Source organism: Mycolicibacterium chubuense (genome assembly GCF_001044255.1).
GTDB lineage: Bacteria > Actinomycetota > Actinomycetes > Mycobacteriales > Mycobacteriaceae > Mycobacterium > Mycobacterium chubuense.
The window spans coordinates 1-53283 of the sequence record NZ_JYNX01000024.1; the positions used below are offsets into that span (position 1 = coordinate 1).

At 70.2% G+C, this 53283-nt stretch carries 62 protein-coding genes and 1 pseudogene (1 of these 63 only partly in view); 32 read left to right on the forward strand and 31 right to left on the reverse strand.

The window, feature by feature from the left end:
- Nucleotides 1-289: 289 nt before the first annotated feature.
- Nucleotides 290-1249 carry an esterase family protein gene (locus MCHUDSM44219_RS06030; protein ID WP_048417334.1) on the forward strand — a complete coding sequence of 320 codons (960 nt, stop codon included), beginning with the start codon at nt 290-292 and terminating at the stop codon, nt 1247-1249.
- A gap of 30 nt (nt 1250-1279) precedes the next feature.
- Here MCHUDSM44219_RS06030 and MCHUDSM44219_RS06035 read toward each other — a convergent pair whose 3' ends face one another.
- Nucleotides 1280-1597 (reverse strand): hypothetical protein, encoded by a 318-nt coding sequence (locus tag MCHUDSM44219_RS06035; RefSeq protein WP_048417335.1) that lies wholly within the window; start codon nt 1595-1597, stop codon nt 1280-1282.
- A gap of 67 nt (nt 1598-1664) precedes the next feature.
- The gene (locus MCHUDSM44219_RS06040; protein ID WP_048417336.1) at nt 1665-1931 is read right to left on the reverse strand and encodes a hypothetical protein; all 267 of its coding nucleotides are present in this window, start codon (nt 1929-1931) and stop codon (nt 1665-1667) included.
- A gap of 114 nt (nt 1932-2045) precedes the next feature.
- Here MCHUDSM44219_RS06040 and MCHUDSM44219_RS06045 point away from each other — a divergent pair, with 114 nt between their 5' ends.
- Nucleotides 2046-2399: a DUF3253 domain-containing protein gene (locus MCHUDSM44219_RS06045; RefSeq protein WP_236695370.1), complete on the forward strand. Its 354-nt coding sequence runs from the start codon at nt 2046-2048 to the stop codon at nt 2397-2399.
- Between the two features lie 29 nt (nt 2400-2428).
- On the forward strand, nt 2429-2971 hold the full coding sequence (locus MCHUDSM44219_RS06050; RefSeq protein ID WP_048417338.1) for a class I SAM-dependent methyltransferase: 543 nt from the start codon (nt 2429-2431) through the stop codon (nt 2969-2971).
- Here the strand turns inward: MCHUDSM44219_RS06050 and MCHUDSM44219_RS06055 are convergent, their stop codons facing one another.
- Genes MCHUDSM44219_RS06055 through MCHUDSM44219_RS06065 form a run of 3 tightly spaced genes read right to left on the reverse strand, consistent with a single transcriptional unit; the run spans nt 2972 to nt 4666 of the window.
- Nucleotides 2972-3355 carry a DUF4267 domain-containing protein gene (locus MCHUDSM44219_RS06055; RefSeq protein WP_048417339.1) on the reverse strand — a complete coding sequence of 128 codons (384 nt, stop codon included), beginning with the start codon at nt 3353-3355 and terminating at the stop codon, nt 2972-2974.
- Between the two features lie 6 nt (nt 3356-3361).
- On the reverse strand, nt 3362-3730 hold the full coding sequence (locus MCHUDSM44219_RS06060) for a SpoIIAA family protein (protein WP_048417340.1): 369 nt from the start codon (nt 3728-3730) through the stop codon (nt 3362-3364).
- A gap of 54 nt (nt 3731-3784) precedes the next feature.
- Nucleotides 3785-4666 carry a TIGR03854 family LLM class F420-dependent oxidoreductase gene (locus MCHUDSM44219_RS06065; protein ID WP_048417387.1) on the reverse strand — a complete coding sequence of 294 codons (882 nt, stop codon included), beginning with the start codon at nt 4664-4666 and terminating at the stop codon, nt 3785-3787.
- Between the two features lie 67 nt (nt 4667-4733).
- Between MCHUDSM44219_RS06065 and MCHUDSM44219_RS06070 the strand changes: the two genes are divergently transcribed.
- Nucleotides 4734-5486: an alpha/beta hydrolase family protein gene (locus tag MCHUDSM44219_RS06070; RefSeq protein ID WP_048417388.1), complete on the forward strand. Its 753-nt coding sequence runs from the start codon at nt 4734-4736 to the stop codon at nt 5484-5486.
- A gap of 54 nt (nt 5487-5540) precedes the next feature.
- Here the strand turns inward: MCHUDSM44219_RS06070 and MCHUDSM44219_RS06075 are convergent, their stop codons facing one another.
- On the reverse strand, nt 5541-6974 hold the full coding sequence (locus MCHUDSM44219_RS06075; protein ID WP_048417341.1) for a hypothetical protein: 1434 nt from the start codon (nt 6972-6974) through the stop codon (nt 5541-5543).
- 200 nt (nt 6975-7174) lie between these two features.
- Here MCHUDSM44219_RS06075 and MCHUDSM44219_RS06080 point away from each other — a divergent pair, with 200 nt between their 5' ends.
- Nucleotides 7175-7609, forward strand: coding sequence for an MOSC domain-containing protein (locus tag MCHUDSM44219_RS06080; RefSeq protein ID WP_048417342.1), 435 nt, complete (start codon nt 7175-7177; stop codon nt 7607-7609).
- Nucleotides 7610-7615: 6 nt separating this feature from the next.
- On the opposite strand, the gene MCHUDSM44219_RS06085 is transcribed toward MCHUDSM44219_RS06080, so the two are convergent.
- The gene (locus tag MCHUDSM44219_RS06085) at nt 7616-8125 is read right to left on the reverse strand and encodes a hypothetical protein (protein ID WP_048417343.1); all 510 of its coding nucleotides are present in this window, start codon (nt 8123-8125) and stop codon (nt 7616-7618) included.
- 114 nt (nt 8126-8239) lie between these two features.
- On the opposite strand from MCHUDSM44219_RS06085, the gene MCHUDSM44219_RS06090 reads away from it, so the two are divergent.
- Both MCHUDSM44219_RS06090 and MCHUDSM44219_RS06095 read left to right on the forward strand, forming a co-directional pair.
- Nucleotides 8240-8830, forward strand: a complete 591-nt coding sequence (locus tag MCHUDSM44219_RS06090) for a YdcF family protein (RefSeq protein WP_048417344.1) — start codon at nt 8240-8242, stop codon at nt 8828-8830.
- Between the two features lie 18 nt (nt 8831-8848).
- On the forward strand, nt 8849-9556 hold the full coding sequence (locus MCHUDSM44219_RS06095) for a type II CAAX endopeptidase family protein (RefSeq protein WP_048417345.1): 708 nt from the start codon (nt 8849-8851) through the stop codon (nt 9554-9556).
- Here the strand turns inward: MCHUDSM44219_RS06095 and MCHUDSM44219_RS06100 are convergent.
- The 4 genes from MCHUDSM44219_RS06100 to MCHUDSM44219_RS06115 all read right to left on the reverse strand — a co-directional run bounded on the left by MCHUDSM44219_RS06100 (nt 9540) and on the right by MCHUDSM44219_RS06115 (nt 13516).
- Entirely contained in the window at nt 9540-11393 is a 1854-nt protein-coding gene (locus tag MCHUDSM44219_RS06100) for a fatty acyl-AMP ligase (RefSeq protein WP_048417346.1), read from the reverse strand. The genes MCHUDSM44219_RS06095 and MCHUDSM44219_RS06100 overlap by 17 nt on opposite strands.
- 66 nt (nt 11394-11459) lie before the next feature.
- Nucleotides 11460-12071, reverse strand: a complete 612-nt coding sequence (gene ripD, locus MCHUDSM44219_RS06105) for an NlpC/P60 family peptidoglycan-binding protein RipD (protein ID WP_048417347.1) — start codon at nt 12069-12071, stop codon at nt 11460-11462.
- A 197-nt stretch (nt 12072-12268) separates the two neighbouring features.
- Nucleotides 12269-12766 (reverse strand): thiol peroxidase, encoded by a 498-nt coding sequence (gene tpx / locus MCHUDSM44219_RS06110; RefSeq protein WP_043409562.1) that lies wholly within the window; start codon nt 12764-12766, stop codon nt 12269-12271.
- Between the two features lie 42 nt (nt 12767-12808).
- Nucleotides 12809-13516, reverse strand: coding sequence for a DUF899 domain-containing protein (locus tag MCHUDSM44219_RS06115; RefSeq protein WP_048417348.1), 708 nt, complete (start codon nt 13514-13516; stop codon nt 12809-12811).
- Between the two features lie 86 nt (nt 13517-13602).
- Between MCHUDSM44219_RS06115 and tenA the strand changes: the two genes are divergently transcribed.
- The 5 genes from tenA (at nt 13603) to aceA (ending at nt 19829) form a co-directional block, all read left to right on the forward strand.
- Nucleotides 13603-14340, forward strand: a complete 738-nt coding sequence (tenA, locus tag MCHUDSM44219_RS06120; RefSeq protein ID WP_048417389.1) for a thiaminase II — start codon at nt 13603-13605, stop codon at nt 14338-14340.
- Between the two features lie 65 nt (nt 14341-14405).
- Complete coding sequence (locus MCHUDSM44219_RS06125) at nt 14406-15641, forward strand: GTP cyclohydrolase II (RefSeq protein ID WP_048417349.1); 1236 nt, start codon at nt 14406-14408, stop codon at nt 15639-15641.
- Nucleotides 15638-16861 (forward strand): URC4/urg3 family protein, encoded by a 1224-nt coding sequence (locus tag MCHUDSM44219_RS06130; protein WP_048417350.1) that lies wholly within the window; start codon nt 15638-15640, stop codon nt 16859-16861. The genes MCHUDSM44219_RS06125 and MCHUDSM44219_RS06130 overlap by 4 nt, the downstream gene beginning before the upstream one ends.
- Nucleotides 16862-17503, forward strand: a complete 642-nt coding sequence (gene upp / locus MCHUDSM44219_RS06135) for a uracil phosphoribosyltransferase (RefSeq protein ID WP_048417351.1) — start codon at nt 16862-16864, stop codon at nt 17501-17503. It begins immediately after the preceding gene.
- Nucleotides 17504-17540: 37 nt separating this feature from the next.
- Entirely contained in the window at nt 17541-19829 is a 2289-nt protein-coding gene (gene aceA, locus MCHUDSM44219_RS06140; protein WP_048417352.1) for an isocitrate lyase ICL2, read from the forward strand.
- A 185-nt stretch (nt 19830-20014) separates the two neighbouring features.
- Here the strand turns inward: aceA and MCHUDSM44219_RS06145 are convergent, their stop codons facing one another.
- Nucleotides 20015-20791, reverse strand: a complete 777-nt coding sequence (locus MCHUDSM44219_RS06145; RefSeq protein ID WP_048417353.1) for an O-succinylbenzoate-CoA synthase — start codon at nt 20789-20791, stop codon at nt 20015-20017.
- A gap of 36 nt (nt 20792-20827) precedes the next feature.
- On the opposite strand from MCHUDSM44219_RS06145, the gene MCHUDSM44219_RS06150 reads away from it, so the two are divergent.
- Nucleotides 20828-21568: a glutamine amidotransferase gene (locus MCHUDSM44219_RS06150; RefSeq protein WP_048417354.1), complete on the forward strand. Its 741-nt coding sequence runs from the start codon at nt 20828-20830 to the stop codon at nt 21566-21568.
- Here the strand turns inward: MCHUDSM44219_RS06150 and MCHUDSM44219_RS06155 are convergent.
- The 3 genes from MCHUDSM44219_RS06155 to MCHUDSM44219_RS06165 form a co-directional block, all read right to left on the reverse strand.
- Nucleotides 21565-21858 carry a Dabb family protein gene (locus tag MCHUDSM44219_RS06155; RefSeq protein ID WP_048417355.1) on the reverse strand — a complete coding sequence of 98 codons (294 nt, stop codon included), beginning with the start codon at nt 21856-21858 and terminating at the stop codon, nt 21565-21567. The two genes, MCHUDSM44219_RS06150 and MCHUDSM44219_RS06155, sit on opposite strands and share 4 nt — an antisense overlap.
- Before the next feature lie 19 nt (nt 21859-21877).
- Complete coding sequence (locus tag MCHUDSM44219_RS06160) at nt 21878-22567, reverse strand: Rv0518 family GDSL lipase (RefSeq protein ID WP_048417356.1); 690 nt, start codon at nt 22565-22567, stop codon at nt 21878-21880.
- Nucleotides 22568-22629: 62 nt separating this feature from the next.
- Nucleotides 22630-23844 (reverse strand): acyltransferase family protein, encoded by a 1215-nt coding sequence (locus tag MCHUDSM44219_RS06165; RefSeq protein ID WP_048417357.1) that lies wholly within the window; start codon nt 23842-23844, stop codon nt 22630-22632.
- 245 nt (nt 23845-24089) lie between these two features.
- Here MCHUDSM44219_RS06165 and MCHUDSM44219_RS06170 point away from each other — a divergent pair, with 245 nt between their 5' ends.
- From MCHUDSM44219_RS06170 to yaaA, 6 genes are all read left to right on the forward strand, one after another.
- On the forward strand, nt 24090-25271 hold the full coding sequence (locus tag MCHUDSM44219_RS06170; RefSeq protein ID WP_048417358.1) for a PP2C family protein-serine/threonine phosphatase: 1182 nt from the start codon (nt 24090-24092) through the stop codon (nt 25269-25271).
- Nucleotides 25261-26844, forward strand: coding sequence for a sensor histidine kinase (locus MCHUDSM44219_RS06175; RefSeq protein WP_048417359.1), 1584 nt, complete (start codon nt 25261-25263; stop codon nt 26842-26844). The genes MCHUDSM44219_RS06170 and MCHUDSM44219_RS06175 overlap by 11 nt, the downstream gene beginning before the upstream one ends.
- A complete protein-coding gene (locus MCHUDSM44219_RS06180; RefSeq protein WP_048417360.1) occupies nt 26841-27281 on the forward strand; it encodes a response regulator in 441 nt (146 codons plus the stop codon). Before MCHUDSM44219_RS06175 ends, MCHUDSM44219_RS06180 begins: the two co-directional genes overlap by 4 nt.
- 1 nt (nt 27282) lies before the next feature.
- Nucleotides 27283-28416, forward strand: coding sequence for an alkaline phosphatase family protein (locus MCHUDSM44219_RS06185; RefSeq protein WP_048417361.1), 1134 nt, complete (start codon nt 27283-27285; stop codon nt 28414-28416).
- Between the two features lie 163 nt (nt 28417-28579).
- Complete coding sequence (locus MCHUDSM44219_RS06190) at nt 28580-29143, forward strand: glycoside hydrolase (RefSeq protein ID WP_048417362.1); 564 nt, start codon at nt 28580-28582, stop codon at nt 29141-29143.
- A 24-nt stretch (nt 29144-29167) separates the two neighbouring features.
- Complete coding sequence (gene yaaA, locus MCHUDSM44219_RS06195; RefSeq protein ID WP_048417363.1) at nt 29168-29914, forward strand: peroxide stress protein YaaA; 747 nt, start codon at nt 29168-29170, stop codon at nt 29912-29914.
- A gap of 21 nt (nt 29915-29935) precedes the next feature.
- Here the strand turns inward: yaaA and MCHUDSM44219_RS06200 are convergent, their stop codons facing one another.
- Nucleotides 29936-30430 carry a hypothetical protein gene (locus tag MCHUDSM44219_RS06200; RefSeq protein WP_048417364.1) on the reverse strand — a complete coding sequence of 165 codons (495 nt, stop codon included), beginning with the start codon at nt 30428-30430 and terminating at the stop codon, nt 29936-29938.
- Between the two features lie 122 nt (nt 30431-30552).
- Here MCHUDSM44219_RS06200 and MCHUDSM44219_RS06205 point away from each other — a divergent pair, with 122 nt between their 5' ends.
- Genes MCHUDSM44219_RS06205 through MCHUDSM44219_RS06220 form a run of 4 tightly spaced genes read left to right on the forward strand, consistent with a single transcriptional unit; the run spans nt 30553 to nt 33609 of the window.
- Nucleotides 30553-30792, forward strand: a complete 240-nt coding sequence (locus tag MCHUDSM44219_RS06205; protein WP_048417365.1) for a hypothetical protein — start codon at nt 30553-30555, stop codon at nt 30790-30792.
- The gene (locus MCHUDSM44219_RS06210) at nt 30792-31142 is read left to right on the forward strand and encodes a hypothetical protein (protein WP_053081203.1); all 351 of its coding nucleotides are present in this window, start codon (nt 30792-30794) and stop codon (nt 31140-31142) included. Before MCHUDSM44219_RS06205 ends, MCHUDSM44219_RS06210 begins: the two co-directional genes overlap by 1 nt.
- A gap of 47 nt (nt 31143-31189) precedes the next feature.
- Nucleotides 31190-32656, forward strand: coding sequence for an amidase (locus MCHUDSM44219_RS06215; RefSeq protein ID WP_048417367.1), 1467 nt, complete (start codon nt 31190-31192; stop codon nt 32654-32656).
- 35 nt (nt 32657-32691) lie between these two features.
- Entirely contained in the window at nt 32692-33609 is a 918-nt protein-coding gene (locus MCHUDSM44219_RS06220; protein ID WP_048417390.1) for an alpha/beta fold hydrolase, read from the forward strand.
- Between the two features lie 11 nt (nt 33610-33620).
- Here the strand turns inward: MCHUDSM44219_RS06220 and MCHUDSM44219_RS06225 are convergent, their stop codons facing one another.
- The 4 genes from MCHUDSM44219_RS06225 to MCHUDSM44219_RS06240 form a co-directional block, all read right to left on the reverse strand.
- Complete coding sequence (locus tag MCHUDSM44219_RS06225) at nt 33621-33845, reverse strand: hypothetical protein (RefSeq protein ID WP_048417391.1); 225 nt, start codon at nt 33843-33845, stop codon at nt 33621-33623.
- 10 nt (nt 33846-33855) lie between these two features.
- The gene (locus MCHUDSM44219_RS06230; RefSeq protein ID WP_048417368.1) at nt 33856-35124 is read right to left on the reverse strand and encodes a competence/damage-inducible protein A; all 1269 of its coding nucleotides are present in this window, start codon (nt 35122-35124) and stop codon (nt 33856-33858) included.
- Between the two features lie 30 nt (nt 35125-35154).
- Nucleotides 35155-37902 carry a glycoside hydrolase family 2 protein gene (locus MCHUDSM44219_RS06235; protein ID WP_236695371.1) on the reverse strand — a complete coding sequence of 916 codons (2748 nt, stop codon included), beginning with the start codon at nt 37900-37902 and terminating at the stop codon, nt 35155-35157.
- Between the two features lie 71 nt (nt 37903-37973).
- On the reverse strand, nt 37974-38720 hold the full coding sequence (locus MCHUDSM44219_RS06240; RefSeq protein WP_048417369.1) for a glucose 1-dehydrogenase: 747 nt from the start codon (nt 38718-38720) through the stop codon (nt 37974-37976).
- Nucleotides 38721-38799: 79 nt separating this feature from the next.
- Between MCHUDSM44219_RS06240 and MCHUDSM44219_RS06245 the strand changes: the two genes are divergently transcribed.
- Nucleotides 38800-39885 (forward strand): NAD(P)H-dependent amine dehydrogenase family protein, encoded by a 1086-nt coding sequence (locus MCHUDSM44219_RS06245; RefSeq protein WP_048417370.1) that lies wholly within the window; start codon nt 38800-38802, stop codon nt 39883-39885.
- Here MCHUDSM44219_RS06245 and MCHUDSM44219_RS06250 read toward each other — a convergent pair.
- Both MCHUDSM44219_RS06250 and MCHUDSM44219_RS06255 read right to left on the reverse strand, forming a co-directional pair.
- On the reverse strand, nt 39872-40318 hold the full coding sequence (locus MCHUDSM44219_RS06250) for an ATP-binding protein (protein WP_048417371.1): 447 nt from the start codon (nt 40316-40318) through the stop codon (nt 39872-39874). The genes MCHUDSM44219_RS06245 and MCHUDSM44219_RS06250 overlap by 14 nt on opposite strands.
- 45 nt (nt 40319-40363) lie before the next feature.
- Nucleotides 40364-40750, reverse strand: a complete 387-nt coding sequence (locus MCHUDSM44219_RS06255; protein ID WP_082162074.1) for an STAS domain-containing protein — start codon at nt 40748-40750, stop codon at nt 40364-40366.
- Between the two features lie 212 nt (nt 40751-40962).
- Here MCHUDSM44219_RS06255 and MCHUDSM44219_RS06260 point away from each other — a divergent pair, with 212 nt between their 5' ends.
- Together MCHUDSM44219_RS06260 and MCHUDSM44219_RS06265 are read left to right on the forward strand one after the other, a co-directional pair.
- Nucleotides 40963-41727 carry an HAD family hydrolase gene (locus MCHUDSM44219_RS06260; protein ID WP_048417372.1) on the forward strand — a complete coding sequence of 255 codons (765 nt, stop codon included), beginning with the start codon at nt 40963-40965 and terminating at the stop codon, nt 41725-41727.
- A 53-nt stretch (nt 41728-41780) separates the two neighbouring features.
- The gene (locus MCHUDSM44219_RS06265) at nt 41781-42914 is read left to right on the forward strand and encodes a nitronate monooxygenase (RefSeq protein ID WP_048417373.1); all 1134 of its coding nucleotides are present in this window, start codon (nt 41781-41783) and stop codon (nt 42912-42914) included.
- 48 nt (nt 42915-42962) lie between these two features.
- On the opposite strand, the gene MCHUDSM44219_RS06270 is transcribed toward MCHUDSM44219_RS06265, so the two are convergent.
- The 4 genes and pseudogenes from MCHUDSM44219_RS06270 to MCHUDSM44219_RS31820 all read right to left on the reverse strand — a co-directional run.
- Nucleotides 42963-43331 carry a DUF1801 domain-containing protein gene (locus MCHUDSM44219_RS06270; RefSeq protein ID WP_048417374.1) on the reverse strand — a complete coding sequence of 123 codons (369 nt, stop codon included), beginning with the start codon at nt 43329-43331 and terminating at the stop codon, nt 42963-42965.
- 11 nt (nt 43332-43342) lie between these two features.
- Complete coding sequence (locus tag MCHUDSM44219_RS06275; protein ID WP_048417394.1) at nt 43343-43759, reverse strand: VOC family protein; 417 nt, start codon at nt 43757-43759, stop codon at nt 43343-43345.
- Nucleotides 43760-43764: 5 nt separating this feature from the next.
- A partial coding sequence (locus MCHUDSM44219_RS30700) for a helix-turn-helix transcriptional regulator (RefSeq protein WP_236695372.1) occupies nt 43765-44078 on the reverse strand: 314 nt, incomplete at its 5' end.
- Nucleotide 44079: 1 nt separating this feature from the next.
- Nucleotides 44080-44315: pseudogene (locus MCHUDSM44219_RS31820) on the reverse strand (helix-turn-helix domain-containing protein); the annotation flags it as partial.
- A gap of 86 nt (nt 44316-44401) precedes the next feature.
- Between MCHUDSM44219_RS31820 and MCHUDSM44219_RS06285 the strand changes: the two are divergent.
- Together MCHUDSM44219_RS06285 and MCHUDSM44219_RS06290 are read left to right on the forward strand one after the other, a co-directional pair.
- A complete protein-coding gene (locus MCHUDSM44219_RS06285) occupies nt 44402-44995 on the forward strand; it encodes a TetR/AcrR family transcriptional regulator (RefSeq protein ID WP_048417375.1) in 594 nt (197 codons plus the stop codon).
- The gene (locus MCHUDSM44219_RS06290; protein ID WP_048417376.1) at nt 44992-47256 is read left to right on the forward strand and encodes a molybdopterin-dependent oxidoreductase; all 2265 of its coding nucleotides are present in this window, start codon (nt 44992-44994) and stop codon (nt 47254-47256) included. The genes MCHUDSM44219_RS06285 and MCHUDSM44219_RS06290 overlap by 4 nt, the downstream gene beginning before the upstream one ends.
- Here MCHUDSM44219_RS06290 and MCHUDSM44219_RS06295 read toward each other — a convergent pair.
- Nucleotides 47253-47723 carry a hypothetical protein gene (locus MCHUDSM44219_RS06295; RefSeq protein ID WP_048417377.1) on the reverse strand — a complete coding sequence of 157 codons (471 nt, stop codon included), beginning with the start codon at nt 47721-47723 and terminating at the stop codon, nt 47253-47255. The genes MCHUDSM44219_RS06290 and MCHUDSM44219_RS06295 overlap by 4 nt on opposite strands.
- Nucleotides 47724-47889: 166 nt before the next feature.
- Between MCHUDSM44219_RS06295 and MCHUDSM44219_RS06300 the strand changes: the two genes are divergently transcribed.
- Nucleotides 47890-49146 (forward strand): cytochrome P450, encoded by a 1257-nt coding sequence (locus MCHUDSM44219_RS06300; protein ID WP_048417378.1) that lies wholly within the window; start codon nt 47890-47892, stop codon nt 49144-49146.
- Here the strand turns inward: MCHUDSM44219_RS06300 and MCHUDSM44219_RS06305 are convergent.
- Nucleotides 49113-50438, reverse strand: coding sequence for an NAD(P)/FAD-dependent oxidoreductase (locus tag MCHUDSM44219_RS06305; RefSeq protein WP_048417379.1), 1326 nt, complete (start codon nt 50436-50438; stop codon nt 49113-49115). The genes MCHUDSM44219_RS06300 and MCHUDSM44219_RS06305 overlap by 34 nt on opposite strands.
- 54 nt (nt 50439-50492) lie before the next feature.
- Between MCHUDSM44219_RS06305 and MCHUDSM44219_RS06310 the strand changes: the two genes are divergently transcribed.
- Nucleotides 50493-51149, forward strand: a complete 657-nt coding sequence (locus MCHUDSM44219_RS06310; RefSeq protein ID WP_048417380.1) for a TetR/AcrR family transcriptional regulator — start codon at nt 50493-50495, stop codon at nt 51147-51149.
- Here the strand turns inward: MCHUDSM44219_RS06310 and MCHUDSM44219_RS06315 are convergent.
- On the reverse strand, nt 51127-51405 hold the full coding sequence (locus MCHUDSM44219_RS06315) for a hypothetical protein (protein ID WP_048417381.1): 279 nt from the start codon (nt 51403-51405) through the stop codon (nt 51127-51129). The two genes, MCHUDSM44219_RS06310 and MCHUDSM44219_RS06315, sit on opposite strands and share 23 nt — an antisense overlap.
- 86 nt (nt 51406-51491) lie before the next feature.
- Between MCHUDSM44219_RS06315 and MCHUDSM44219_RS06320 the strand changes: the two genes are divergently transcribed.
- Together MCHUDSM44219_RS06320 and MCHUDSM44219_RS06325 are read left to right on the forward strand one after the other, a co-directional pair.
- Nucleotides 51492-52265 (forward strand): helix-turn-helix transcriptional regulator, encoded by a 774-nt coding sequence (locus tag MCHUDSM44219_RS06320; RefSeq protein ID WP_048417382.1) that lies wholly within the window; start codon nt 51492-51494, stop codon nt 52263-52265.
- 72 nt (nt 52266-52337) lie between these two features.
- The gene (locus tag MCHUDSM44219_RS06325) at nt 52338-52763 is read left to right on the forward strand and encodes a lipoprotein LpqH (protein WP_048417383.1); all 426 of its coding nucleotides are present in this window, start codon (nt 52338-52340) and stop codon (nt 52761-52763) included.
- Here the strand turns inward: MCHUDSM44219_RS06325 and MCHUDSM44219_RS30245 are convergent.
- Both MCHUDSM44219_RS30245 and MCHUDSM44219_RS06330 read right to left on the reverse strand, forming a co-directional pair.
- The gene (locus MCHUDSM44219_RS30245; protein WP_165762036.1) at nt 52760-52912 is read right to left on the reverse strand and encodes a hypothetical protein; all 153 of its coding nucleotides are present in this window, start codon (nt 52910-52912) and stop codon (nt 52760-52762) included. The two genes, MCHUDSM44219_RS06325 and MCHUDSM44219_RS30245, sit on opposite strands and share 4 nt — an antisense overlap.
- A 77-nt stretch (nt 52913-52989) precedes the next feature.
- Nucleotides 52990-53283 carry the final stretch of a L,D-transpeptidase gene (locus tag MCHUDSM44219_RS06330; protein WP_048417384.1) on the reverse strand. It continues 513 nt past the right edge of the window, so the window shows 294 of its 807 coding nt (coding positions 514-807); its start codon lies off the right edge, out of view; its stop codon occupies nt 52990-52992.

Below are 53283 nucleotides of genomic sequence, written 5' to 3' on the forward strand. Positions count from 1 at the left end.
GTGAAGCGGTTCCTAGACAGCTCCACTTCACAACCGGAGGCCTTCCCTGTCACACAGGCTCACCGATAACGGGAGGGACAACCTCCCTGGACATCACAGCTAATCCCCGGCGGACATCTGTTTCTGACGAAATCCGACCGGCAGTAACGCCGATACGTCACGTGACGAAGTAATCGGCGCGGGCGGATGTGAAGCAACGGCATCCTCGGCATCGCGGTGCCGACCGTAACCAGGCAATCCCGTGACGCGCGCCGTTGAGGCGCGCGGTGTAGAGGACGGCGATACACGAATGAATGTTCTGCTCAACTTCAGACGCCGGCTGCTCGCCGGCGCGATGGCGGCGCTGCTGCTGCCGGGTCTGGTCGCCGTCGCCGGTGGGTCGGCGACGGCCGGCGCGTACTCGCGGGCCGGGCTGCCGGTCGAGACGCTGATGGTTCCGTCGGCGGCGATGGGCCGCGACATCCCGGTCAAGTTCCAGGGCGGTGGGCCCAAGGCGGTCTACCTGCTCGACGGGCTGCGCGCCCGCGACGACAACAGCGGCTGGGACATCGAGACCGCCGCGTTCGAGAATTACTTCGAGTCCGGGCTGTCGGTCGTCATGCCGGTCGGCGGGATGTCCAGCTTCTACACGAACTGGCAGCGACCCGCGGTCGGCAATGGCACCACATACAACTACCAGTGGGAGACGTTCCTGACTTCCGAGCTGCCGGCGTACCTGGCGGCCAACAAGGGCATCTCCCCCAGCGGCAACGCCGTGGTGGGCCTGTCGATGTCGGGTAGTGCGGCGCTGATCCTGGCGGCCTACCATCCCGGTCAGTTCAGCTACGCCGGCTCGTTGTCGGGCTTCCTCAATCTCTCTGCCGGCATCTGGCCGACGCTGGTCGGATTCGCGATGCGCGATGCCGGCGGCTTCGACGCCACCGCGATGTGGGGCCCGGGCGGCGGTCCGGCATGGCAGCGCAACGATCCGACCCTGCAGGCCGGGCGGCTGGTGGCCAACGGCACCCGCATCTGGGTGTACACCGGAAACGGCCGCCCAGGCGACCTCGGCGGCGGTGGTGACATCCCGGGCCAGGTGCTGGAGAGCATCACCCAGGACAGCAACCGTGCGTTCCAGAAGGCCTATGTCGGCGACGGTGGGCGCAACGCCACGTTCAACTTCCCGGCCAACGGCACGCACGGCTGGGGGTACTGGGGTGCACAGCTCAACGCGATGAAGCCGGACATCCAGCGCACGCTGGGCGTCTGACCTCGTCGTCCGAAAGTGGCCGGGGCGCAGTCAGTCTGCGTCCCGGCCGCTGCCGTCTCCGGGAACCGGCACGGACGTCTCCCAGCGGGCGCGGCGTTGCGCGCTCGACTGCTCCCACCACGGTGGTGTGCCGCGTTCGCCGAGCGCGACCTTGGCGGCCTGCACACCGGCCCGCGCCGCGGGCTCGTTCGGAGTGCCGCGAGCGCGGCGGACCTCGCGGCGCCACGCCATCAAGATGCGGGTCAGTTCGGCGCGACGCTGCTCGGGGATGTCCGGATCGGTGGCGCGCCAGCGGCGGCCGTTGATGACGACGTGGTGTCCGTCGTCGGTGAGTTCTGGCTCGCTCATGAGGAAACGACCACCGCAGACCCGTGGGGATCTGCGGTGGTCGTGGCGTTGTCGATCGGTGCGTCGATCAGTACGTCGGGACGAACACGCCGTTCAGCCAGACGCCCCAGTGCTGCCAGCCCTGATCCCAGACCTGCGGGTTGCCCGCGGCCCAGGTCGGATCGACCGGCTTCGGCGGGGCCCCGGCCGGCGGGGTGCCGGTGCTCGGCCCGGCGGGCGGTGCCGGCGGCGGCGTCCAACCCGGCTGGGCGGCAGCGGTTCCGGCGATTCCCATCGCACCGGCGGTGAGGCCGCCGAACACGGCTGCACTGGCGAGGACCTGAGTCAACTTCATCGGTAGAACTCCCATCCCGGGCCTCCTGGCCCGCAGTTCAATGAGTACGGCTAACAACTAACCGCTACGTGCGCGGGATAAACGCATGCTGTGGCGGATCACACACCGGCTGCTATGACTGAAGCCATGGCAGACCGGCTGCGCAATGAACTGGAGACGATCGCCGCAGGGGCCGGACGGTATGCCGACGTGGCGCGCACCGCTCTCGGCGATGCCCCCGTCGGCACGCGGCTCGAGGCCGCGATCCGCGCGCTGGCAGGTCATCGCGGTCCCCGCAGCAGCACGTGCCCGTCGGACGCGGCGCGCGCGGTCGGGGGCGAGCAGTGGCGAGCCCTGATGGACGCCGCGCGCGACACCGCCCGCTCGCTGGCCCGGACCGGTCTGGTGGAGATCACCCAGCGCGGCGAGGTGCTCGACCCCGACGCCGACTGGCGCGGCCCGATCAGGATCCGCGCCGTGGATCGGTGAGTCCCCTCAGCGCGGCCTAGCATGTCGGCGTGTCCGACGACGACCGTGACCGCTGGGACGGGCGCTACCGCAGCCTGCCGCCCGCCGAACCCGACGATGGCCGTCTGCCAACGGTTTTCCAACCCTTCGCGCACCTCTTCCCCACCGACGGCACTGCGCTGGACGTGGCGTGCGGGCGCGGAACGGCGGCGGTGTGGCTGGCGCGACGCGGCCTGACGGTCCGTGGCTACGACATCTCACCGGTGGCCGTCGCGCAGGCCGGCGTCCTGGCGCAGCGATGCGGATGCACGGGCGCGTCTTTTGCCGTGGCCGATCTGGATGACGGGCTGCCGCCCGGCGACCCGGTGGATGTGCTGCTGTGCGCGAACTTTCGCGACCGCCGCCTGGACGAGGCGATGCGGTACCGCGTGCGCGCGGGCGGGCTGCTGGCGGTCAGCGCGCTGAGCGAGGTCGGCGCGACTCCCGGCCGGTACCGGGCGGCGCCGGGAGAGCTCCGGCGCGCGTTCAGCACCTTCGACGTGATCGCCTCCGGCGAGGCCGACGGCCAGGCCTGGGTGCTGGCGCGGCGGTGATCAGGGGCCGGTGCGGCGCGGGCGGCGCACCGCCCCCCACAGCCCCACGCCGATGCCGACCACCGCACCGCCGAGCCCGATCGCCTTCTGGGAGCGGCCCAGCTGATCGTGCACGCTGAGCCCGCCGAGGAGGTCAGCCGCGTCGGCGCCGCCCGAAGCCAGAAACCAGCCGCGGGTGTCGCGTTCCTGCAGCGCCGCGGCGACCAGCATGGCGCCGATCAACGCGTCGCGATACCCCATCGAGCGCAACAGCAGCCGCGCGGTCGGTGGCGGATCCCCCGGATCCCCCCAGAGCCGGTTGGCGCGCAGCGGATCCACGAGGAACGAGATCCCCGAGGTGAGGCGGATGCCGCCGGCGACCAGCGCGGCGCGATCGCGAGCCATCCGCGGTCAGCCGGCGGCCCAGGCGGCGGCCTGGTCCAGCTCGGCGAGCGGGTACAGCGCGATCTCACCCGGGACCATCCACGCCAACGCGTGCAGCGTGTGCACCACCCACTCCTTGTCGGTGACCACCGCGACGCGCCGGAACGCCGCGTGATGGCGGAACAGCGCCCCCAGCCCCAAACGCAGGTCCTCGGCCAGGCCGCCGGGACCGAACCCCTCGTAGTCGTCGGCGATGACCTCGACGAGCCTGATCTCACCGGTTGCCAGCATGTCGTCCATCGCAGGCCGGAAATCGCGCAGATCCTGACCGCGCAACCGGCCCGAGACGCGGATCCCGGCCACCCCCGGCGGCATGTCCTGCAATATCTCGATCATGCTGGGCAGTCTGGCACGCCGGCAGCGTGCCCGGGCGTGATCCGGCGGGTGTTGTCAATTCTGGCGTGGCAGAAGCTCTTTGGCGAAGGTGTTCAGGAAATCCTGGGTACCGATCGAACCGGCGGGCCGGATCACGAACTTGGTGAGCCCCGCGGCGATGTAGTCGTCGAGCCGGCGGTGCAACTGCGTCCAGTCGGCGGCCACCAACTCGGCCGGATCGAGGTCGGGACGGCGCTTGCGGATGGCGGCGAGCACCGGGGCGGGCAGCTCGCCGTCACCGACGGCGAGGTTGATGCCGTAGTGGTCCTCGGGCACCTCCCGTCCGGCGGCCGCGGCGGCTGCGCGGATCTGCCCCACCGCCTCCCCTGCCTCCGCCGGGGTGAGGAAGCTACCCAGCCAGCCGTCGCCGTAGGCGCCGATGCGCCGGTATCCCGCCGGTGACGAACCGCCCAGCCAGATATCCAGCCGCCCAGGGGGTCTGGGCATCACCGTGGCGTCGCGAACGGAGAAGAACTCGCCGGAGAACGACACGGTGTCTTCGTGCAGCACCCGGCGCAGCAGCTGCAGCGACTCGTCGAACACCGCCGCGCGCCTGCCCTCGGGCACCACGAACAGGTCGCGCTCGACGGGCAGGGCAGACCGCAAGCCGAACACCGGCAGGACCCGCTTGGGGGCGAGCGCAGCCAGCGATGCCAGCTGCTTGGCGACCAGCACCGGGTTGCGGCCGGGCAGCACGGCGACCGACGTGCCCACCTTGAGGTCGCGGGTCCGGGAGAGCGCGAACGCCATCCCCACCACCGGATCGATGGCGGGCGAATAGACCAGCTCGGAGAACCACAGCGAGTCGATGCCCGCCGACTCGAGCTGGTCGACGAACCCCGGCAGCGCGTCCGCGCCGACGTCGACCCCCAGGCTGACCCCGAACCGCACCTTCACCATGGACTCCTCCCGCCGCGACGACCACTCCAGCATGCGGCACGGTCGTCGATGACAGGATGTGGGCGTGGCAGAGCGCATCACCTTCCCCAGCAGCAGCGGCCCGACGCTGGCAGGTCTGATCGACGTGCCGCAGGGTGAGATCCGCGGCTGGGGTGTGTTCGCGCACGGTTTCACGCTGGGCAAGGACTGCCCCGCCGCGAGCCGCATGTGCAAGCAGCTGGCCGCCGAGGGCATCGGCATGCTGCGGTTCGACAATCTCGGACTCGGTCATTCCGAGGGCGACTGGGGCGACGGCTCGTTCTCGCACAAGGTCGACGACACGGTGCGGGCCGTGAGATTCATGAACGACTCGGGTCGTGAGGTGCGCCTGCTCGTCGGTCATTCGTTCGGCGGCGCCGCCGCCATCGCCGCCGCTCATGACTGTCCGACGGTGGCCGCGGTGGCCAGCGTCGCCGCGCCGTTCCAGCCCGCGCACGTCGAGAAGAACTACGACGCGCTGGTCAGCCGGATCGAATGCGACGGCGAGGCACCGTTTCTCATCGGCGGCAAGGCGCTCACCCTGCGCCGGCACTTCATCGAGGACGTCCGCAACGCCGACCTGCGTGAGCGCATCAAAACGCTACGGCGGGCGCTGCTGGTCATGCACTCGCCCACTGACAACACGGTCGGGATCGCCAACGCCAGCGACATCTTCCGCGCCGCACGGCATCCCCGCAGCTTCGTCTCCCTGGAGGGAGCCGATCATCTGCTGACCGAGAAGAACCAGGCGGCCCGGGCTGCGCGCATCGTCAGCGCGTGGGCCGACCCCTACCTGTAGAACGCACCAGTGGGCGGGTCCGCGCCTGCGCGGAGCCCGCCCACTGTCACGATGTCAGTTTTGTGAACCGCCCGAGCCGGAGTCGCTGCTCTTCTTGGCGCCGGAATCCGACGCACCGCTCTTCTTCGCCGAGCTCGAGTCACCCGCGTCCGAGGACGTGGTGTCGGGCTTCTTCTTGAAGCTGTCGCTGAGCTTGGAGACGCTGGCGCTGATCGAGTCGCGCACCTGCTTGACCGCTTCGCTGGTCGCCGTCGGCTTGCGGTGCTTGGGGCCCTTGGACGCCGCGGCACCGTCGTCGGTGGCCGGGGCCTCGGCGGCGGGGGCTTCCGCGGCGGGCGCCGCGGTGACCGCCGGAGCGGTCAGCGCCGTGGTGGACTCCTGCGTGGTGGCCTTGTCCGAGGTCGCCGTGTCGGTGGTGTCGGCAGCCAGCGTCGTCGTCGTCGTGGTGTCGGGATCCTCGAAGACCGGGCCCGGAATCGGCTTGTTGTCCGGGTTGGGGACGAACGGGGCGCACAGCGAGCACTGCGTGCCGAGAACGAACGGGTTGAAGGCAGTGTTCAGGCCGCGGCCCAGGCTGGTCAGGCTGGCCGTGATCAGCTCGGGGGTCACCGGCTTGATCTGCGAGAAGTCTGGAGTGTTGGTCAGGCTGTCGTAGAAGCTGGTGAACGGCTTGGTCGGGTCGAGCTTGACGGTCTCGCCGGACCAGGGCACTTCCTGGCCGTCCGGATCCTTGACGTAGCACTGGCCGTCGGCGCTGCAGCTGATGCCCTCGCGGGTTTCTGGGAACGTGTATCCCTCTGGCGAAAACAATGCGCCGATGTGACGAAGATCAAACATTTTGCTCAGAATGGCTGTGGGGTCGTCACACGCACCGGGGCCGGTGCCGGTGCAGCCGGAGTTCATCGGTAGCTGAGACGCGGCGATCGCGGCGAACATGTTGCCCAGGGGCACGGACAGGGCAGGGAACGGCACCAGCACGTTGGCCAGCGCCTGATAGCGGGGCACGTCGGCGGTGTCGGTGCCGAGGATGTTGGTGGGGCTGTAGACCCACCAACTGCCGCCGTAGTACAGATCGGCGCCGAGGCCCACGACGTTACCGTCGGGCTGAGTCAGGGTGATGCCCTCGTACGTCGGCTGGAAGCTGGGGCCGCCATCGGGCTCGCCGCCCAGGTGGACGTTGCCGTCGCCCAGTGCGGTGAAGAAGTTGTACGGCGTATTGGCAAGCGCGATAAACAGGTTCGCCGGGATGTTGAACATGTTCGTGCTGTCCGTGGTCGAGACGAACGGCGCCGCCGTGGGCAGGCCCGTCGGCTCGGCGCACAGCGCACTCGAGCTGCCCGCGGCGCAGCTCTGGGTCGCGGCGACCAGGTTGACGTCGTAGCTCGCCATCCGCAGGTCCAACTGCGAGGTGACCGGCGTCGCGGAGATGACGCCGGCGCCCATCAGGGCTACGCCGGCGGTGACGTAAGAACGTGCAGATGTGCGCATGACGCGCCCCCTCCATGTTGCTGTGCGTGACCCCGACCGCGAGAAACGTATCCAGAATGTGATCAATTGTCTACTGGACATCGACGAATTCTCATCAACCATTCATTTGCTGACGCGGCCGTCAGTTAATTCGTGCGGCGACAAATAGCAAACAATTGCCGATGCGGCGACGAAATTCGTGGCGATTAGGCTGGGCGCTCGTGCGTATCGTCGCTATTCATCTGGCCCCCGGGCGGCGCATCCCGACGCGCGCGGTCGACGCGGTCGTGGCCGAAGCGGGCAAAGGCCTGGTCGGCGACCGCTATCACGGCACCCGGCACCGCCACGTCACCCTGCAGTCGCGCGAAGCGCTCGACGTCGCGGCCGCGCAGCTGGGCCGCCCCGTGGACTCCGGCGCGACGCGCCGCAACATCACCGTCGACGCCGGAGAGATCCCGACGAAACCCGGCACCAGGATCCGGATCGCCGACGTCGATCTGGAGGTGGTGCGGGTGTCGGCCCCGTGCCGCCTGCTCGACGATTGGATCGGTCCCGGCGCCGCCGCCGCGCTCAGCCGCCGCGGTGGGTCGGTCTGCCGGGTGCTCAGCACGGGCACCCTGCAGGTCGGCGACGACGTCGTCTTTCCGCAGGACTGACCGAGATCAGCTGCCGTCGCCGCCGCCGACTTCGGCGGGCAGCGGGGGCGGCAGCGGTGTGGTCGGGGTCGCCGAGGTGGTCGGCCCGGCGCCCGGTGAACTGGTGCTCGCCGGCCGGTGGAAGTCCAGCATCGGCTCGTCGCGGATCACCTTCTCGGCCGCGCTGATCACCAGCGCGTCGGCGGTGACCATGTACTCGATGCCGTCCCGGGACGCGGTGAAGGCGCCGTCGGCCGACTGGGATGCCGCGGCGATCAACTTCGCCCCGTCCCGGACCCGCACCCCGCGGTACTCGAGGTCACCGTCGGCGAGCTTGCAGATGGCCACCCGAGAGCCGGCGGTGCTGCCGAACACGACCGCCGTCGCCGGGGCTGCGCACCGTGCCGTCGAGTCGATGTACCCCCGGCTGTCCGACGGTGGCGCGGAGGACGCGGACGGAGCCACGGCGAGCAGCGCCACGGCCGAAGCGGCCGTCGCCAGGGCGGTGCGGACGAGGACGGTGCGGTGCGAAGACATCACTGTCCACCAGACCACGCCGGGACAGAAGTTGCGAATGGCCCCGGCAGATTTTCGCGCATCGTTGGGCCATCGAGACCGGACCGTAATGAACCGAGTCCGAACGGCGATGACATGATCGTGACCTTCTCCGGTGCCGCGGCGCGGTGCAGCGCACTGCTGCTGGCCGTCGCAACGGCGTTCGCCCTGCTGCTGGGAGCCGGACCCGCACACGCCGCCCCACCCCTGGTGGCCAAGGACTTCTCCAAACCGGCGATCGTGATCCTCGGCTACGGACTCAAGGACAACGGCACCATGCGGCCCATCCTCTACACCCGTGTTCTCACGGGTCTGGCCGTGGCGCAGATGTTTCCCCAGTCGCCGATCATCGTGACCGGCGGCAATCCGCGCAACGGCCGGACCGAGGCGGGTGAGATGCGCAAGACGCTGCGCGTGCTCGGTTTCCCCGACGACCGCATCATCGTCGAGGACCGGGCCAACAGCACCGTGCAGAACGCCCGGTTCTCGGTGCCGCTGGCCGAGGCCGCAGGCACCTCGGGGATCATCCTGGTGACCTCGTCGTCGCATCAGGACCGCGCCGACGGCAACTTCGCGGACGCCGGCGGCAATGTGCTTGCGACGGTGAGCTTTCCGGACGGCAATCCGTCGATCAACATCGCCCAGTTCGTCCGCGACGTGCTGAGCCCGTTCGTGGCGGTCACCTGAGGACCTAAAGTCCTCTTCGTGGACCCTGCTCAGCCGGCCGCGCCGCACCGCTGGGGACTGGGCGCCTTCTTCGTCGTCGAGGCCGTGTACCTGGTCTCCGCGCTGGCGCTGGCCGTGGTGCTGGGCCGCGCCGATGTGTCGTCAGTGCTCCCCGTCGCCGTCGGCGTCGCGCTGCCGACCGCGCTGGCCGCCGGGTGCGCCGTCGTGGTGACCACGTTGCGAGGCAACGGCCCGCGCACCGACCTGTGCATCCGGTGGTCGTGGCGCGGCACCGGAGTGGGCGTGCTGTTCGGTGGCGCCGGCCTGCTGGTCACGATTCCCGCCTCGGTGCTGTGGCTGTCGATCGTCGGTGAGGACGTCACGTCGGCCGCCGACGACGTGTTCGGCGATCTGCGGAGCACCTGGGGGTGGGCGGTGCTGGTGTTCGCGGTCGTGGTGGTCGTCGCACCGGTGTGCGAGGAGATCATCTTCCGGGGACTCCTCTGGGGCGCAGTGGAACAGCGCTGGGGACGGTGGGTGGCGCTCGGGGTCACGACCGTGGTGTTCGCGATCGCGCATCTGGAGTGGCAGCGGGCCCCGCTGCTGCTCGTCATCGGGCTGCCGATCGGCTTGGCACGCCTTTACGGCGGCACGCTGGTCGCGAGCATCGTCGCCCATGCCATCGCGAATCTGCTGCCGGGGCTGGTGCTGATGTTCACGGTGGCCGGGGTCATGCCCGCGGCGTGATCGCCCGGTCGTCGAAGATGCCGTCCAGATACGCGGTGCGGCAGGCCCGGCGCGCGAGCTTGCCGCTGGTCGTCCTCGGGATCGCACCGGCGGGCACGATGCGCACGTCGGCCACCGGAGCCTGATGGCGCTCGTACACAGCGGCTTTGATCGACGCCACCGCGGCGCCAGGATCCGTGCGGGCAGTGCCTGCGGCGCGCTCGGCGACGATCACCAGGCGATCCGCCCCGTCATCCCGCACGGCGAACGCGGCGACATACCCGCGGCGCACGATCGGGGACGCACCGGCCGCGGTGGCTTCGAGGTCGTGCGGGGAGTAGCGCCGGCCGCCGAGGATCACTACGTCGGCGATCCGCCCGGTGATGTAGAGCTCACCGTCCAGGTAGAACCCGAGATCGCCCGTGCGCAGCCAGTGTCGGTCCAGATCCGCGCCGATGGCGTGGCTGCCGCCGGCCAGGGTGCCCGCCAGACGCGCGCCGAACGTCCGTTGCGTCTCCTGCGGCCGGTGCCAGTAGCCGCGGGCGATGTTGTCGCCCTGCAGCCACGGCTCGCCGACCCGCCCGTCGGGGAGCTCGCGGCCGGTGTCCGGGTCGACGATCACGCAGGACAGGCTGCGCGCGACCTGCCCGCACGACACGTGCGCCGCCGCGAGGTCGTGGTCGGGTGCGACGGGGACGGCCGTGCCGTGGGCCAGCGCGTCGCGGTCGACGTACAGGGCCTGCGCTCGGGCGGCGGGGGCGATTGTCGCGACCAGCAGCGTCGCCTCGGCGATGCCGTAGGACGGCTTGAAGGCGGTGGGCGGCAGGCCGAACGGCGCGAAGGCCGCATCGAACGCGGAGATCGCGTCGATGCTGACCGGTTCGGATCCGATGATCAGCACCACGTTGGCGAGGTCGATCCCGGAGTCCGTGCCGGGCACGCCCCGGGCGGCGGCCCACTCGTAGGCGAAGTTCGGCGCCGCGGTGACCACCCGCCCGGTCGCCGACCCCGCCGACAACGCCTCGATCCAGCGCAGCGGCCTGCGGATGAACGCGGTCGGCGACATCAGCGTCGAGTGGCCGCCGTAGACCGCAGGGAAGCCGATCATCGACAGACCCATGTCGTGATACAGCGGCAACCAGCTGACCCCGTGGGTGTTCCGGTCGAGCAGATCGATCGACAGGATCATCTGCACCAGATTCGTGCCCACGGCGCGGTGGGTGATCTCGACCCCGGCCGGAGGTCGCGTCGCGCCGCCGGTGTACTGCAGATGCGAGACGTCGTCGACGTCGATCACCGTCGGGACGAACTCCGTCGCCGCCGCGTCGGGCACCTCGTCGATCGTGACGATCTCGGGCCGTCGCAACCCGGTCACTTGATCGAGGAACGCCTCCACCCCGGCGCGGGCGCCCGAGGTGGTGAGCACCGCGGCAGGCCGGGAATCGCGCAGCGCGACGTCGAGACGTTCGGCGTGGCCGGGCAATTCGGGGGCGAACAGCGGCACCGCCACCGCGCCGGCCTTGATCGCGCCGAAGAAACCGGCGATGTAGTCGAGGCCTTGGGGCGCGAGCACCGCGACCCGCTCCCCCGGCGCCGCGGCGTGTTGGACGCGTGCCGCCACGGCCGCCATCCGCACGCCCAGTCCGGTCCAGGTGATCTCCGAGATCTGCGTACCCGCGCCGGAGAAGTCGAGGTACCGGTAGGCGACCTCGTCGCCGACGTGGGCGATGTTGCGGTCGATCAGCGAGATGAACGTGATGCCGTCGGGCAGGTCGATCCCGCCGTCGGCATCGAGGCAGTCCTCGACCTGCAGCAGTCCGTCGCTGATCGGGATCGACCGGCCCGTAGGGCGATTCATGCCCGCAGTCTAGGTGCCGTGGGCGCGCTGCCGTGCCTTGTCCGAATCGCCAAGGGCCGCAACCGGTCAGGCGATGATGCGCACCAGGTAGGGCGCCATGTCCTTGGTCCGCACGTCGGAGACGGCGACCCCGGAATCGGTGGTCTCGACCATCTTCCCGTTGCCGATGAACAGCGCCACGCTCTGCGTGCCCTCGGGGCCGTAGAACAACAGGTCGCCGGGCAGGGCGAGCGACGGCATGACCTTCTGGCCCACCTTGTACATCTCGCCCGAGGACCGCGGCAGCTTCACACCCACGCCGGCGTAGGCGTAGACCATCAGACCGGAGGCGTCGAAGCCGACGACTTCCACCCGCGGGGCGGGTGCCGGCGCCGGAACGGCGGCGGGCAGGTTCAGGCCCGGCGTCGTCAGATCCAGCGCCGACGCGTCGACCCCGGCCTGATCGGGCTGCGCCGGATCGGCGGTGGGAGCCGCCGCGGTGCCCTTGCTCGGGCCCGACGCGCCGCCGCCTCCGTAGGCGAACGGGACGCCGCGCTGCGAGAGCGCACGGGCGATCACGATCTCGACCGCCTTCTGGTTCGTCGCCGATCGCGTGGGCTGAGCCGCCGCCAGGCCCGGGGTCGCCACGAGCAGGGCGAAACCGAGCATCAGGACTACAAACACACGGACGCGTCGCATGGCACTTCCACCGCTTTCCAGCCGCCAGCACCGCGCGGGCGCTGGACCTCATTCATTAACAACAGTCACTATGACCACTTCTACACCACCTGAACTGGTGTATTTACGTCGTCGCAGGACGGTGAACCAAGGAGATGCGGGACCGGGACCGAACGGTGACCTACGTCGGCGCGTCGCCCTCTAGGGTGTGTCGCGCGTCACGACCCCAGCGCGGCCAGTGCCGCGTCGTAGTCGGGCTCCTGACCGATCTCGGGCACCAGTTCGGTGTAGGCGACGTTGCCGTCCGCACCGACCACGACGACGGCGCGAGCCAGCAGCCCGGCCATCGGGCCGTCGGTGATCGTGACGCCGTAGTCCTCGCCGAAGCTGTCGCGGAACGCCGACGCCGGGGTCACGTTCTCGATGTCCTCGGCCCCGCAGAACCGCTTCTGGGCGAACGGCAGATCCTTCGACACGCACAGCACCGCCCCGCCGGCGGCCGCAGCGCGCTCGTTGAACGTGCGCACGCTGGCCGCGCACACAGGGGTGTCGACTGACGGGAAGATGTTGAGCAGCAGCGGCTTGCCGCGGAACTGATCATCGCCGACCGCGCCGAGATCGGTTCCGGTCAGCGAGAAGCCGGGTGCCGGCGACCCGACGGCGGGCAGCTCTCCGACGGTGTTGATCGGGTTTCCGCGCAAAGTTATCTGTGCCATGCGCACAGTGTGCCAAGCGCGACCGGTTTCGTCGCGGCCGGGTCAGGCGCCCTCGGGGTCGCCGTAGGCGCGCGCGATGTCCTCCGACGACGCCCACCCCGAGTACGTGGGCCGCTGCGGCCAGCCCTCGGGCGAATCCTGCCACTCCTCCTGGCGGCCCCACGGCAGGATGTCGATCAGCGCGAACGAATGACTGAGCTGTTCGGTGCCGCGGCCGTTGGTGTGCCAGGTGCGGTAGACGGTGTCCTTGGTCGGATCCGGGTCGCGCAGGAACACGTTGACGGCGAAGCCTTCACCGGGGGCGGCGTCGACGTCGGCGGCGAACGGACTCTCCGACGACGAGTACCACTCCATCGCGTTGCCCACCCGGCGCTTGTAGGCCAGCGCCTCCTCGATGGGGCCCGACGTCACGATCACGAACCGCGCGTCGTAGTTGTCGAGGAAGCCGAGCCGGGTGAACTGGGAGGTGTAGCCGGTGCAGCCGCCGCACTGCCACGTGTCGCCGTCATTCCACATGTGGTTGTAGACGATCAGCTGCGAGCGGCCCTGGAAGATGTCGGCGAGCCGGACCGGGCCCTCGGCGCCGATCAGCGTGTAGTCCGGCATCTCGACCATCGGCAGGCGGCGCCGCTGCGCGGCGATCGCATCGAGTTCGCGGGTGGCGGCCTTCTCCCTGGCTCGCAGCTCGGCCAGCTGGGCGCGCCAGGTGTCGGCGTCGACGACGGGTGGGCGGGCGGTCGTTTCGATCATCGGGTCATCCTGTCAGCGATGTCACAGAGGGTCACCGGGATTGACCGGGCCCGCGCCCGGAACTCATCGCTGACAGGATGGCGAGCATGACATCGATCTCGCCGGCGCCGCCCCGCATCGGATCCGGGCGGCCGGGATCCTGGACCTCGCGGCTGTGGGCCGACATCGACGGGATCTTCGCCGCGATCACCGCGCACCCGTTCGTCACCGGGCTCACCGACGGCACGCTCGACGCGGACGCTTTCGTCCACTACGTCGCCCAGGACGTGCACTACCTGCGCGCCTACGCCCGCGCACTGGCCGTGGTCGGCGCCAAGGCCCCCACGCTGGCCGACACCGCGCTGTTCGCCCGGCACGCCGCCGAGGTGTTCGACGTCGAACTGGAACTGCACGGTGAGCTGTTACCCGCGCTGGGCCTGTCCCCCGACGCCGTCGACCGCGTTCCGGTCGCCCCGACCACGCAGGCCTACAACAGCTATCTGATCGCCACGGTGTACGACGGCGGATTCGCCGACGGGCTCGCCGCGGTGCTGCCGTGCTACTGGATCTACGCCGAGGTGGGTGCCGAACTGGCGCACCGAGGTTCGCCCGACGCGCGGTACCAGAGCTGGATCGACAGTTACGGCGGCGACGAATTCGCGGCGACCGTCACCGAGGTGCTGGAGCTGGCCGACCGGGTGGGACCGACGCTCACCGCGTCCGGCGAAGCCGCCGCCCGCGCCCACTTCGTCACCACCGCCCGCTACGAGTGGATGTTCTTCGACGCCGCACACCGCCGCGAGGCGTGGCCGGCGCCGACCACGGGCGCATCCGCCGCGCAGTGACTAAGCTGGCGCCTTTCCTCACGACCCACCGCAGTCCTCACGACCGACCCCAGCGAAGGAGACCGATGCCCACCGGTCACGTCCGACTGACGTCGCACAGCGGTGGCACCGACGCGCCGGCACTGCACTGGGGAGCACCCACCCCGGCCGCGCGCGGACCCGTCGTCGGCACCACCGCCCGGGCGCACCGCAACGTCATCGGCACCCACAGCGGCGCGTACGGCGTCTACCGGGCGCTGGCGGTCGCGGCCGGCAAGCTGTCCCCCGACCACCGCGCCGACCTCACCGACACCGCGCCGACGGACCGGATCGGACCGTATCCGCAGTGGGGCGACCCCGCGATCATCGTCAGCCTGGATCCGTGGGGGGCGATGGTCACCGAGGCGTTCGCCGCCGAGATCGCCGCAGGCATGGACATCCGGCCCACCATCGCGGTCACCAAGGCGCAGGTGATCCTGCCGGAGATCGGCGACGCGCTCACCAAGGGCCGGCTCGCGCCGGACGGCCGGGTTCTGCTGCCGACCGGCGCCGCGCAGGTCACCAAGGCGGCCGTCGAACCCGTCTGGCACCTGCCGGGTGTGGCCGCCCGCTTCGGCTGCAGTGAAAACGATTTGCGCCGTGTGCTTTTCGAAGAGACCGGCGGAATGTATCCCGAGCTGGTGACCCGCCCCGACCTGGAGGTGTTCCTTCCGCCGATCGGCGGTCAGACGGTGTACATCTTCGGCGACCCGGCACACCTGGCCGACCCGGCGGTCGAGCTGACGGCGCGGGTGCACGACGAGTGCAACGGCTCCGATGTGTTCGGCTCCGACATCTGCACCTGCCGGCCCTATCTCACCCACGCGATCGAGGAATGCATCATGGGCGCCCAGCGGGGCGGCGTCGGCCTGGTCTCCTACTCCCGCAAGGAAGGCCGCGCGCTCGGCGAGGTGACGAAGTTCCTGGTCTACAACGCCCGTAAGCGGCAGGCCGGCGGCGACACCGCCGACCAGTACTTCGCCCGCACGGAATGTGTTGCCGGAGTGCAGGACATGCGGTTCCAGGAGCTGATGCCCGACGTGTTGCACTGGCTGGGCGTCACGAAGATCCACCGGCTGGTGTCGATGAGCAACATGAAGTACGACGCGATCACCGGCGCCGGGAGCGAGGTCGGCGAGCGGGTGTCGATTCCTGACGAGCTGATCCCCGCCGACGCCCGCGTGGAGATGGACGCCAAGATGGCCGCCGGCTACTACACCCCCGGCGAGGTTCCCGACGCCGACGACCTCAAGCGGGTGAAGGGCAGGGGGCTGCACGGATGACCGTGCCCGCCGAGGCCGCCGAGGCCGCTCAGGTGCTGCGCACCACGACCGCGGTGCGGACGCGCTCGGCGCTGCTGCTCGAGCGGGCCCGCGCGGGTGAGTCCCGCTGGTTCGCCGTCGACGACGACGCGTTGGCGGTCGCCGCCGACGACGTCGCCACGCTCACCCGGACCCGGTTTCCTGATCTCGACATCCCGCTGCACAGCCGGTGGCGCCACTTCGAGGCCGGCGGCGTGGACCGCCGCGCCGACCTCGACGCCCTGCTCGACGGCGCCGACAGCCGCGAGCGTGTCCGCGCGATGATCGACCTCACCGTGATCAGCGTGCTGCTCGACGCCGGCGCCGGCGCCGACTGGGGTTTCGTCGAGGACGGCGTCCGGTACACCCGCTCGGAAGGTCTCGCGGTCGCCAGCTGGCACGCGTTCCTCGCCGGAACGTTCTCCAGCGACCCCGGACGGCCGCTGCAGGTCGACGCGGCGGCGCTGCGCACGCTGACCGTCGACCACCTCGCTGCGCAACTGCAGGTGAGCCCGGCCAATCCGCTCGTCGGTCTCGACGGGCGGGTCCACCTGCTGCGCCGGCTGGGCGATGCGCTGGCCGACCAGCCGGAGTTCTTCGGCGGGGCGGGCCGTCCCGGCGGCCTGTTCGACTCGTCGTCCGCCGCGTCGGGCGTCGTCGACGCGCACGACCTGCTGGCCGCGCTGCTGACATCAATGTCCCGAATCTGGCCGTCGCGCAACATGATCGGCGACGTGCCACTGGGCGACTGCTGGCGCCACGACGCCGTCGACGGCCCGGGGCTGACGGCGGGCTGGCTGCCGTTCCACAAGCTGTCGCAGTGGCTAACCTACTCGCTGATCGAACCCCTGCGCTGGGCCGGGGTGACGGTCACCGGGGTGGAGTCCCTCACCGGGCTGCCCGAGTACCGCAACGGCGGCCTGCTGCTCGACACCGGGGTGCTGCGGCTGCGCGATCCCGCCGACGCCGAGCGCGCGTGGACCCCGGCCGACGAACCCGTCGTCGAGTGGCGTGGGCTGACGGTGGCCCTGCTCGACGAGCTGGCGCCGCTCGTGCGTGCCCGGCTCGGCGCCGACGCGGCGCAGCTGCCGCTGGCATGCGTCCTCGAAGGCGGCACCTGGGCGGCGGGCCGGGCCGTGGCCCAACAGTTACGCGGCGGGCTGCCGCCGCTGTCGATCACCAGTGACGGGACGGTGTTCTAGATGACTTCGAGAGTTTCCGGAGTGCACCTGGTCGACCACCCGCTGGTCCAGCACAAGATCACGCTGATGCGGCGGAAGGACGCCTCCACCAACACCTTCCGCCGACTGGTGCACGAGGTGTCGGCGCTGATGGCCTACGAGGTGCTGCGTGACATCGGCATGCACGAGGTCCCGGTCGACACACCGATGGAGTCGACCACCGGCAACGTGATCGACGGCAAGAAGCTGGTGTTCGTCTCGGTGCTGCGCGCGGGCACCGGGATCCTCGACGGCATGCTCGACGTCGTGCCGTCCGCCCGGGTCGGCCACATCGGGCTCTACCGCGAACCGAAAACGCTTGTCACCGTGGAGTACTACTTCAAGATGCCCGGCGATCTGGCCGAGCGCGACGTGGTGGTGCTCGACCCGCTGCTGGCCACCGGTAACTCGGCTGTCGCCGCGGTGGAGCGGGTGCGCGAATGCAACCCCAAGTCGGTGAAGTTCGTCTGCCTGGTGACGTGCCCGGAAGGGATCGCGGCGATGACGCAGGCCCACCCCGATGTGCCGATCTACACCGCGGCCGTCGACCGCCAACTCGACGGCAACGGCTACATCCTGCCCGGGCTCGGTGACGTCGGCGATCGCATCTTCGGCACCAAGTAGCCTCGCCGAGGCCACCCCGGGATCTAGGCTTCGGGTCATGGCCATCATCGAAGCCGACCTTCAGCCTGAGACGCCGTTCGAACGAGACGTCGCAGAGACGCAACGCTATTTCGACAGCCCCCGCTTCGAGGGCATCATCCGCCTCTACACCGCGCGGCAGGTCGCCGAGCAGCGCGGCACGATCCCCGCCGACTACCCCGTCGCGCGGGAGGCGGCCACCGCGTTCTATCCGCACCTGCGGGAGCTGTACTCGCGCGGCAAGAGCATCACCACCTTCGGGCCGTACTCCCCCGGCCAGGCGGTGGTGATGAAGCGGATGGGCATCGAGGGCATCTACCTGGGCGGCTGGGCCACCTCGGCGAAGGGGTCGATCAGCGAGGACCCGGGACCCGACCTGGCGAGCTATCCGCTCAGCCAGGTGCCCGAGGAAGCCGCCGGCATCGTCCGGGCGCTGCTGACCGCCGATCGCAACCAGCAGTACCTGCGTCTGCAGATGACCGAGGAGCAACGCGCGGCCACCCCCGCCTTCGACTACCGGCCGTTCATCATCGCCGACGCCGACACCGGCCACGGCGGCGATCCGCACGTCCGCAACCTGATCCGCCGCTTCGTCGAGAACGGCGTGCCGGGCTACCACATCGAGGACCAGCGTCCCGGCACCAAGAAGTGCGGCCACCAGGGCGGCAAGGTGCTGGTGCCCTCTGACGAGCAGATCAAGCGGCTCAACACCGCCCGATTCCAGCTCGACATCATGCGGGTTCCCGGCATCATCGTCGCCCGCACCGACGCCGAGGCGGCCAACCTGATCGACAGCCGCGCCGACGAGCGCGACCAGCCGTTCCTGCTCGGTGTGACCAACCTGAAGATCCCGTCGTACAAATCCTGCTTCCTGGCGATGGTGCGGCGCTTCTACAACCAGGGTGTGACCGAACTGAACGGTCACCTGCTCTATGCGCTGCCCGACGGCGAGTACGCCACCGCCGAGGCGTGGCTGGAACGCCAGGGCGTGCTGGCCCTGATCGACCAGACCGCCGCCGCCTGGCAGGACGGCGCCGAGCCGTCGCTCGACGCGGCGTTCGACACGGTCGAGTCCCGCTTCGTCGACGCCTGGCAGGACGACGCCGGGCTCGACACCTACGCCGGCGCCGTGGCCGATCTGCTCGAATTCCGGGAGCGCGAGGGCGAATCGACGACGATGAGCGCCACGGAATGGCGCGCCTTCGCCGAACGCGCCCCGCTGTACAACGCGCGCGAGAAGGCCCAGGAGCTCGGCGCCGATGTGGCCTGGGACTGTGAGCGGGCCAAGACGCCCGAGGGTTACTACCAGGTGCGCGGCGGTATCCCGTACGCGATCGCGAAGTCGTTGGCGGCGGCCCCGTTCGCCGACATCCTGTGGATGGAGACCAAGACCGCCGACCTCGCCGACGCCAAGCAGTTCGCCGACGCCATCCACGCGGTGTACCCGGACAAGATGCTCGCCTACAACCTCTCCCCGTCGTTCAATTGGGACACCACCGGGATGACCGACGAGGAGATGCGGGCGTTCCCCGAGGAGATCGGGAAGATGGGCTTCGTCTTCAACTTCATCACCTATGGCGGCCATCAGGTCGACGGCGTGGCGTCCGAGGAGTTCGCGACGTCGCTGCGGCAGGAGGGCATGCTGGCGCTGGCCCGCCTGCAGCGGAAGATGCGTCTGGTCGAATCCCCCTACCGCACACCGCAAACCCTCGTCGGTGGCCCGCGCAGCGACGCCGCGCTGGCCGCGTCGTCCGGTCGCACCGCGACGACGAAGTCGATGGGCAAGGGCTCCACGCAGCACCAGCACCTGGTGCAGACCGAGGTGCCCAAGAAGCTGCTCGAGGAGTGGCTGGCGCTGTGGAGTGAGCACTACCAGCTGCCGGAGAAGCTACGCGTGCAGCTGCGGCCGCGGCGGGCCGGGTCGGACGTGCTGGACCTGCAGATCCTCGGCGACGGGGAAGAGCCGCTGGCCAACGTCGTCGTCGACCCGATCAAGGACCGGCACGGCCGCAGCATCCTGACCGTGCGCGACCAGAACACCTTCGCCGAGCAGTTGCGCCAGAAGCGACTGATGGACCTGATCCATCTGTGGCTGATCCACCGGTTCAAGGCCGAGATCGTCTACTACGTGACGCCGACGGAGGACAACATCTATCAGACCGAGAAGATGAAGTCGCACGGCATCTTCAGCGACGTCTACCAGGAGGTCGGCGAGATCATCGTCGCCGATGTGAATCAGGCGCGCATCGACGAACTCCTCGCGCCCGACCAGAGGGCACTGCTGCGGCTGATCAGCAAGCAGGACTGAGGACACCGCACCGCGGGATCCCGGTCGCGGCCGAGCGCGCCACCAACGGCGTTCTGCCACAACCGATCCCACGGTGTGTATCTAGGGTCCATGAACCCCCCCCGCAACGATCGCGAGTGTGGGCCCTGTGCACGCTTTTTCTCCGTGAAGCGTGCACAGCCCCCACAGTCGGCGGGCGCGCAAACTCAGATCAGCGCGGCGGCGCGGCGGACCAGCGCGCGCCACTGCTGCACCGTCGGCTCGTCGGTGACGAGCAGGCGTTCCAGCCGCGCCGGGTCGGGTGCGGCCGGCATAGGCGCGGCCGGCAGGTACCCGTCGGCCGGGATCAGCGAGCGCGCCGGCGAGACGACGTCGCCGTCGCGCAGCCACTGCGGCACCGGACCGCACGCATAGCGGAGGTCTTGCAGCGCCGCGGCCAGCGCCACGTCGGCGGCCAGACCGATGCTCGTCGCCCCGCTGAACTCCACCAGCACCGGCATCCCGAGTCGCTCCGCTCGGCGCATCGCGCGCCGCACGCCGCCGAGTTCGCCGCAGCGCAGCACCGCGACGTCGGCGCACTGCGGATCGGCGCCCAACAGATCGGCCTCCACGGCGATCGGCACGTCGACGCGGCGCCGCACCTCGGCCGCGTCGGCCGGGCGTCGGCAGACCAGACGCACCAGTTCTAGACCCTCGGCATCCCGGATCCGCGCCACGGTCCGGTCGACATCGTCGACCTCGATCACCGCACGGGCACGCCCGTCGCTCACCGACACCCGGCCCCGGACGGCGTCCGGCCAGCCGACCGTGCTCGGCTCCATCGCCGCCGTCAGCCAGCGGGCGGCCAGCGCGTCGTCGCAGTCCGGGGGCGGACTGAACTCGCCCCAGCCCTGCGGGCCGTCCACCAGCACGCCCACCCGCGGCCCGTCGGCGGTCGGGACCGCGAACACCGGTGCGTCGTCGAAATCGATGAGAGTTCTCACTGACCGACAAAGCTAGCCCGTGGCTAGTCTTGACCGGTGGCCGCCGCCCCGTTTCTGCTGCTGTCGATCCGCGGCGAGGACGACGCCGCCGACGACGAGTACCGGGCGGTGATGCGGTTCGGCGGGCTCGACGAGCACACGCTGCGACGGATCGGGCTGACCCACCGCGAGCTCGGCGCCATCGACCTGTCCCAGTGGTCGGGCATCATCCTCGGCGGCGGGCCCTACACCGTCAGCGACGATCCGGCCGCGAAGTCACCCACCCAGCGGCGGGTCGAGGCCGAGCTGGCCGACCTGCTCGACGCGGTCATCGCGGCGGACTTCCCGTTCCTCGGCTGCTGCTACGGCATCGGCACGCTGGGTACGGCGGTGGGCGCCGTCATCGACCGCTCGCACAGCGAGCCCGTCGGGCCGGTGACCGTCGACCTGACCGACGAGGGTCGCGCCGACCCGTTGTTCGCCCCGCTGCCCGACACCTTCGACGCCTTCGGCGGCCACAAGGAGGCGGCGTCGGTGCTGCCCCCGCACGTCACGCGGCTCGCCACCTCGGCCGCCTGCCCGGTGCAGGCCTTCCGGGTGGGCGCGAACGTCTACGCCACCCAGTTCCATCCCGAACTCGACGTCAAGGGGCTGTGCACCCGCATCGACGCCTACAAGAACCACGGGTACTTCGCCCCTGAGACCGCGCAGTCACTCAAAGACGCTGCGCGCCAACGCACGGTCATCCATCCGATGACGATTCTGCGCGGCTTCGTGGCCCGGTACGCGCGCCGTTAGCCGGCGGGCACCTCGAACTGCGCCCGGGCGATCTGGTCGACCATGGGCGCCAGCCGCGCCCGCAGCGCGTTGTGCTCGGCGTCGGCGTCGTAGCCGCGGTAGGCGTCGATGTCGGCGAAGTCGGCGACGATGACGAAGTCCCAATTGCCTTCGCGCAGGCCCGCATCCGTGCCGACCGTGTAGTTCAGCGTGCCGGGGAGGTCGAGGCCGCGTAGACCCTCCTGGATCCGCGCCACCTCGGCGGCGTCGTGGCCGTCCTTGAGCTTCGCGAGCACCACGTTGCGAATCATCAGCGCACCCTAACAGCCATCAGTACGGGGCGAGCTGGGTGCCGATCAGCGGCGCGATCTTCTCGGCCATGTAGGTGTGGCCGGCGTCGGTCGGATGCACGCCGTCCTGGCCGATCAGTTCCGGCCGGCCGACGAACCACCGCGCGGCGATCGGGTCGACGAACGTCGCCCCGGCCAACTGGGCCTGGTAGCTGAGCACGTCACGGATGCGCAGCACCTCCGGTGGCGGATCGGCCGTCGGCCACGGCGGTCCGATCACCAGCATCTTCGCCGAGCGGGCGATCTGGCGGGCCAGGCTCAGCGTGCCGTACATCGCGATCGACAACCGCGTCGGCTCGACCTTCATGTCGTTGCGGGAGCCGAAGAACACCACCAGCGCGTCGTTGGGTTTGACGGCCCGCACGGTCAGGTCCTCGAACACGCTGCCCCGGTTACCGCGCGTGCAGTAGCCGGCGCCGCCCTCGGCGGCGACCGTCGGCGTGACGGCGATGCCGTGGTCGCTGAGCGCCTGCCACACCTGCGGCGCCCAGCCCTGCGGACCGTTGCCGCCCTGATCGCTGCCGGTCGTATACGAGTCGCCGATTACGGCGATCCGGTTGACGGCGTAGTCCAGAACACGAACTTCGCGGTGCGTCACCGCGGGGGCGGGCACGCTCAGAGCGCCGAAAAGCATGGCGGCAGAGAGCATCCACGTCAGCACACGACTCACTGGACCAGCCTAGGGGTGCGCGCGCGCCGACCCGACGCCGACTCGCCGCGGTTCACGAACAGTTATCCCGCCCGTGCGGTGACCGGGTGCAATCGGCCCTGCGGCGGCTCGGACGGGCGGGCGACGCGCGGCGTGGACGGCTCGATCATCTTCCGCATCCAGCGGCGCGCGGGCTCTTCGACGACGTGGTAGAGCAGCGCAGCCAGCACACCGGCGAACAGCACGAGACCGAGCACTGCGAACTTCGCCGACCAGCTGGGCGTCAGCGTGATCCCGAACTGCTGGATCGCCCAGTTCCACGCGGTGTGCACGATCTCGTGGACCATGTACAGCCCGAACGAGATGTGGCCCAGGTACACCATCACCGGGGTCGACAGCAGCGCGGGCAGTGAGCCCGCCCCGATCGACAGCGCGATGACCAGCGGCACGAACAGCACGTCGACCAGCCCGCCGGCGTCGAGCATGTCCTGGGGCGGGTACGCGTCGAGCAGGTACAGCCCACCGATGATGATGACGACGAGCGCGACGGACGCGAGTCCGGCGGCCTGCCGGCTGCGGTCGGACAGCTGCAGCCTGCGCACCGCGGCGCAGGCCAGCGCCCCGGCGGTGAACTGCATGACGATCCGCGGCAGCCAGCTCCACGGCGTGTAGAAGACGCCGTGGGCGAGCAGCAGCAGCGTCGGGGCCAGCGCGGCCGCGATCGCCAGCCAGATCAGCCCGCGCGCCCGCGTCACCGCGGCGATCCGGAACACCACCAGCACCAGCCCGCCGAAGAGCAGGTAGGCCAGCCACTCCGCGCTGATCGACCAGGCCGGCCCGTCCCAGCTGGACCCGTCGAAGAACGGCTGGAACCACAGCTGGACGAGGAACACCTGCTTGATCCAGCTCAGGGCGTTCAGCGACCCGATGACGTCCGGAGGCAGCGGGAACCGGCCGACATAGAGGGTGAACACGGCGAACGCTGCGGCCAGATGCATCGTCACCAGATACACCGGCCACACCCGCGCCAGCCGCAGCCACAGGAACCGCAGCGTCGACCGCGTCGACCAGGACTCCCCCATCCGGTCCAGGTAGTTCCACGTCAGGACGAATCCGCTGAGGATGAAGAACAGGTCGACGCCCTGGGCGCCCGCGTTGAGCACCGGGGCCAGCGCGTCGCGGAACGCCGGAGACGCCTCGGCGAGCAGCGGACGGAAATGGAAGAGCACGACCCACACGGCGGCCACGATGCGCAGCCCCGACAGGGCCTTGATCTCACCGGTGCGCACACGACTCATTTCGTCTCGAGAACAGAAGCAGTCGTCGACGACGTCGGCCGGAAGGGCGGTGGTGCTCGCCGCCTCCCCCCGACGGATACGCCGGCGACCGGTCGGAGGTTACCAGCGCGGGCTGGGAGAACGGGCGCCGCAACGCCGCCGCCGGGAGGATGTCCACGGTCTCGATCGCCCCGGGTATCCTCGGGAAATTGTCAATCGAACATGCCAGCGCGCGCGGTGGGGCGCGACGGAAAGTGCCGGGGCGCATGCACGTCCCGGATGACGGCGGCCACCTGTCGCTGCTCCTCGTCGAGGACGACCGTGCCGACGCGATCCTGGTCGAGGAACTGATCGCCGACGCCGGTGTGGACATCGGCGTCGTGTGGGCCGAGTCGATGGCCAAGGCCGAGCAGGCGATCGCCACGGCCCGCCCGGATTGCGTGCTGCTTGACCTGCACCTGCACGACACCGACGGGATCGCCGGCCTGGCCCGCATCGCCGAACGCGACGCGACCATCCCGGTGGTCGTGCTCACCGGTCTCAACGACGAGCACGTCGCGTCGGTGGCGGTCGCCTCGGGTGCGCAGGACTACCTGGTCAAGGGCCGCGTCGATCCCGAGACGCTGCGCCGGGCCGTGCTCTACGCGATCGAGCGCAAGCGCGCCGAGCTGACTGCGGTGGATCTGCACGCCACTCAGTTGCGGGAGCGGGAGAACGCCAGGCTGGAGCGCGGCCTGCTGCCCTCGCCGCTGCTGCTCGACGACCCGGGTGTCGACATCGTCACCCAGTACCGGCCCAGCCGGCAGAATGCGCTGCTCGGCGGTGACTTCTACGACTTCGTGCAGACCCCCGACCGTACCGTTCACGTGATGATCGGCGACGTCGCCGGCCACGGTCCCGATGAGGCCGCCCTCGGGGTGGCGCTGCGCATCGCGTGGCGGGCGCTGACGTTCGCCGGGTTGCGCGGCGCCGACCGGATGCGTCAGCTCGAGCGCATTCTGCGCGCCGAGCGGGCCGGCAAGGGCATCTTCGCCACCGTGCTCAGCCTCGCCATCCCGCCGGAGGGCTCGCTGGTCACGGCGGTCCGGGCGGGCCATCCGGGCATGCTGCTGCACGGGCACGGCACGGTCGACTGGGTGGAACCGGCCGGGGGGCCCGCGCTCGGCCTGCACGCCGGAGACTGGACGCCGCAGCAGGTGGAACTCCCGCCCGGCACGGGGCTGGTCCTGCTCACCGACGGCCTGTTCGAGGGACACATCGGACGCGGCAACGAACGTCTCGGCGAGGACGGCCTGCTGGAACTCGCCCGCACGCTGGCACACCTGCCCGGCCGGGAGTTCGTCGAGGCGCTGATCACTGCCGTCGAGGACCGCGCCCACTCCCACGGCGGCATCGCCGACGACATCGCGGTGGTGCGGGTGGAAAGGACGGAACGCGATGAGTCCTGATCAACGCGGGATGCGGGCTCTCACGGTCGAGGGCTGGCAGTACCTGGTGCTGTCGATCATGGCCGCGGTGGTGCTGGCCGGCGCTGTCACGACGGCGGTGCTGCTGCACCGCACCGATCAGGTGTCCAATCAGATCACCAACAACGTCGGACCCGCGCGGGTGGCGGCCTACCAGCTGCAGGCCGCGCTGCGTGACCAGGAGACCGCGGTCCGCGGCTACGTCATCGCCGCCGACCCCCAGTTCCTCGAGCCGTACAACACCGGCAGGGAGGTCGAGGCGCAGGCGTCGGCGGCTCTGCGCCAGTACGAGCAGAAGCACCCCGAGCTGCTCGCCGATCTCGACGCGATCGAGCAGGCCTCCGGGTCGTGGCGGACGAACTACGCCGAGCCCGCCATCGCCGCAGTGAGGCCGGGGCAGCGCAACGCCGTCTCCCCCGCGCTGACCGACATCGGAAAGTCCGAATTCGACCGTCTGCGGGTGCTTTTCGATCGCCAGAACGCGAATCTCTTGCAGGCCCGCAACGACGGTGTCGCCGAACTGGATTCGATCAGCGCGTGGCGCAACGGGGTGCTGATCGCGATGCTGGCGGCGTTCATCGCGACGATGGTGGTCCTGGCGGTGCTGCTGCGGCGCGCGTTGGTGCGCCCGCTGAACCGGTTGGCCGCGGCGTGCCGACGTGTCGCCGAGGGGAACTTCGGTGAACGGATCGTGCCGCAGGGTCCCCGGGACATCCGGTTGATCGCGATCGACGTGGAGAACATGCGCCAGCGCATCGTCGAGGAGTTGGAGGCGTCGCGGGCGGCCACCGAGGCGCTCGACGAGCACGCCGAGGAGTTGCGCCGCTCCAACGCCGAACTCGAGCAGTTCGCGTATGTTGCGTCGCACGATCTGCAGGAGCCGCTGCGCAAGGTCGCCTCCTTCTGCCAGCTGCTGGAGAAGCGTTATGGGGACAAGCTCGACGAGCGGGGCACCGAGTACATCGGGTTCGCCGTCGACGGCGCGAAGCGCATGCAGATCCTGATCAACGACCTGCTGACGTTCTCGCGGGTCGGCCGCCTCAACGCCACCGAGACGGACGTCGACCTCGACACAGTGCTCGACGCCGCGCTCAACAACGTGGCGACGTCGATCGAGGAGACCGGCGCGGTGATCGAGCGGCCGGCCGGGGGGCTGCCCACGATCAAGGGCGACCCGACGTTGTTGACGATGCTGTGGCAGAACCTGGTGGGCAACGCGGTGAAGTTCCGCCGCGAAGGCGTGGCGCCCACGGTGGTGATCGATTGCGCACGGGGGTCCGGTGAGACCGAGGAATGGTGGTTCTCGGTGACGGACAACGGAATCGGCATCGCCGCGGAGTTCTCCGAGAAGGTCTTCGTGATCTTCCAGCGGCTGCACGGCCGGGACGCCTACACGGGCACCGGCATCGGTCTGGCACTGTGCAAGAAGATCGTCGAACACCACGGCGGGACGATCTGGATCGACAACGACTACACCGAAGGCACCCGCTTCCGGTTCACTCTGCCGGTCGCCGTCGACAGCCCGGCTGCCCAACTGGAAGGATCGTCGTCATGACACCCGCTGAACGCGCCATCGACGTGCTGCTGATCGAGGACGACCCGGGAGACGAGCTGATCACCCGGGAAGCCTTCGAGCACAACAAGATCAAGAACAATCTGCACGTCGCACACGACGGCGAGGAGGGTCTGGACTTCCTCTACCGGCGCGGACAGTACGAGGGCGCGCCCCGTCCGGACCTGGTGCTGCTCGACCTGAACCTGCCCAAGTACGACGGGCGCCAGCTGCTCGAGACCATCAAGTCCGACCCCGAGCTCAATCACATCCCGGTCGTCGTGCTGACCACCTCCTCGGCCGAGGAGGACATCCTGCGCAGCTACAAGCTGCATGCCAACGCGTACGTGACCAAGCCGGTCGACCTCGACCAGTTCATGAACGCGGTCCGCCAGATCGACGAGTTCTTCGTCCAGGTGGTCCGGCTGCCGCAGTTCTGAGGTGGACCTCCCGCGGCCCGACACCACGACGGCGCACCTCGCCGACGTGACCCCGTCGGTGCTGGCGGCCATGGGGGTCGCGGGCTTCGAGCCGCGCATCGCGCTGCCGTATGACGTGGGTGGGGCGTGTGTGCTGCTCGTCGACGGCCTGGGGGCCGACCTGCTCGACGCGTACGCCGCCGACGCGCCGTTTCTGGCCGGCCTGCGGGGGCCCAGCCTGCACGTGGGGTTTCCGGCGACGACGGCGGCCGGGTTGGCCGCCGTCGGCACGGGGTGTCGTTCCGGTGAGCATGCCGTGGTGGGGATGTCGTTCCGGCTGCCCGACGTCGGCGTGATCAACGCGCTGCGGTGGCGTCCGCATCCGTGGGGTGACGATCTGCGCGACCGCGCCGTACCGGAGCAGGTGCAGCCGCGCGCGACGGTGTTCGAGCGGGCCACCTCGGCGGGTGTCGCGGTCAGCGTGATCTCCGCTGCGGAGTTCGCCGGCTCGGGTCTGACGCGGGCGGTGCTGCGCGGCGGCCGCTACCGGGGTGTCCATGCGATCGGCGACCTGGTGGCGGAGATCGGGACCACCATTGCCGAGCGCGGGTTCTGTTATGCCTACCACGCCGACCTGGATCTGGTCGGGCACCTGCACGGCCCCGGATCCGAGGCGTGGCGGATGCAGCTGCGGCAGGTGGACCTGCTGGTCGAGTCCATCGCCGACGCCCTGCCGCGCGGCGGGCTGCTGGCCGTGGTCGCCGATCACGGCATGGTGGCCCTCGGCGAGGACGTGGTGGACGCCGACGCCGAACCTTCTCTGCACGACGGAGTCGTCGCCCTCGGGGGCGAGGTGCGGGCCCGGCACGTCTACACCCGTGACGGCGCAGCCTCCGACGTGCTGGCCACCTGGCGCGAGGTCCTCGGGTCGCGGGCGTGGGTGGTGATGCGCGAGGAGGCGGCCGTGGCGGGGTGGTTCGGCGAGCGGGTCACCGACGACGCCCGGTCGCGGATCGGTGACATCGTGGTGGCCGCGCGCGGAACCTCGGGGGTGCTGCGCCGCACCGTGGAGCCGGTCGAATCTTCACTGGTGGGTCAGCACGGGTCGCTGACGCCGGCCGAGCAGCGGGTGCCGCTGCTGTTGGCTCATCGATGACATCAAAAACATTGTTGTGCAACAAGATTCGATGACTCTGTCGACTCTCTGAATCGATCTCTCGCACAACCATTTTCGTGACATTCGACGCGCTTTCGTGCGTATTGTGCCTGCGGTCACAGATTTTGGCCGTATTAGAGACCCTCTGCTAGCGTCCGGCCGCATGTATGAACTCGCCACACTCTTGACGCTCGTCAATCAGGTGTCGGGAACGCCGTACATCTCTGGCGGTGACTCCCCCTCCGGAACCGACTGCTCCGGCCTGGTGTCGTGGGTCACCAACGCCGCGACCGGCAGGCCCGTCTACGGTGACCGCTTCCACACCGGCAACATCGAGGGCGCGCTGAAGGCCCGGGGCTTCCAGTACGGGACCCAGCCTGGTGCCCTGGTGGTCGGCTGGAACCGCGGCCACACCGCCGTGACGCTGCCCGACGGCACCCCGGTGTCGTCCGGCGAAGGCGGCGGCGTGAAGGTCGGTGGTGGTGGCGCCTACCAGAGTCAGTTCACCCACCACATGTATCTGCCTGCGCCGGCGGCCGCCGACGTGCCGCCCCCCGCTGACCCCCTGCTCTCGCCGCCGATGGCTCCGCCGCCGCCGCCCGCGCCGGTCGTGCTGATGGGCCAGGAGGCGCCGGCGCCGCCTCCCCCACCCGGCGACCCGCTGTTGCCGCCGCCTCCCCCGCCCGGCGACCCGCTGTTGCCGCCGCCTCCCCCGCCGGCGGGGTGAGCGCCGCCCGCTAGCGTCGTCGCCGTGATCGTGCTGCTGCCCCCGTCGGAGACCAAGCGCACCGGCGGAGACGGACCCGCGCTGACGCTGGACGCGCTGAGCTCGCCCGAACTGAATCCGGTGAGGGCCGAACTGATCGACGACCTCGCCGGACTGGCCGCCGACAGGGACGCCAGCCGCATGGCGCTGGGCCTGTCCGCCGGTCAGGACGCGGAGATCGACCGCAACGCGGCGCTGCGCTCGGCGCCCACGATGCCCGCCCTGCACCGCTACACCGGCGTGCTGTATGACGCATTGGACGTGGATTCCCTGCGCGGCGCGTCGGCGGCCCGCGCCGCCACGCGCCTCGCGGTCGTCTCGGCGCTGTTCGGACTCGTCCGCGCCGACGACCCGATCCCGGCCTATCGGCTCTCGGCCGGCTCGCGGCTGCCCGGACGCCCCACGCTGGCCGCGCGCTGGCGGCCCGCCCTCGAGCCCGTGCTGAGCGGGCTGGCCGAGCGGGAACTCGTCGTCGATCTGCGGTCAGGGTCCTACGCGGGACTGGGCAAGGTCTCCGGCGCCGTCACCGTCGAGGTCGTCGCCGAACGCGCGGACGGCCGTCGAACCGTGGTCAGTCACTTCAACAAGGCGCACAAGGGTCGGCTGGCGCGCGCGCTGGCCGCCACCCGGTCCGAGCCGTCGGATGCGGCCGCCGTGGCCGCAGTCGCGCGCCGCGCGGGCATGCGCGTCGAGCGCCAGGGCGACCACCTCACCGTCGTCGTCCAGGCGTGAAAGGCCCTGTGCTGAAACTACTTACAGCGACGCGATGAAGTCCGTGGTGTAGAACTCCTCCGGCTGCTGACTGTTGCTCGCGGGCCGGGTCAGCGACAACCACGCCCCTGTCGCGCCGGGCATCCTCGGTCCGCGCACGGTCACCGTGCCGGCACCTGCCCCGTCGGTGAACAGCGCTGCCGACGCCACCCCGGGCGCCCCGTCCCAGCACCCCGCCGCCGAGGTGCGCGGCATCTGGATCAGCCGCACGTCGTAGCGGGTGTTGGGCACGCCGGTGAAGAACGTGACATCGGCGGCGACGCCACCACCCTCGGTCCGCAGCACCGCGGTGGCCCGGCCGTAGTACGAACCGCCGACGTACTTGATCTGGCTGAAATCGCAGCGGCGCAACTTCTCGGCGAACGGCATCACGATCCCGGCGCTCTCCGCGGACGCCGTGCCGGCGCCCGCCAGCATCGGTCCGGATGCGATCAGCAGCGCCGTGGCCGTCACCGCGGCTCGAGCGATTCGGCGCATGGGGTCTGTCCTCTCGCCATCAAGATCAATCTACAGTTGCGTCAAGGTTAGCCGGTCTCACCATTCGCGGGCCCGGCAGGTCCGTTGACGGCATCGCACCCGGGAGGTGACACTGTCGCCCGATGTCGACACTGTGGGTCTACCTGCGCATCCAGCTCATGACGTTGGTGTGCGGGATCGTTGGGCCCATCTTCCTGTTCGTCTACTTCGCCGCCCAGCCCGACACCACCATCCGGTGGATGTACTGGTGGGGCCTGCTGATCACCGTCGCCGACATCCTCGTCGCCCTGACGATCACCGACTCGGTGACCCGCAAGGATCGCGAACTGGCCGCCCGCCGCGCCGACCGGGACGTGCCGTGATGTACCCCCCGCCCCCGCCACCGGCTCCCCGCTCCGCGGCCGACATGACGATCTCCATCGTGGTCCTGGTGCTCACCGCGGTGATGGGGGCCGTCGCGGTCTTCTTCGGAGTGTTCTCGCTCGCGTTCCTCGATCACTGTCCGCCCGAGACGTGCAGCGTCGACGGTGCGGTGAACGCCGTGTTCACCGCGCTGCTCGTCGCCGCAGGCGTGGGCGTGGTGGGACTGGTGCTCACCGTCGTGGCGCTGATCCGGCGCGCGACCGCGTGGCCCTACGCGATCGCGACGTTCGCGCTGTGCGCGCTGACCCTGTTCCTCGGCGCACTCGGCTACGGCGCGGCGGTGGGCTGAGCGCCGCGGAGTTGCCGCGGCGTGCCGCGCCCGCGAGGATCCGCGTCATGGACTCACGCACGGCGTTCGAACTCGCCGACCTCGACGCGCTCGGTCAGGCACAGCTGGCCGCGGCGGGCGAGGTGACCGCCACCGAACTGCTCGAGGCCGCGATCGTCCGCGTGGAAGCCGGCCGCACCCTGAACGCGGTGATCGCCGACCTGTTCGACCGCGGCCGGACCGCCGCCGCCGCCCTGGATGCCTCCGGCGTGCTGCGCACCGGGGAGAACGGACCCCTGGCCGGGGTGCCGTTCCTGCTCAAGGATCTGGGCGCCTCGCTGGCCGGCGCGCCCGAGGCGATGGGGTCGCGCGCGCTGCGTACGCACGTCGCCGAGCAGACGGCGTGGATCGTCGAGCGCTACCTCGACGCGGGTCTGGTGATCTTCGGCAAGACAAACACCCCGGAGTGGGGTAACCACTGCACCACCGAGCCGTCGCTGTTCGGGCCGACGGTCAACCCGTGGTCGCCGGACATCACCCCCGGCGGGTCCAGCGGCGGGTCGGCCGCGGCGGTGGCCGCCGGCATCGTGCCGGCCGCGTCGGGCGGAGACGGCACCGGGTCGATCCGGGTTCCCGCGTCGTGCTGCGGACTGGTGGGTCTCAAACCGCGCCGTGGCCGCACGTCGTTCGCGCCCGGCGCCGGGCAGGGGCTCGAAGGCCTCGTCAACGAGCATGCGCTGACCCGGACGGTGCGCGACAGCGCGGCGCTGCTCGACGCCGTCACCGGAGCCGCTGTCGGCGACCCCTACTCGGCCCCGCTGCCCGCCGAGCCGTTCCTGCACGCCATCGCGACACCGCCTGCGCCGCAACGCATCCTGATGGCAACCTCGTCGCCGTTCCCCGGGCCCGTCACCGATCCCGCGGTGGTCGCCGCGGTCGAGCACACCGCTGCGACCCTCGCCGGCCTCGGCCACCTGATCGAGCCGGGCGCCCCCACCATCGACGCCGACGCCGTGGCCGATGCGATCGCCGTGCTCCACACCGTCAGCAACGCCGGGCTGTTCGCCCTGGCCCGGGAACACCTGGGCCGTGAGCCGCACGAAGACGAGTTCGAGCCGAGCAGCTGGGTGATGATCCGCGAGGGGTTCACCACGACGGGCCTCGCCTACGCCGACGCCATCGCGGCGGTGCATGCGCAGACCCGCCGCTTCGCGGCGCAGATGACCGGTCATGACGTGCTGCTGGTTCCGACGCTGCTGACCACGCCGCCGCCGTACCGGCTGCTGGATCAGCCGCGCGGCACCACGCGGGCGTTCTTCGACGTCGAGTTCGCCACCACAGGGTGGACGGCGCTCGCCAACGTGACCGGATGGGCGGCGGTGTCCCTGCCCCTCGGGACCACCGACGACGGGCTGCCGATCGGCGTGCAGCTGATGGCTCCCGACGAGGCGGTCCTGCTCAGACTCGCTGCGCAGCTGGAAATCGCCCTGCCGTGGGCCGGTCGTCGGCCGCCGGGGTGGGTCGGGCGGAACTGACGGCGACGAGACACCCGCGTGCGACACTGTCGCGCATGGCTCTCGACATCGCCCGTCCCAAGCTCGAAGGCAACGTCGCCGTGGGCACCCATCGCCGCATCGGGTTCGCCGAGTTCGGCGACCCGCAGGGACGGCCGATCTTCTGGCTGCACGGCACCCCCGGCGCGCGGCGCCAGATCCCGGTCGAGGCCCGGCTTTACGCGGAGAACAACGGGATCCGGCTGATCGGCGTGGACCGGCCGGGCATCGGATCGTCCACCCCGCACGCCTACGGTCGCGTGATCGACTTCGCCGACGATCTGCGGACCATCGCCGACGTCCTGGGCATCGGCAAGATGGTGATCATCGGGCTGTCCGGCGGCGGCCCCTACACGCTGGCCGCCGCGGCCGCGATGCCCGAACGCGTCGTCGCGGTCGGTGTGCTCGGCGGCGTCGCGCCCACGCAGGGCGCCGACGCGATCGGCGGCGGCATCATGGGCAAGGTCGGTGTGCCGGTGGCCCCGGTGCTCGAGCACGTCGGGAGCTCACTGAGCATGGTCGCCACCGGGCTGATCCGGTTGATCAAGCCGGTCGCCGAACCGGCGCTGTACCTGTACGCCGGGATCTCCCCCGCCGGTGACCGCCGGCTGCTGGTGCGTCCGGAGTTCAAGGCGATGTTCCTCGACGACCTGCTCAACGGCAGCCGCAAACAGCTCGCCGCCCCGTTCGCCGACGTCGTGGTGTTCGCCCGCGACTGGGGTTTCCGGCTGGACGAGGTCAAGGTTCCGGTGCGCTGGTGGCACGGCGACAAGGACCACATCGTGCCGTTCGCACACGGCCGACACGTGGTGTCGATGCTGCCCGACGCCGAGCTGTACACGCTGTCCGGCGAGAGCCATCTCGGCGGACTGGGTCAGGCCGAGACGATCATGGCGGCGATGACCGAGCTGTGGGACGCCGGCGCCGAACGCTGATCAGCGGCTGATCAGCGGCGCAGCCAGGCTTGCACCGTCGGCAGTTCCCGGCTGTAGGACTGCAGCAGGTCGTCGTGGAACAGGGTGCCGCCGCTGATCGCGCTGTCGCCCTGCCACACCACGTGCACCCGGACGGTGCCCTTCGCGAAGTAGTCGTTGCGCTCAGCGGTGCGGTGCGTCCAGCCGGTCTGCTCGGCGAGCGCCGAGAACGCCTGCCGCTCGTCGGTGTCAACCATGCCCCACACCCTAGCCGGGCCCGGTCAGCGCCCGGCGCAGCAGATGCATCGCGACCGTCGTGGAGCGCTCGCGCACATCGGAGCGGTTGCCGGGCAGCGTCGTCGTCCGGGTGACGAAGCCACCGTCGGCCAGCGCGACGGAGAAGCACACGGTGCCGACCGGTTTTCCCTCCGTGCCGCCGCCGGGTCCGGCGACGCCGGTGATCGCGATCGCGGTGTCCGCGCCGAAGCGGCTCAGGGCACCGCGGGCCATCGCCTCGGCGACCGGCTCGGACACCGCGCCGTGCGCGTCGATCAGCGTGGCGTCCACACCGAGCAGGTCGGTCTTGGCGGTGTTCGCATAGGCCACCACCCCGCCGGCCACGTAGGCCGAGGAGCCGGGCCGCTCGGTGAGCCGCGCCGCGAGCAGGCCCGCCGTGCACGACTCCGCGGTGGCGATCCGGCGGCCCCGCAGCAGCTCGGCGACCTGGTCGTCGATCAGCGCGCCGTCGGTGGAGAAGATCTCGCGGGCGTGCCGCTCGCGCAGCGCCGCGAGCAGCGCGGTGTACGCGGCCTCGTCCTGCGGTTCGAACCGGGTGACGATCTCGAGTTCGCCGCGGCGCAGGCAGGTGGTGATCTCCAGCCGGTCGAAGCCCGGCACGGTCCCCTCGGCGTCGCGCAGCGTCTCGGCCAGACCGGATTCGGGCAGCCCAAACATCCGCACGGTCTCCTGCCGGTACTGCGTGCGTCCGGCGATCGCGGCCTGCACGGCGTCGGTGGCCACGGCCGCCTGCCACATGGGTTGCAGTTCGCGCGGCGGGCCGGGCAGCACGACGACGGTCGGGTGCCCCTCGACGACGACGCCCGGCGCGGTGCCGACCGGGTCGAGGATGACCGCGCCGGCGGGGATCAGCGCCTGTTTGCGGTTGGCGGCGAGCACCGCCTCGGCGTCCACCCCGGGAAAGCGGGCCATCAACCCGGTGACGATGTCGCCGATGGTGGCTTCCAGCCCCGGGTCGAGCACCAGCTCCCGCCCGCAGAACCGGGCGACGACCTCGACGGTCATGTCGTCGGCGGTGGGGCCTAGGCCGCCGCTGGTGATGATGAGGTCGAGGTCCTGGTCGGCGAGGAACCGCAACTGGGCCTCGATGTCGGCGGGCCGGTCTCCGCACAGCGTGATGTGGGACAGCTCGACGCCCAGTTCCAGGAGCCGGTCGGCGAGATACGGGCCGTTGCGATCGGCGACCCGCCCGGTGAGGACCTCGGTCCCCGTCACCACGATTCCAGCCCGTGCGCTCACGGTTCCCGACCTTACGCACCGGCGCGGCGGCTACCGGACCGGGACGACGACGGCCGCGGTGTTGTACCCGCTGACCCGCACCCAGTTCGCGGTCGCGCCGGCGGCCAGCGGCGCACCGTGGATCTCCACGGTGTCGCCGCCGAAGACGGTGACGTAGTTGTCGCTGTAGGTGACCGGCAGCAGTTCGTCGGTGTCAGGGTCCGCCAGCAGTTCGGCCCGGGCGAAGAACGCCACCCCGCGCCCCGGGTTGCGCAGCCGGATCACCACGCCGTCGGCGGTGCGGTCGGCGGTGACCTCGAGCCGGCCGCGCGGCATCGTGTTGAGCGCGGTCATGTCGGCCCAGGAGGCCGGCCGCAGCTCGAAGGCCTGGTCATTGCCCGGGTCGCCGACGTCGTCGCGGCGCTGGGACTGCCAATAGGTGTTCTCCGCGACCAGCGCGCCCGCGGCGTCGCGCAGATCGAGGCGGACGAAGAACACCGACGAGTCCCGGGCGACGCGCGGAAGTGACAGCGCCGCGGTGTGGCCGCCCGCGGCGACGTCGACCGGGGCGCTGGTGCGGTCCTCGCGGACGCGGCCCTGCAGGTCGTAGACGCGCACCCGCACGGTGAGGCCGCGCTGCTCGGCCGGGGTCTGGTTGACGACGGTGATCGCGGCACGGCTGTGGTCGCCGGTGGCGTAGGCGTCGAACACCGCTGACAGTGGCCGCAGCCCCTTCTTGGCGCCGAAGTAGGCGCCGCCGGGACGCAGGTAGTAGTCGAAGAGGTGGCCGAAGAACGACGGCCAGTGGTTGTTGAGCATCCAGTAGACGGTCATCTTGTGGGTGTCCCACCCGCCGGCGGCGAACGCCTCGAACTGCGCCCGTGTCGATTCGTAGTGCGCCAGTTGGGCTTTGGTGGTGAACATGTCGGCGCTCGTGGAGGGACCGTAGCGCCGGTCGATGGCGCGCCGGATGGTCGTCAGCGCGGCGTTGCTGGTGTTGGCGCCGGCGTGAAAGTACCACGTGTCGTTGATGGGCCACAGCTTGTCGGGTGGGATGAACCGGCGCAGGCTGGCCATCGGAGGGATGTGTTCGTTGTCGCCCTGCTCGGCGTTCGCACCGCGCGCGGCGCCGTACCGGCCGGCGAACCAGTAACTCGGCGGACGCCAACTGTACGGGCCGGCCATGTGGATGCCGTCCCAGAGCACCTGACCGTCGGCGTCTCTGGCGAAGCTGGACACCGTGTCGACGACCGCACCCGACCAGTGCAGCGCCTCGAGGATGCGCCGGTAGTCGGCGAGCAGGTCGGGCGGCGGGGTGCCGTCGCTGCCGTTGGCCCACACGAAAGCCGAAGCGTGCGAACGCAACAGGGTGATCACCGACGTCAGGCTGTCCTGGGCCACCCGCTGGTCCTCGGTGTCCCACTGCGACCACTTCTCCCACTGGTTGCAGCACATCCAGCCCAGCATCAGCGGGATTCCCAGTTCGTCGGCCATGTCCACCAGTCGTTCGCCGGGGAACTTGCCCTCCAGCCGGAGCATGTTCAGGCCCAGATCCTTGACATAGCGCAGCGTGGCGGCGTCGCGCGCCGGATCGTCGGCATAGAGCAGGTCTGGTGCGTACGCCGCGCCGCGGATCGCGAGGTCGCGCCCGTTGACGGTGAGATAGAAGTTGCCGCCTGTGCCCAGTTCGGGATGGCTGGAGTCGTCGTCGCGGTGCTGGGACACCTCCCGGATCCCGAAGCGCTGCAGGCGTTCATCAGAGTCCCGGCCGAACCGGCGGAACTCGGTGCGCAGGTCGTAGAGCGCGGGGTCGCCCATCGTGTAGGGCCACCACAGGTCCGGGTGGTCGACGGACAGCTGCGGGTGATCGGCGGGCTCGAACGCGACCTCGCGCTCTTCTCCCGGCGCCAGACTCACCCGCCGCTCCACGACGATGTCGAGTTTCCCCGCCCGGCTGATCGTCACGCGCAGCACGCCGCGCACGGCCGTCGCGGCGTAGTTGCGGACACTCGTGTAGACGGTCAGTCGGGCCGAATCCGTCTGCGGCAGCGGCAGATCCGAGTGCACCGAGGAAGCGCCGAGTGCGACGTCCTGCGACATGCGCAGGTACACCGGTTTCCAGATGCCCGCGTTGCGGTCGGCGACGAAAGAGTTGTTCACCGGCCGGGCGCCGGGCGGGGCCCGGTAGCCGAGATAGCGCCAGTTGATCCAGTCGTACCAGCTGTCGGCGAGTTCGACGCCGTCGACGTCCTGCAGCGCCTGCTCGGGTGTCACCTTGACCGCGAGCACATTCGGCCCGCCGCGATGGATCCACGGTGTCGCGTCGATCTCGTGTCCGACATGCATCCCGACCACCTGGGACGCGTCGGCGATGCGGTGCCCGTTGAGCCAGACCTCGGCGCGGTAGTTGATGCCGGGGAACTCGAGCAGGTAGGTGGAGTGACCGCGCGGCGCGTCGAAAGTCGTGCGGTACCACCAGTCCTGCGTGTAGAGGTCCTGGGGCACCTCGTCGCGCAGGTTGGTGCCGACGTAGAGATCGGGATAGCTGCCGTCGGCCTGCAGCGCCTGCAACACGGTGGCGGGCATCCGCGCGATGGGATGCCAGCCGGCATCGGGTGTGCCCGGCGCCGACACGGCCGCGCCGTCCAGGCCGGCGACGCGCGCGGAGATCAGCCGCCAGCCCTCGGCCAGTTCGACACGCGCCGGCGCCGGCGTGGGGCGCGCGACGTCGGGGACATCGGCGACGCCGAGCACCGCGATCAGCGCGGCGATCACGACGAGGGCCAGCGCGGCGCGCACACCGCCGCGGCCCCGGCTGTCAACGGCGATGGCAGGTGCCCCGAGTCCCGTGGGCGGTGCGGCGGCAGGCCCTACTTGTGCGGGACGTCGTTGACCAGGCCGCCGTCCATGACGAACTCGGCGCCTGTCGCGTACCGGGATTCGTCACTGGCCAAGAACACCACGAAAGTCGCCACCTCGTCGGGTTGGCCGGGCCGGCCGAGGGGAATCCGCAGCATGTCGTCAGGGAAGAACTTGGTCATCGGGGTGCGGATGAAGCCGGGGTGCACCGAGTTGACCCGGATGTTGTGGGCGCCCAGTTCCAGGGCCGCCGACTTGGTCAGCCCGCGCACCGCCCACTTCGACGCCACGTACGGGTGCACCATCACCGCGCCGCGTAGTCCCTCGATGGACGAGATGTTGATGATCGACCCGCCTCCTGCGGCCTTCATCGCCTCGACGGAGGCCTGCATACCGAGGAACGTGCCGGTGAGATTGACGTCGATGACCTTCTGCCACTTGGCCATGTCGAATTCACCGATCTTGCCGAGCGCGACGGTGCCGGCGTTGTTCACCAGCACGTTCAGCGTGCCGAACGCGTCGAGGGCGGTGGCCACGGCGGCGTCCCACTCGTCGGCCTGGGTGACGTCCAGATGTACGTAGCGAATGGAGTCCGGTGTCTCGGCGTTGATCTCGTCGGCCAGCGCCTGGCCCTTCTCGTCGAGGATGTCGCCGATCACGACCTTGGCGCCCTCGGCGATCAGCGCCCGGGCGTCTTCGGCGCCCATCCCCTGCGCGCCGCCACTGATGAGTGCCACTTTTCCGTCCACGCGTCCCATGGGGCGACAGGCTACCGCACCCCCGTGGCGCAACTAGAACCTGTTCCAATTTGCCGGAGCAGCACGCATACTGGCCGCCATGGCTATTCGTGTGGCGCAGATCGGCACCGGCAACTGCGGCAGTCTGACGCTGCGTCAACTCATCGAGGATCCGCGCTTCGAGCTGACCGGTGTGTGGGTGTCCTCGCCGGCCAAGGTGGGCAGCGACGCCGGGGAGCTCGCGCGCCTCGACGTCACGACCGGCGTGACCGCCGTCGGCGACCTCGACGAGATCATCGCCGCCGCGCCGGACTGCGTCGTCTACTGCGCGATGGGCGACATCCGGCCCAAGGAGGCGCTGGCCGACGTGCGGGCGTTCCTGGAGGCCGGGATCAACGTGGTCGGGTCGTCACCGGGCTTTCTCGAGTATCCGTGGGGCGTCGTCGGCGAGCGCACGATCGACCGCGTCGAGACCGCCGCCCGGCAGGGTGACGCCAGCGTGTTCATCACCGGCGTGGACCCCGGGTTCGTCACTGATCTGCTCCCCCTGGCACTGGCGGGCACCTGCCAGAGCATCACCCAGATCCGCACCATGGAGATCGCCGACTACGCCACCTATGACGGCGCCACCGTCATGTTCGACGTGATGGGGTTCGGTAACGAGATCGGCGATCTGCCGTTCCTGTACCAACCCGGTGTGCTCAGCGCGGCGTGGGGCGTCGCCATCCGGCAGCTCGCCGCCGGGATGGGCGTGGAGCTCGACGAGATCAGGGACATGGTCGAGCAGGAACCCGCCCCGGAGGACTTCGACGTGGCCGTCGGGACGATCAAGAAGGGCACGGTCGCGGCGGTGCGCTTCCAGATCGAGGGCGTGGTCGGCGGGGAGCCGGCGATCGTCGTGGAGCACATCACGCGGCTGCGCGGTGATCTGCGGCCCGACTGGGCGCAACCGGCGCAGGGGGGCGGCTCCTACCGGGTGGAGATCACCGGCGAACCGTCCTACGTGATGGACATCTGCCCGACGAGCCGCAACGGCGACCACAACTATGCGGCGATCCTGGCTGCGGCGGGGCGCATCGTCAACGCCGTCCCCGACGTGGTCGCCGCGCAGGCGGGGATCCGGACGACGCTGGACCTGCCCCTGGTCACCGGCAGGGGCACCTACCGGGGCGTCAGCGCCGGGTGACGCCGTGCCACTCCAGGCGCACCCGGGTGCCGGCGGACGACGGCTCGATGATCGCCTGGTCCGACAGCGTCTCCATCAGCGGGATGCCGCGGCCACGGGTGCGCGGTGCCGGGTCGGTCTGCGGCGTCCGCCAGGTCCCACGGTCGGTGATGTCCACGGTGAGCGTCTTGGCCTGCGGGTCGTGGACCGCGCAGATGTCGATGGTGCCGGGCTGCTCGGCCGAGACGTAGGCGAACTCCGCGGCGTTGGCCAGCGCCTCGTTGATCGCCAGCACCAGGTCGCTGCAGCGCACCTCGTCGACATCGAAGAAACGCTTGAGCCAGTCGGCGAATTCACGGCGCGCCATCGCGACCGTTCCGGCGTCGGCGTCTAGTCCGAATCGCTCGAAACGTTCAGCGTTGGCTACCTCAGCCGGCGGCATGGAATCGATCATGGCAGTCGGTGGCTACCCGAAGACGCACGTTTCTACGCGACTTTCCTACGTGTCGCGTGCCGCAAGGGCTTCGTCCAGGCTGGGATAGAGGCTGACGATCTCGGTGATGCCGACCAACTTGAGCGGTCGGCTGGTGGCCGGACCGTCGGCGACCACACTGAATGCCACGTCAGAGCCCGCTTTGTCGTGGGCGGCCACCAGCACGCCCATCCCGGCGGAGGCGAGGAACTCGACGTCGGTGAAATCGATCACGATGCCGGAGGGCTTCTGCTCGAGTGCCGCGTCGATCGCGGTTTCCAGCTGGGGCGAGGTGAGCATGTCGACGACGCCGGACACCGCCACGATGGCCACGCCGTCGACCCAGGTTTCGGCGACGACACAGTTCGACGCCCCCGATGAGGCGGTTATGCCTTCGGCTGCTTGCTCGTCCAAGGTTCACCTTCCATGTCAGGCCGCTCCACGCATTGTGCAAGAGCACAGACTCATGCCTCTCGCGCAGGCTGCATCCTGAACCCGGCAAGACCAAACTACCGTGGCCGTCTGCGGCGACCGGCACAGATTAAACCAGGAGTGGCGCCGACGCCCGTAGCATGGCGAGTCGAGAGCCCCCTTGAACACAGCCGCAGCCCGGACATGAGGAGACCGTGACCGCAGCGCCCCCACACCTGGTGGACCTGCTCACCGCGATCGAGGCGAGCCCGCCCGGACCCGGCATCGGCGCGTTCTTCGATCTGGACGGCACGCTGGTCGACGGCTTCACCGCGACCGCTCACGCCGGGGACCGCATCCGGCGCCGGCAGGCCCGCATCGGCGAGGTGACCGGCGTCATCGAGGCGGCGATGCGGTACCGCTTCGGCCGGGTCAACTTCGCCAAGCTCCTCGAGCGCGCCGCCGGGTACCTGCGGGGAGAATTCCTGGCCGAACTCGACGACGTCGGCGAACGGCTGTTCCGGGAGCGGGTGCGGTCGCGGCTGTTTCCCGCCATGCACGAGGTCGTGCTGGCACACCAGCGCCGCGGCCACACCGTCGTGATGTGTTCGTCGGCGCTGACGATCCACGCCGAGCCGGTGGCGCGCTTCCTCGAGATCGGCCACGTGCTGTGCAACCACTTCGAGGTCGACGAGGCAGGACGGGTCACCGGCCGGATCGTCCGACCGGTCATCTGGGGGGCGCGCAAGGCCGACGCGGTACAGGCGTTCTGCGCGGGCCGCGCCATCGACCTGGCCGACAGCTACTTCTATGCCGACGGCAACGAGGACATCGCGCTGATGAGGCTGGTCGGGTATCCGCGTCCGGTCAACCCGCGCCGCGAGCTGGCCGCCATGGCCGCGCTGCAGAACTGGCCCGTGCTGCGGGTGACGACTCCGGGCAAGGGCAGCCACGACGGACTCCGTGGTGTACTAAAGTAGAACACGTTCCAATTTTCGACTTTTCCGGCCCATGAGCCCACCAGGAGCGAACTATGCATACTCCCCTGTGCGACCAACTCGGCATCGAGTTCCCCATCTTCGCGTTCACCCACTGCCGTGATGTGGTGGTCGCGGTGAGCAAGGCCGGCGGCTTCGGTGTGCTGGGCGCGGTCGGCTTCACCCCCGAGCAGCTCGAGATCGAACTGAACTGGATCGACGAGCACATCGGGGACCACCCCTACGGCGTCGACATCGTGATCCCGAACAAGTACGAGGGCATGGACGCGGCCGACATGGACCCCGAGGTGCTGAAGAAGACCCTCAACGACCTGGTGCCCCAGGAGCACATCGAGTTCGCCAAGAAGATCCTCTCCGAGCACGGCGTGCCCGTCGAGCACAGCGACGACGACGCCCTGCAGCTGCTCGGCTGGACCGAGGCCACCGCCACCCCGCAGGTCGAGGTGGCGCTGCAGCATCCGAAGGTGACGATGATCGCCAACGCGCTGGGCACGCCGCCGGCCGACATGATCGCCCACATCCACGAGCAGGGCCGGGTGGTCGCGGCGCTGTGCGGGTCGCCGTACCAGGCGCGCAAGCACGCCGACGCGGGCGTGGACATCATCATCGCCCAGGGCGGCGAGGCCGGCGGGCACTGCGGCGACATCGGCTCGATCGTGCTGTGGCCCCAGGTGGTCAAGGAGGTCGCGCCGATCCCCGTGCTGGCGGCCGGCGGCATCGGCAGCGGTCAGCAGATCGCGGCCGCACTCGCGCTGGGCGCCCAGGGGGCGTGGACCGGCTCGCAGTGGGTGATGGTCGAGGAATCCGAGCACACTGCGGTGCAGCACGCCGCCTACGCGAAGGCCACCAGCCGCGACACCGTGCGGAGCCGGTCGTTCACCGGCAAGCCGGCCCGCATGCTCAAGAACGACTGGACCGAGGCGTGGGAGAACCCGGAGAACCCGAAGCCGCTCGGGATGCCGTTGCAGTACATGGTGTCCGGCATGGCGGTGGCCGCGACGCACAAGTACCCCAACGAGTCCGTCGACGTCGCCTTCAACCCCGTCGGCCAGGTCGTCGGCCAGTTCACCAAGGTGGAGAAGACGGCCACGGTGATCGAGCGCTGGGTGCAGGAGTACCTCGAGGCGACGGGCCGCCTCGTCGAACTCAACGAGGCCGCCGCGGTCTAGTGATTTCGGCGTGGTTGTCGACGCCCAGCGACGACAACCACGCCGAAATCACCGGGTGTTGAGCGCGATCGCGGCGTCGATCAGCGCGGTGAACGCCCTCTCGTCGACGGTGTCGCCTTCACGGAAGTCGATGGCGCGCCGGGTGTTTCCGTCGAGGCTGGCGTTGAACAGTCCCGCCGGGTCGTCGAGAGAGGCGCCCTTGGCGAAGGTGACCTTGACGTAGTCCTTGTAGGACTCACCGGTGCAGATCATCCCGTCGTGGTACCAGACGGGCACTCCGCGCCACTTCCACTCCTCGACGACGTCCGGGTCGGCGCGGTGGATCAGCTCGCGGATGCGGGCCAGGGTGTCCCCGCGCCAGTCCCCGAGTTCCTCGATGCGCGCGTCGATCATCTCGGCGGGTGTGGGCTCGGCCATGCGGTGTCTCCTCAGCGTCGTTCCTGGATGCGGATCATCGTGCCCGCAGGATCGCGGACTGCGCAGTCGCGCACCCCGTAGGGCTGCTCGGTCGGTTCGGCGACCACCTCGGCGCGGTCCTGCAGCCGGGCGAACGTGGCGTCGAGGTCGGGGGTCGCCAGCACGATGATCGCGTAGGTGCCCTTGGCCATCATCTCCGCGATCATTGCGCGCTCCTCGTCGGTCACCCCGGGGTCGGCGGCCGGCGGATGCAGCACGATCGAGGTGCCGGGCTGTCCGGGCGGCCCGACGGTGATCCAGCGCATCGTGCCGCGCCCGACGTCGAGACGGACCTCGAAACCGAGCGTGTCGCGGTAGAACGCGAGCGACTCCTCGGGATCGACGTGCGGCAGGAAGGTCTGGGCGATGGTGAGGTCGGTTGTCGTCACGAGCCTCACGCTAGGTGGAGGCCGGTCGCGGGTGCTTCTCGATTCCTGATCGGTCTGGTCACCTTCTTCTCCACGCAGGACGGCAGGCCCGCCACCGCATGAGCCGCGCGGTCGCGGTAGACACTCGGCGGCATGCCCACCAGTTCGGTGAACCGGGTGCTGAAGGTGCCCAGCGACGAACAGCCCACGGCGAAGCACACTTCGGTCACCGTCAGATCACCCCGCCGCAGCAGGGCCATCGCCCGTTCGATCCGCCGCGTCATCAGGTACGAGTACGGCGACTCGCCGTAGGCGAGCTTGAACTGCCGGGACAGATGCCNCCCCGCCGCAGCAGGGCCATCGCCCGTTCGATCCGCCGCGTCATCAGGTACGAGTACGGCGACTCGCCGTAGGCGAGCTTGAACTGCCGGGACAGATGCCCCGCGGACATGTGCACCCCGCGGGCGAGCGCTTCGACGTCCAACGGCTGGGCGTAGTCCCGGTCGATCCGGTCGCGGACGCGGCGCAGCAGCGTCAGGTCACGAAGGCGGTTCGCCGAGGCGGGATCCGGGGACATCCCGGTGATGGTACGACGCCGGTCTTCCGTCCTCACGCTTCATTATGTAGGTTGACATACATAAGCACGAAGGGAGCCGTCTGGCGATGACCAGTCCTCGGGAACGCATGGTCGTCTCGGCAGCGCTGCTGATCCGGGAACGGGGTGCCCACTCCACCGCGATCGCCGACGTGCTCGCTCACAGCGGCGCCCCGCGCGGATCGGCCTACCATTACTTCCCCGGCGGTCGCACGCAGTTGCTCTGCGAAGCCGTCGACTACGCCGCCGAGTACATGACCACCAAGCTCGACGCGTCGGCCTCCTGCCTGGACGCACTCGACGAACTGTTCCGCGGCTATCGGCAACAGTTGCAGCACAGCGACTTTCGCGCCGGATGCCCCGTCGTCGCGGTCGCTGTCGAGGCCGGTGACCCGGACAAGCCCGAACAGTCGGAGCCGGTGATCGCCCGGGCCGCCGCGGCGTTCTCGCGGTGGCGCGAGGCGATCGCGGTGCGGATGCGCGCCGACGGCATCGACCCCCAACGCGCCGAGGACCTCGCGGTGTTCACCCTCTCGGCGTTCGAGGGTGCCCTCGTCCTCGCGCGCGCCGCGCGTGACCTCGACCCCCTGGACCGGGTGCACGCCCAACTCCGGTCCCTGATCGGCGACCAGCTTCCCCGAAGGAGAAGGACCTCACGATGACCGACACCGCCACCGACTGGCAACCCACCGCCTGCATCCTGTGCGAGTGCAACTGCGGCATCGTCGTGCAGGTCGAGAACCGCCGGCTGGCCCGCATCCGCGGCGACAAGAATCACCCCGCATCGCAGGGCTACACCTGCAACAAAGCGCTGCGGCTGGATCACTACCAGAACGACCGCAACCGGTTGACCTCCCCGCTGCGCCGCCGGTCCGACGGAACCTACGAGGAGATCGACTGGGACACCGCGATCTCCGAGATCGCGGCGGGCTTCCGGGCCATCGCCGACACCCATGGCGGCGACAAGATCCTCTACTACGGCGGCGGCGGGCAGGGCAACCACCTCGGCGGCGCGTACAGCGGCGCGTTCCTCAAGGCGCTGGGCTCGCACCACCGGTCGAACGCGCTCGCCCAGGAGAAGACCGGCGAGCACTGGGTCGACGCGCACTTCTACGGCAACCACACCCGCGGCGAGTTCGAGCACGCCGAGGTGTCGGTTTTCGTCGGCAAGAACCCGTGGATGTCGCAGAGCTTCCCCCGCGCCCGCGTGGTGCTCAACGAGATCGCCAAGGACCCGGCCCGATCGATGATCGTCATCGACCCGGTGATCACCGACACCGCGGCGATGGCCGACTTCCACCTGCGGGTGCGGCCCGGCACGGATGCGTGGTGCCTGGCGGCGCTGGCCGCCGTCCTGGTACAGGAAAACCTCTGCGACGAAGCCTTTCTCGCCGAGCACGTCACCGGCGCCGACGCGGTCCGCGCGGTGCTGGCCGAGGTGCCCGTCGCCGACTACGCGCAACGCTGCGGGGTCGCCGAGGATCTGCTGCGCGCCGCGGCACGCCGCATCGGCGGCGCCGCCAGCGTCGCGGTGTTCGAGGACCTCGGCGTTCAGCAGTCCGTCAACAGCACGCTGTGCTCGTATCTGAACAAGATGCTGTGGATCCTGACCGGCAACTTCGCCAAACCCGGCAGCCAGCACCTGCATTCGTCGTTCGCCCCGCTGTTCCGGTCCGGCGGCGTGGGCCGCAGCCCGGTCACGGGCGCACCGATCATCGGGGGCCTGATGCCGAGCAACGTCGTGCCCGAGGAGATCCTCACCGACCATCCGGACCGGTTCCGCGGGTTGATCGTGGAGAGCAGCAACCCGGCGCACTCGGTCGCCGACTCGGGTGCGGTGCGTGCGGCTTTCGAGAGCCTCGAGCTGCTGGTGGTGATCGACGTGGCGATGACCGAGACGGCGCGGCTCGCGCACTATGTGCTGCCCGCGGCCAGCCAGTTCGAGAAGGCCGAGGCTACGTTCTTCAACCTGGAGTTCCCGCGCAACACCTTTCACCTGCGGCACCCGGTCATGGAGCCCCTTCCCGGCAGCCTGCCCGAACCCGAGATCTGGGCCCGGCTGATGCGGGAACTCGACGTGGTCGACGAGGCCGAACTGGCTCCGCTGCGTCGCGCCGCCGAAGCCGGTCGCGACGAGTTCACCGCCGCGTTCCTCGCTGCCGTCGGCGCGAATCCCGGGCTGGGCAAGGTGCTTCCGTTCGTGCTGTACGAGACGCTGGGTCCGACGCTGCCCGACGGCCTGTCCGGGGCCGCCGCACTGTGGGGGCTCGCGCAGAAGACCGCGATGACCTACCCGGAGGCGGTGCGGCGGGCCGGTCACGCCGACGGCAACGCGCTGTTCGACGCGATCCTGGCCGGGCGCTCTGGCGTCACGTTCACCGTGCACGAGTACGAGGACGACTTCACGCTGATCACGCATCCGGATCGCAGGATCGCGATCGAGATGCCGGAGATGCTGGCCGACATCCGCGCGCTGGCCGACGCGCCCGCGGAGCTGACGACCCCGGAGTACCCCATCGTGCTGTCGGCCGGCGAGCGGCGCGCCTACACCGCCAACGACATCATCCGCGACCCGTCCTGGCGCAAGCGCGACACCGACGGCGCACTACGGGTCAGCGTGGAAGACGCCGAAGCGCTCGGCCTCACCGACGGTGGTCGCGCCCGCATCAGCACGGCCGCGGGCACTGCCGAGGCGACCGTGGAGATCAGCGAGGCGATGCTGCCCGGGCACGCGTCGTTGCCCAACGGTTTCGGGGTCGACTTCGTCGGTGACGACGGGCGCGCCCGCGTGCCCGGGGTGGCGCCGAATGCGTTGACGTCCACCGGTTGGCGCGACGCGTACGCGGGCACGCCGCTGCACAAGCACGTGCCCGCCCGTATCGAGGCCGTGGAGGCAGTGGAAGCGGTCGCGCTCGCGACCTAGGGGGTCACCGGGGCCGGGTCGGCCGGAGCGGGGGCCGGCGGGGGTGCGACCGGCGACATCGCCGGCGTGGGGCCGGCCGACATCGGGCGCTGGGTCAGCAGCAGCAGCGCGTCCGAGCCCGTCACCTCCTGGGTCTGCATCGCATGCCACAGATCCCGCAGGTACCCCAGCTTCGTCTGCGTCGTCGGGGTCTCGGTGGTGCCCGGCGGCAGGTTCTCCGGGCTGGACAGGTGCGGCACCCCATCCGGAGACGCAGCGTCGACCGGGGCGGCGGGACCGGCGGCCAGCGACTGCACCGGCGCCGCGTCGGCCGGCGCGGGACCGGGAGCCGGCGCGGGCAGCGGCACAGGTGCGGGCACGGGCTCCGGCGGCGCCGCGGGCTGGGCGGCCGCCAGCGGCGCACAGGCGATCAGCGCCGCGAACGCGGCGGCACCCGCGGCGACCGCAGTCTTGTCCCATCCGATCATCGCCGGTTCCCCCTTCGGGTCAGTGGCCGCAGTGATGAGCCATTGTCACCCTGTGCTTCTTCGCACGGGCCGCATTCGTTACAGCGCCGGTTCGCCGAAGTCGGCGCACGGAGCACCGCCGGTGGTGTAGGTATGCGATATAGCCCCGTGACGGCAAGGAGCAAGCATGCCGACTCCGGATCTCCCGCCCGGTTTCGACTTCACCGACCCCGACCTCAACTGCGCGCGACTGCCGGTGGAGGAATTGGCGGCGCTGCGGCGCAGCGCCCCGATCTGGTGGAACGAGCAGACCGGCGGCGGCGCCGGGCCGTTCGGCGACGGCGGCTACTGGGTGGTCACCAAACACCGCGACGTCAAGGAGATCTCCAAGCGCAGCGACGTGTTCTCCAGCCTGGAGAAGACGGCGCTCCCCCGCTACCCCGAGGGGTCCACGTTCGAGCAGATCGAGACCGGCAAGTTCGTGTTGCTCAACATGGACGCGCCGCACCACACGCACCTGCGCAAGATCGTCTCGCGTGGTTTCACGCCCCGCGCCGTCGAACGGTTGCGGGCCGATCTGGACGCCCGTGCGCAGAACATCGCCAAGAGCGCGGCCGCCGAAGGCGCCGGCGACTTCGTCGAGCAGGTGTCCTGCGAACTGCCGCTGCAGGCCATCGCCGGTCTGCTGGGCATCCCCGACGAGGACCGCAAGAAGCTGTTCGACTGGTCCAACCAGATGGTCAGCGACGACGACCCCGAGTTCGCGCACTACGACAACCGCAATGCGGCAACCGAACTCATCATGTACGCGATGCAGCTCGCCGCCGAGCGGGCCGAGCAGCCCGGTGAGGACATCGTCACCAAGCTGATCGAGGCCGACGTCGAAGGGCACAAGCTCTCCGACGACGAATTCGGGTTCTTCATGGTGCTGCTCGCCGTCGCGGGCAACGAGACGACCCGCAACTCGATCACCCACGGCATGATCGCGTTCACCGAGCACCCCGACCAGTGGGAGCTGTTCAAGCGTGAGCGCCCGGCCAGCGCCGTCGACGAGATCGTCCGGTGGGCGACGCCGGTGACGTCGTTCCAGCGCACCGCACTGTGCGACTACGAACTCTCCGGCGTGCAGATCAAGAAGGGTCAGCGGGTCGTGATGTCCTACCGGTCGGCGAATTTCGACGAGGAGGTGTTCGAGGACCCGCACGCGTTCAACATCCTGCGGGACCCGAACCCGCACGTCGGGTTCGGCGGCACCGGCGCGCACTACTGCATCGGTGCGAACCTGGCGCGGATGACGATCGAGTTGATGTTCAACGCCATCGCCGACCACATGCCCGACCTGCGTTCGGTCAGCACCCCGGAACGGCTGCGGTCGGGCTGGCTCAACGGGATCAAGCACTGGCAGGTCGACTACAGCGGCACGGGCTGCCCCGTCGCGCACTGAGCGCACAGCTCCCCGAGTTCGGCGCGCGTGGGCCCCGCGGCGAGCGGCGGACGCCATCCCGACGCGTACACCGCAAGGGCGCGCTGCTGCAGGCGGTCCAGGTCCGACGGGAGCGCCTGCATCCGCTCGTAGGCCGCCACCTCGGCGCGTAACGATGCATCGGCGCCCGCGGCGGCGACGACGAGATCCGACGGCAACCGTCGGCGCAGGTCGATGTCGCCGCCCGCCCACCGCCGGAGCCGCTCGCCATCGCAGTGCACATGGTCGAGGAACCACGGGCGTACGTGATCGCGGCACCACGCGTCGAATTGCACCGCCACGGTGACCGGGTCTCGGGGACGGCGGTGCAGCAGCTCGACCAGCGCCTGCGCCTGTCGGAACGCCAGCGTGACGCCGCGCCCTGCCAACGGCGTTGTGGTGCAGACGGAATCCCCGACTGCAATGAGTCCCGGCACCATCGGTCGTCCGTTGTCGTCGACCTGTTGGCGGTACGAGTTGTGCAGTCCTGCGCCGGGCAGCACGGGGGTGATCGGTTCCGCGCGATCGATCCACTCCGCCAGCATCGGGATGGCGCGCACAGCGGCCTCATGCACCGCCGCGTGCCGCAGCAGGCGCAGCCGCGGGTCGGTGCCGTCGTGGGTGATGGTGATCGAGAAGGTCCCGTTGTCATGCACGAACGCGACCGCGAAGTACCCGCTCAGGCTCAGGGACAGCCCGATCGGGCCGTTCACGGGGCCGCCCGCGGTGACGTCTCTGAGCCGGTACTGCCGGGTGACGTAGGCCGCACCGCAGGGAGCGCTCTCCCCGACATGACCCACGCCGCGCGACATCCGACCGGCCCGCCCGGAGGCGTCGATCACGAGATCGGCCGATACCCGCGTCCCGTGCACTCGCACCCCCACGGCGCGATGTCCGTCGAGCACCACGCGGTCGACATGCCCGGTGACCATCGTCAACCGGTGCTGGCGCGAGGCGACCGCCCGCAGCACGCGTTCGAACAATTCACGGCGACACCGCAGCGCCACTGCGGTGCCGTCGTCCGCGCGGACGACCGTGGCGCCAGCCCCGACGAGAAGATCGACGCCGCCAGGAATCTCGGCTTGCAGCGCGTCGACCACCGGTCCGCGGAAGGTATGCGCGTGCGCGAACTGCATCACCCCTCTGCGCCGCCAGGTCAGGTTGCCCGCCGGACCGGGATCGCGGTCGATGACAAGGACGTCATGGCCCCGGCGGGCCAACGCGATGGCGGTGAACAGACCCGTCGGACCGGCGCCGACGACAACGGTGGTCATCTCGTCTCATTTCAGGTAACTTATGGTGTAATGAACAGCTGAAGGGTCACCTGAATGTCGGATTCTGTCAAGCGCGAATACCAGTCACCTCTGCGCAGCGCCCAGGCGCAGGCCACCCGGCGGCGAATCGTCGCGGCCGCGGCGGATCTGTTCGTGTCGTCGGGCTTCGCCGGGACGTCGGTGGACGCGATCGCCGACGTTGCGGGGGTGAGCCGTAAGACCGTCTTCACCGCGGTCGGCGGCAAGACCGAACTCCTTGCGCTGGCACTGGACTGGGCGGTCGCCGGCGACGACGTACCTGTTCCGCTGGCGGCCCGACCGGACGTGATCGCGTTGCTGGGCCTGCCGCGCCCGGGCGCGGTGCTCGACGCCTGGGCCGCGGTGCTCACCGACATCGACGCGCGCGTCGACGGGCTGTTCGCCGCGCTCGAATGTGCCGCCGCATCGGACGAGGTGGCGCGCGCCCTGTTCGACCGTGTGAGTGCGCAACGACGGGAGGGCGCGGCAGCGGTCGTCGATGCGGTCGCCGCACTGGGTGGTCTGCGGGACGAGCTGTCTCGGTCCGAGGCGGTCGACCTGGCCGCGCTGTTCACCGAGCCGCTGCTGCACCGCCGCCTGGTGGGCGCCCGCGGCTGGTCCCGCCGACGCTTCGAGACATGGCTGGCCGACACGCTGCGACGGCAGTTGCTCAGCCGGCCGGATAGTCGATGATCGAGCGCCAGTAGTCCTCGCCGATCTCGCCGCCGGAGCGCAGCACCATCGTCAGCCCGGTCGCCATCGCGACGCCCAGCAGGCCGAGCCACAGCCCGAACAGGCCGATCACCACCCACAGCGCCGCGGTCAGCGTCGGCCACGGCGACACGACGGCGAGTACCGGCGCGAAGAAGAAGCCGGTGCCGACGTACCACGACGAGCCGGCGCGGTCACAGATCAGCACGATGCGCAACCATCTCGGGATCCCAGCCATGCCTCCACGCTGCCCGGCCGAGGTAGCCGCGGCAATTACCTGCCAGGTAGTGGCTTCTCCGATCGGCGGCGGGTGAGACTGGGGGCATGACCGTGCAGGAGGCGCCGACGACGACCGTCGGATCGATGGTGCGGCGCTGGCGGACCCGGCGCCGGCTCAGCCAGCTGGACCTCGCGTTGGAGGCCGGCGTCTCGGCACGCCACCTCAGCTTCGTCGAGACCGGCCGGGCCGCGCCGAGCCGGGCGATGGTGCTGCGGCTGGCCGGCGTCCTCGACGTCCCGCGCCGCGACCAGAACCGCATGCTCGTCGCCGCCGGGTTCGCCCCGGCCTACGCTGAGCGGCCTCTCGAGGCGCCCGACATGGCGGCCGTGCAGGCCGGCGTCGCGCGTGTGCTCGCCGCCTACGACCCCTACCCCTGCGTCGTGGTGAACCGGGCCTGGGACCTGGTGAGCGCCAACGTCGGTGCGGGCGTGCTGCTCGCCGGCGTCGCGCCGCACCTGCTCGAGAATCCCAACGCGCTGCGCATCGCACTGCACCCCGACGGCTTGGCGCCCCGCATCCGCAACCTCGGTCAGTGGCGGTCCCATCTGCTCGAACGGCTGCGGCGGGAGGCTGCCGCCGACGACTCGGGCGAACTCGCCGGACTGCTCGACGAGCTGGCCGGCTATCCCGGCGGGTATGCGCCCACCGATCTGGGTGGCGTCGCGGTCCCGCTGGAGCTGGTCACGCCGGACGGCGTCGAACTGCGGTTCCTGTCGATGGTGACCACGTTCGGCACCGCGCTCGATCTCACCGCCGCCGAACTCAGCATCGAGGCGTTCCTGCCCGCCGATGACGCGACGGCGGCCGCGCTGGGCTGACAGCAACGGCGCGGGCGGCGAATCGCGGGGAATTCGCCGCCATCGGCGCGCGACCGCATAGAGTCGGGCGCCATGGAACTCCGACACCTCATGGCGGCCGTGGCGGGCGGCGTCGTCGTCCTCGGCGCGGCCGGATGCTCGTCCCCCGAGCCCGCGTTGGGCGGCACCACCGCCACCGTCACGATCGACGGCAACGACGCCGGAGGTACGCTCCCCGTGACGTGCCGGCAGACCGGATTCACTTGGTACATCCAGACTCCCGAGAAGGAAAAGGGGTTCACGGCCGTGCTCGCCACGGACGGGCCGGCCAAGGCGAAGTCCGTCGAGTTCCGCGACCTGGGTGGGTTCTCCGGAAACTTCTGGGCCGGCAACTTCGGGGAGGCCGAGGTGACCGGGGGCCAGGGGCACTACACGATCACCGGCACGGCGGACGGGAACTTCACCGCCAAGCCGAGCGATGCGGTCACAGCGAAGTTCCGCATCCAGGCGAACTGCTAGTCGAGACCTTCTTCGTAGCGCGCGATCGCGACCAGCCGATCGTGGGCCTCGATGCTGACCAGTTCGCCGCTCATCGCCCGCAGCAGGGGTGAATCCCCGATCTGCGAGACGTCGGCCAGGGTGGCTTTCGGGTGTCCGTCGTGGTGCATCGCCGTGCCTCCGTTCGATACGGAAGGGCTACCCGGCGGGTGGCGGGCAAATCTGACGAACGTGTGACCGCGCGGAGCTAGGCCTGGATGATGATCGGGTCGCCGACGCTCACGGTGTCGTAATACCAGGCGGCGTTGTCCGGGCCGAGGTTGATGCAGCCGTGGCTGACGTTGGCGTACCCCTGCGATCCCACCGACCACGGCGCGGAGTGCACGTAGACGCCACCCCAGGTCACGCGGACGGCGTTGGCGACGGTGAGTTTGTAGCCCTCGGGATCCGACAACGGGATGCCGATGGTCCGGGAGTCCATCACCACGGACTTCTCCTTTGCCAGCGCGGTGAACTGGCCGACCGGGGTGGGATGCTTCGG

Bases quoted from the DNA above. Each gene is read 5' to 3' on its own strand.
- MCHUDSM44219_RS06165 (WP_048417357.1), bottom strand. From the start codon at position 23,844: ATGAGTCGTGTGCGCACCGGTGAGATCAAGGCCCTGTCGGGGCTGCGC.
- MCHUDSM44219_RS06175 (WP_048417359.1), top strand. From the start codon at position 25,261: ATGAGTCCTGATCAACGCGGGATGCGGGCTCTCACGGTCGAGGGCTGG.
- MCHUDSM44219_RS06220 (WP_048417390.1), top strand. From the start codon at position 32,692: ATGGCTCTCGACATCGCCCGTCCCAAGCTCGAAGGCAACGTCGCCGTG.
- MCHUDSM44219_RS06205 (WP_048417365.1), top strand. From the start codon at position 30,553: ATGTCGACACTGTGGGTCTACCTGCGCATCCAGCTCATGACGTTGGTG.
- MCHUDSM44219_RS06295 (WP_048417377.1), bottom strand. From the start codon at position 47,723: ATGATCGGATGGGACAAGACTGCGGTCGCCGCGGGTGCCGCCGCGTTC.
- MCHUDSM44219_RS06285 (WP_048417375.1), top strand. From the start codon at position 44,402: ATGACCAGTCCTCGGGAACGCATGGTCGTCTCGGCAGCGCTGCTGATC.
- MCHUDSM44219_RS06315 (WP_048417381.1), bottom strand. From the start codon at position 51,405: ATGGCTGGGATCCCGAGATGGTTGCGCATCGTGCTGATCTGTGACCGC.
- MCHUDSM44219_RS30245 (WP_165762036.1), bottom strand. From the start codon at position 52,912: ATGCACCACGACGGACACCCGAAAGCCACCCTGGCCGACGTCTCGCAG.
- MCHUDSM44219_RS06325 (WP_048417383.1), top strand. From the start codon at position 52,338: ATGGAACTCCGACACCTCATGGCGGCCGTGGCGGGCGGCGTCGTCGTC.
- MCHUDSM44219_RS06115 (WP_048417348.1), bottom strand. From the start codon at position 13,516: ATGATCGAAACGACCGCCCGCCCACCCGTCGTCGACGCCGACACCTGG.
- MCHUDSM44219_RS06225 (WP_048417391.1), bottom strand. From the start codon at position 33,845: ATGGTTGACACCGACGAGCGGCAGGCGTTCTCGGCGCTCGCCGAGCAG.
- MCHUDSM44219_RS06180 (WP_048417360.1), top strand. From the start codon at position 26,841: ATGACACCCGCTGAACGCGCCATCGACGTGCTGCTGATCGAGGACGAC.
- MCHUDSM44219_RS06310 (WP_048417380.1), top strand. From the start codon at position 50,493: ATGTCGGATTCTGTCAAGCGCGAATACCAGTCACCTCTGCGCAGCGCC.
- MCHUDSM44219_RS06125 (WP_048417349.1), top strand. From the start codon at position 14,406: ATGCCCACCGGTCACGTCCGACTGACGTCGCACAGCGGTGGCACCGAC.
- MCHUDSM44219_RS06045 (WP_236695370.1), top strand. From the start codon at position 2,046: ATGACTGAAGCCATGGCAGACCGGCTGCGCAATGAACTGGAGACGATC.
- MCHUDSM44219_RS06320 (WP_048417382.1), top strand. From the start codon at position 51,492: ATGACCGTGCAGGAGGCGCCGACGACGACCGTCGGATCGATGGTGCGG.
- MCHUDSM44219_RS06040 (WP_048417336.1), bottom strand. From the start codon at position 1,931: ATGAAGTTGACTCAGGTCCTCGCCAGTGCAGCCGTGTTCGGCGGCCTC.
- MCHUDSM44219_RS06305 (WP_048417379.1), bottom strand. From the start codon at position 50,438: ATGACCACCGTTGTCGTCGGCGCCGGTCCGACGGGTCTGTTCACCGCC.
- ripD (WP_048417347.1), bottom strand. From the start codon at position 12,071: ATGCGACGCGTCCGTGTGTTTGTAGTCCTGATGCTCGGTTTCGCCCTG.
- MCHUDSM44219_RS06300 (WP_048417378.1), top strand. From the start codon at position 47,890: ATGCCGACTCCGGATCTCCCGCCCGGTTTCGACTTCACCGACCCCGAC.
- MCHUDSM44219_RS06130 (WP_048417350.1), top strand. From the start codon at position 15,638: ATGACCGTGCCCGCCGAGGCCGCCGAGGCCGCTCAGGTGCTGCGCACC.
- MCHUDSM44219_RS06055 (WP_048417339.1), bottom strand. From the start codon at position 3,355: ATGGCTCGCGATCGCGCCGCGCTGGTCGCCGGCGGCATCCGCCTCACC.
- MCHUDSM44219_RS06290 (WP_048417376.1), top strand. From the start codon at position 44,992: ATGACCGACACCGCCACCGACTGGCAACCCACCGCCTGCATCCTGTGC.
- MCHUDSM44219_RS06100 (WP_048417346.1), bottom strand. From the start codon at position 11,393: ATGAATCGCCCTACGGGCCGGTCGATCCCGATCAGCGACGGACTGCTG.
- MCHUDSM44219_RS06190 (WP_048417362.1), top strand. From the start codon at position 28,580: ATGTATGAACTCGCCACACTCTTGACGCTCGTCAATCAGGTGTCGGGA.
- MCHUDSM44219_RS06265 (WP_048417373.1), top strand. From the start codon at position 41,781: ATGCATACTCCCCTGTGCGACCAACTCGGCATCGAGTTCCCCATCTTC.
- tpx (WP_043409562.1), bottom strand. From the start codon at position 12,766: ATGGCACAGATAACTTTGCGCGGAAACCCGATCAACACCGTCGGAGAG.
- MCHUDSM44219_RS06170 (WP_048417358.1), top strand. From the start codon at position 24,090: ATGCACGTCCCGGATGACGGCGGCCACCTGTCGCTGCTCCTCGTCGAG.
- MCHUDSM44219_RS06030 (WP_048417334.1), top strand. From the start codon at position 290: ATGAATGTTCTGCTCAACTTCAGACGCCGGCTGCTCGCCGGCGCGATG.
- MCHUDSM44219_RS06155 (WP_048417355.1), bottom strand. From the start codon at position 21,858: ATGATTCGCAACGTGGTGCTCGCGAAGCTCAAGGACGGCCACGACGCC.
- MCHUDSM44219_RS06060 (WP_048417340.1), bottom strand. From the start codon at position 3,730: ATGATCGAGATATTGCAGGACATGCCGCCGGGGGTGGCCGGGATCCGC.
- MCHUDSM44219_RS06245 (WP_048417370.1), top strand. From the start codon at position 38,800: ATGGCTATTCGTGTGGCGCAGATCGGCACCGGCAACTGCGGCAGTCTG.
- MCHUDSM44219_RS06075 (WP_048417341.1), bottom strand. From the start codon at position 6,974: ATGCGCACATCTGCACGTTCTTACGTCACCGCCGGCGTAGCCCTGATG.
- MCHUDSM44219_RS06090 (WP_048417344.1), top strand. From the start codon at position 8,240: ATGATCGTGACCTTCTCCGGTGCCGCGGCGCGGTGCAGCGCACTGCTG.
- MCHUDSM44219_RS06200 (WP_048417364.1), bottom strand. From the start codon at position 30,430: ATGCGCCGAATCGCTCGAGCCGCGGTGACGGCCACGGCGCTGCTGATC.
- MCHUDSM44219_RS06035 (WP_048417335.1), bottom strand. From the start codon at position 1,597: ATGAGCGAGCCAGAACTCACCGACGACGGACACCACGTCGTCATCAAC.
- MCHUDSM44219_RS06210 (WP_053081203.1), top strand. From the start codon at position 30,792: ATGTACCCCCCGCCCCCGCCACCGGCTCCCCGCTCCGCGGCCGACATG.
- upp (WP_048417351.1), top strand. From the start codon at position 16,862: ATGACTTCGAGAGTTTCCGGAGTGCACCTGGTCGACCACCCGCTGGTC.
- MCHUDSM44219_RS06250 (WP_048417371.1), bottom strand. From the start codon at position 40,318: ATGATCGATTCCATGCCGCCGGCTGAGGTAGCCAACGCTGAACGTTTC.
- MCHUDSM44219_RS06240 (WP_048417369.1), bottom strand. From the start codon at position 38,720: ATGGGACGCGTGGACGGAAAAGTGGCACTCATCAGTGGCGGCGCGCAG.
- MCHUDSM44219_RS06085 (WP_048417343.1), bottom strand. From the start codon at position 8,125: ATGTCTTCGCACCGCACCGTCCTCGTCCGCACCGCCCTGGCGACGGCC.
- MCHUDSM44219_RS06215 (WP_048417367.1), top strand. From the start codon at position 31,190: ATGGACTCACGCACGGCGTTCGAACTCGCCGACCTCGACGCGCTCGGT.
- MCHUDSM44219_RS06270 (WP_048417374.1), bottom strand. From the start codon at position 43,331: ATGGCCGAGCCCACACCCGCCGAGATGATCGACGCGCGCATCGAGGAA.
- aceA (WP_048417352.1), top strand. From the start codon at position 17,541: ATGGCCATCATCGAAGCCGACCTTCAGCCTGAGACGCCGTTCGAACGA.
- tenA (WP_048417389.1), top strand. From the start codon at position 13,603: ATGACATCGATCTCGCCGGCGCCGCCCCGCATCGGATCCGGGCGGCCG.